Genomic DNA, 44,866 nt, shown 5'->3' with positions numbered 1-44,866 from the left:
CACCGCCCACCGCCCACCGCCAGGCTCCGCTTGGCATTTTGCATCTACACGACGACCAACGGATACCCACCATGCGACTCGTCCAGAACTCATTGCACCAGGAAGTGGCTGCCACCCTGCGTGAGCAGATTTTTGCCGGTACCTACGCCCCTGGCAGCTTTCTCGACGAGCTGGTCCTGTGCGAGCGGCTGCAGATTTCCCGCACGCCGCTGCGCGAGGCGCTCAAGGTATTGACGGCGGAGGGGCTGCTGCGACACGAGCCGCGGCGCGGCTGCTTTATCAGCGAAGTCACCGAGAAGGACCTGGACGATATTTTTCCGGTGATTGCCCTGCTGGAAGGGCGCTGCGCGTATGAAGCTGCGCGCAATGCGAGCGACGCCGACCTGGCGGCGCTGAGCACGCTGCACGAGCGGCTGGCCGGCCACGCCAACGCCGGCCGCATCAATGAGTATTACGACACCAATTTTGCGATCCACGAAGCCATCATCGCGCTGGCCGACAACCGCTGGCTGGCCACGGCGATCGCCGATCTGCGCAAGATCCTCAAGCTGGCGCGTGCGCAGCAACTGCACGCCCCCGGGCGGCTGGCGCAAAGCCTGTCGGAGCACATGGCTGTGTTTGCCGCGCTCATGGCCCGCGACAGCGAGGGCGCCGACGCGGCCATGCGCACCCACCTGACGCGGCAACGCGAGGCCTTGCGCGAACTGGCCCGCCATCAGCGCACGCGGGTGGCCTCATGACCGCCGCCGACTGGCTCAACCGCAGTGTGTCGCGCTTTTCCGGCGATAAAAAGGCAGCCTCAAAATCGGCAGAAACCAGCGTGGCTGCTGCGCCAGATGCTCCTAAAAAAGGAGCGTCCGGCGCTTCCGCGGAGGTGCCGACGCCGGCTCGCTCGACCCGTGAACGCCTGACCGCCACCTTGCGAAAAAAGGAGGAAGCGCTGTCGCCGCGCGTGCTGCGGCGTACGCTGGAGGAGCTCAAGGCCATCGTGGACCCGCAGGTCAGCGAGGTCGAAGGCGGCCGCCGCGCCAAGGGCGTGGCCGGCTGGTATGCCGGCGCCGCACTGAATGAGCGCCGCGACATGTGGCTGTTGATGAGCGAGCAGTTTGTGGCCGATGCGCAGAAGGTCAAGCTGGCGCAAGCGCAGTTTGCCGCCGCGGTGGGCACGCCCGACGAGGCTGTCGCTGAGGTGCGTTACCGCCGTGCCACGGTGTCGCCGCGCAGGCGTTTGTTGCAGCGCTTCAGCGCGTTTCCGGAAGGCATCCGGTTTCTGGTCGATATGCGCGCCGACATGCTGCCTTACCTCAAGGCGGACAGGCGGCTGCAGGCGCTCGATGTCGAGATGGAGTACATGTTCTCGACCTGGTTTGACGTGGGTTTTCTCGACCTGCGCCGCATCAGCTGGGACTCACCGGCATCGCTGATCGAAAAGCTGATCAAGTACGAAGCCGTGCACGACATCAAGAGCTGGGCCGATGTGAAAAACCGGCTCGACAGCGACCGGCGTTGTTATGGCTTTTTCCATCCACGCATGCCCGACGAGCCGCTGATTTTTGTCGAGGTGGCCCTGATGGACGAGATGGCCGCCGGCATCACGCCGCTGCTGGACGAGTCGGCCGCGCCGGCGGATCTGGCCAAGGCCACCACGGCGATTTTCTACTCCATCAGCAACACGCAGGCCGGCCTGCGCGGCGTGAGTTTCGGCGACTCGCTGATCAAGCGTGTGGTGGAAACACTGCATGCCGAATTTCCGCGGCTCAAACACTTTGCGACGCTCTCGCCGATTCCCGGTTTTCGCCAGTGGCTCGGGAAAAATGCCGGCGCGATGCTGGCGCTGCTTGACGACAAGGAACGCAGCGCACTGGGCAGGGCGATCGGGTTTGAACCACCCACCGCGCAGCATTTCCTCACCGCGGCCGACAATGCGCCGGCCCTGGACGACAAGTCACCGGTGCGCCGCATGCTGCTGCGCTGCGCGGCGCAGTACCTGGGGCGCGAGCTCGACGACGGCAAGCCGCTCGATGCGGTGGCGCGTTTTCACCTGGGCAACGGCGCACGCATCGAGCGGCTCAACTGGATGGGTGATCCGTCGGCCAAGGGACTCAAGCAGTCCTGCGGTCTGATGGTCAACTACCTCTATGACCTCAAACGCCTGGACAAGCACCGGGCGCTGCTGTCGCAGGGGAAAATCCCCGTATCCGGTGATATCGAAGATTTGTATATTTCGTAAGCTTGCTAACCAAACCCTATTTCAACAACGACAGGAGACAGACATGACATCGAGCTTTGACCTCAACGCGTCCCGACGCGATGTGCTGCGTGCAGCGGCCGCCGGCGTTGCCGCGTTTTCACTGGGCAGCCATGCGCAATCGGGCTGGCCTGCCAAGCCGGTGACCATGATTGTTCCCTTTCCCGCGGGCGGTGGCACGGACGCCTTTGCGCGTCCCATGTCGGCACAGTTTGCGCGCCTGACCGGCAAGCAGCTGATCATTGACAACCGCGGCGGCGCCGGCGGTACCTTGGGTGCCAGCATTGCCGCCAAGGCCGCGCCGGATGGTTACACGCTGTTCATGGGTGCGGTCCACCACACCATCGCGCCCAGCATGTACCCCAAGCTCGACTATGACATCGAGAAAGACCTGGTGCCGCTGATCCTGGTGGCCAGTGTGCCGCAGGTCGTTGTGGTCAACCCGCAAAAACTTCCGTCGGCCAATTTCAAGGAGTTCCTCGAGTACGCCCGGAAAAATCCGGCCAAACTCAACTACGGTTCGGCCGGCGCCGGCACCTCCCACCACCTGGCCGGCGAGCTGTTCAAGCAGCAGACCAAAACCTTCATCACGCACATTCCCTACCGCGGTGCCGGGCCGGCCCTGCAGGGGCTGATCGCCGGCGACGTCGAAATGATGTTCGACGGCCTGGGTTCATCGGCCAGCCACATTGCCGGCGGCCGCATCAAGGCGCTGATGGTGTCGGGCAACAAACGCAACCCGGCGATACCGGACGTGCCGAGCGCCGCCGAGGTGGGCCTGCCCGACTACAACGTGACGACCTGGTACGGCGTCTGGGGCCCCAAGGGCATGCCGGCCGATGCCCAGGCCCGCGCGATCGAGGAAATCCGCAAGGCCTGCACCACCGACGAAGCCAAGGCCGTCTGGGCACGCCAGGGCGCCGAGTTCACCGGCCTGGCGGGACCGCAGTTCGGCAGCTTCATCAGCGCCGAGGTCAAGAAGTGGGCGCAGGTGGTGAAGGCATCCGGCGCCAAGCTGGACTGAACTTGAGACGTGCATGACAGGACAGGTTCTGCTGGCCACGGACGGCTCCATCGCCACGGTCACCCTGTCCCATCCGGGCAAGCTCAACGCCATGTCGCGGGCCATGTGGCAGCAGCTGCGCGAGGTGTTCACCGGCCTGCAGCAGCGCAGCGATGTGCGCTGCGTGCTGCTGCGCGGGGAGGGTGCCAGTTTCTGCGCGGGCGGCGACATCGCCGAGTATCCGGACTTCCGCTTTGACGAGGCCGCCCTGCGCGGCTTCCACGAAAGCGAGGTCTGGGGCGGCCTGCAGGCCATGCTGGACTGCGACCTGCCCATCCTGGCGCAGATCGAGGGCGCCTGCATGGGCGCGGGCATGGAGATCGCCAGTTGTTGCGACATGCGGCTGGCCGGCATGTCGGCCACCTTCGGCGCACCGATCGGCAAGCTCGGGTTTCCGATGGCGCCGCGTGAGGCCGCGCTCGTGATGCGCGCCGCCGGCGAGCTGACGGCGCGCGAGATGCTGCTGGCAGCGGCGGTGCTTGACGCGGCCACCATGCTGCAGCGCGGCTTTCTGAACCGCGTGCTGCCGGACGGCGAGGTGGGGGCGCAGTCCCTGGCGACGGCCGGCCGCGTGGCCCGGCTGGCACCCGCCGCGGCACGCCTGAATAAACAGACTTTTCGGGCGCTGGCCCAGGACGGGTGGACGCAGTCTGCTACTGAACTGATAGCAAAAGCGTATGCCTATGCTGACTCCGCCGAACACCGCGAAGGTGTGTCGGCCTTTGTTGAAAAACGTCCGCCGCATTTCCCGGCGGGCGGCGACCTCTGACTTTTTCGATTTCCAGGTAACCACGCGATGAAAAACAACAACCTGTTCGCCGCCCTGCGCGCAGCCTTTCCGAAAGACCTTGATGCGGTGGCGGTGGAAACCGACACCGGCCTGAACTACTCCTGGCGCGACCTTGAGCGGTCGACCGCCATGATGGCCAACCTGCTGCAGTCGCTGGACCTGCCGCAAGGCGCACGCGTTGCCGTGCAGGTTGAAAAATCGGTCGAGGCGCTGATGCTCTATCTGGCCACGCTGCGGGCCGGCTACGTGTTCCTGCCGCTCAACACCGCCTACCAGAGCGCCGAGATCGAGTATTTCATCGGCAACGCCGAACCCTCGGTGGTGGTGTGCAGCCGCAAGAACTTCGGCTGGGTCAGCAAGATCGCCTTCAAGGCCGGCACGCAAAACGTCTTCACGCTGGACGACGACCGCACCGGCTCGCTCTTGGACCGCGCCGCCCATTGCAGCGACCGGCACGAGGTGGTGCAGCGCAACGCGGACGACCTGGCGGCCATTCTCTACACCAGCGGTACCACGGGCCGCAGCAAGGGCGCCATGCTCTCGCACGGCAACATGCTGAGCAATGCGCTGGTGCTCAAGGACTACTGGGCCTGGCAACCCGGCGACGTGCTGATCCATGCGCTGCCGATCTTCCACGTGCATGGCCTGTTCGTGGCCATCCACGGCGCGCTGATCAACGGCAGCAAGATGATCTGGCTGGCGAAGTTCGACCCCAAGCTGGTGGTGCAGAAGCTGCCGGAGGCCACGGTGTTCATGGGCGTGCCCACGCTGTATGTGCGCCTGCTGGCCGAGCCGGGGCTCACCCGCGAAGCCTGCCGCAACATGCGCCTGTTTGTGGCAGGGTCCGCACCGCTGTTGATTGAAACCTTCACCGAATGGCAGGAGCGCACCGGCCACACCATCCTCGAGCGTTACGGCATGAGTGAGACCGCCATGCTGACCTCCAACCCCTACGACGGCGAGCGGCGCGGCGGCACCGTCGGTTTTGCCTTGCCCGGCGTCAGCCTGCGTGTGCAGGACGATGCCGGCCAGCCGGTGCCCACGGGCGAGATCGGCAGCATCCAGGTCAAGGGGCCGAACGTCTTCAAGGGCTACTGGCGCATGCCCGAAAAGACGAGGGAAGAATTCACCGCCGACGGCTACTTCAAGACCGGCGATGTCGGCAAGATCGACGAACGCGGCTACATCACCATCGTCGGGCGCAGCAAGGACCTGATCATCAGCGGCGGCTACAACGTCTACCCGGCCGAGATCGAGGGTTACATCAACGACATGCCCGGCGTGGCCGAAAGCGCGGTGGTCGGTGTGCCGCATCCGGACTTCGGCGAGGTCGGCATCGCCGTCGTGATCGCCAAGCCCGGCGCGAAGCTGGACGGCGAGCAGATCATTGCCCGGCTCAAGGCGCAGCTTGCCAACTTCAAGATTCCCAAGCGCTGCTTCATCGTTGGTGAGTTGCCGCGCAACACCATGGGCAAGGTCCAGAAAAACGTGCTGCGCGAGCAGCACAAGGCCCTGTTTGCCTGAAGCCTGACGCTTTTCCGGGCTGCGCTCAGGGGCGCGTTTTCTCCGGCAGCGTGGCCAGTGCCACGCCTGCCAGCGCCAGTGCAAACGCGGCCAGTTGCGCCGCGCCCACGGACTCCCCGAGCACACCCACGCCGACCAGCGCTGCGCTGACCGGCAGCATCACGGTGAAGACACCGGCCTGGCTGGCGGGCACACCTTTGAGGCCCGTCATCCACAGCCACACGGTCCAGACGCTGGCGGCCAGCGCATAAAACAGCAGCAGCAGCCAACTGCCGGGCGCCACGGCGGCAAAGTCAAAACCCCAGGCCGTCCACAGGCCCAGCGGTGTCACCAGCGCAAACCCCCAGAGGTTGATCAGCGCGGTGATGCGTTTGGGGCCGAGCGCACCGGTGAGCTTTTTGCCGATCACCGCATAAGCGGCTTCGCAGAGCACGGCGCCGACCAGCAGCAGGTTGCCCAGCCAGGCGCGGCTGGATGCCAAATCGGCCTCCAGCCCTTTATTTGCATACGCAGGCAGCTCTGTTTTTGATAGCGACACCAGCATGATGCCGAAGACGGCGCAGGCGATGGCCAGCGCGACCCGGGGGCGGATGCGCTCGCCGAGAAAGAGCCGGCTCAGCACCGCCACCGCGGCCGGGATGGCGGCCATGATGACGCCGGCGGCCACCGCGCTGCTCAGGCTCACGCCGAACAGCATGCAGATCGAAAACAGGAAATTCCCGAGAAAGGACTCCAGGAACACCAGTTGCCGGGTCTGCCGCGTCATCGGTGCCTCCCCGACCGGTTTCCTGAGCCAGTGCAGCATGGCCGTCCCGCCTATGCCAAAACGCAGCCAGGCCAGCAGAAAGACCGGGAAAACCGCAACCAGCGGTTTGGACAGTGCGACATAACTGCCGACCAGGGACATGCTGAGCGCCAGGCAGGCGTAGGCCACAATGCGGTTCATTCCAGTGGGTTTTCCATTGAGGGTTGCGTGGCCCCGCGGCGGCCAGCAGCGCTTGTGGCGGCTGTGCGCTGCAGAGACCGGGATGCTTTTTCTTCTTGCCCGAAATCATGCCTTACTTTCATGCCTGAACCGATACCGCCTTCCGCCAGTCGCCACGTCTTTGTCTACGGCACGCTGCGCCGCGGCGATGTGCGTGACATCACGCGGCTGCGTCCCGCGCCGCAGTTTGTCGGCATGGCCAGCGTCGCCGGCGTGCTCTACGACCTGGGCCCTTATCCGGGCGTGGTGCTGGGTGGTCCGGCGCGCGTGACCGGCGAGGTCTACGCCATCAGCGCCGAGCTCGAGCGCCAGCTTGACGTCATCGAGGAGGTCTGGCCGCAGCAGACGGGCGAGTACCGCAAGCAGGTGGTGAGGGTGCGGCTGGGCCAGGCGCCGGCGTCATCGGGTGCGGTGGAGCTGGACTGCCTCGTCTATGAAATCAATCCGGCCCGCACGGCGGGCCGACCGGTGATCGGCGGTGGCGACTGGCTCGAATACCTTCAGCAGCGTTCCTGAGGCAGGGGGGTGACGGGCGAGGGGACGGCGGGAGACGGTGGCTGTCTGCGGGTGGTTCTGCTGGCCCGACCGCGGAGATCTCGCCAGCGCCAGGAAAGGGCTGGAATGCCCGTATCTGTGATTTCATGATCCGGTAAAAGCCTTTCGCATTGCGAAATATGTAAATGCTGCAGCGCAGTAATATTTCTCAATACAAGAAAATACTTTTCTCATTGTGAAAATATATAAGAAGGCCATTGATTTTATTGATCTTAAATTTTATCTTATATAAGACATAAGAGCTTCACAAAGTCTTGTAGAAGACTTAAAGTTGATCCCAGCGCAAACGGCAAGGGCATGGATAGTGCAACGCTGTTTGTCCCCTCATTTTTTCAACCTCTGGAGTGACCTCATGCCACAGACCCTCACCGAACAACTGAGCCGCGAACAACAGATTTCTGCCCTCGAAAAAGACTGGGCCACCAACCCGCGCTGGAAAGGCATCAAACGCGGCTACAGCGCCGCCGACGTCGTGCGCCTGCGCGGCTCCTTCCCGATTGAACACACGCTGGCGCGCCGCGGTGCCGAAAAGCTCTGGGATCTCCTGCACAACGAGCCTTACGTCAATTGCCTGGGCGCGCTCACAGGCGGCCAGGCCATGCAGCAGGTCAAGGCTGGCGTCAAAGCCATTTACCTGTCCGGCTGGCAGGTTGCTGCCGACAACAACAGCTACTCGGCCATGTACCCTGACCAGTCGCTGTACCCGGTGGACTCGGTGCCCAAGGTGGTCGAGACCATCAACAATACCTTCCGCCGTGCCGACGAGATCCAGCATTCCAAGGGCATTGATGCCGGCGACAAGGCGTACATCGATTACTTCGCGCCCATCGTGGCCGATGCCGAAGCCGGTTTCGGTGGCGTGCTCAATGCCTTCGAGCTGATGAAGGCGATGATCAAGTCGGGCGCGGGTGGCGTGCACTGGGAAGACCAGCTGGCTTCCGTCAAGAAATGCGGCCACATGGGCGGCAAGGTGCTGCTGCCAACCCGCGAGTCCTGCCAGAAGCTGATTGCGGCCCGCATGGCGGCCGACGTCTGCGGCGTGCCGACCCTGGTGATCGCCCGCACCGATGCGGAAGCCGCCGACTTGCTGACCTCCGACTACGATGAGATCGACAAGCCTTTCCTGACCGGCGAGCGCACGGCCGAAGGTTTCTACAAGACCCGCAAGGGGCTGGACCAGGCCGTTGCCCGTGCCAACGCGTACGCCCACTATGCCGACCTGGTGTGGTGCGAAACCGGCACGCCCGACCTCGACTTCGCCAAGAAGTTTGCCGACGCCGTGCACAAGGTTCACCCCGGCAAGATGCTGGCTTACAACTGCTCGCCATCGTTCAACTGGAAGAAAAACCTGGACGATGCCACCATCGCCAAGTTCCAGCGCGAACTGGGCGCCATGGGTTACAAGTACCAGTTCATCACGCTCGCCGGTATCCACTCCATGTGGTACAACATGTACGACCTGTCGCAGGACTATGTGAAGCGCGGCATGACGGCGTACATCGAGAAAGTGCAGGAGCCCGAATTCGCAGCGCGCGACCGCGGCTACACCTTTGTGTCGCACCAGCAGGAAGTGGGCACCGGCTACTTCGACGAAGTCACCACCGCCATCCAGGGCGGCAAGTCCAGCGTGACCGCGCTGACCGGCTCCACCGAAGAAGAGCAGTTCCACTGAGCTGACGCACCCTGACCGCTGCCTGCGGGCAGCGGCGGCCCGGCCCGCGCTTTATGCGCCGGCCGGGCTTTTTTTCGGGTTCGCGGTGGTCGACATGTGGCATGCGGATGATTCAGGAAGGGGATCTGCGTGAAAACGTCATGTCTGGTGACTCTGGAGTCGGCAGGCCAAAGCTGCCGTAAAATAACGCCATGCAATCAATCAAACTGGAAACAGGAAGGATCGCGCGGGTTATGACACCGCGAACGACGACCACGCCTCCAGTTTGGAGACACTCCGGGCGCTAGCCGCATCCCTGTGTGATTTGTAGCTACTGAATTAATAGCACCTCCAACCCAACCCAGTCAAAGCGCGGCCGTTACCGCGCTTTTTTTATTTTCAGGGCCTACCCATCATGATCAAGATTACGCTGCCAGACGCCTCGATCCGCGAATTTTCCGAACCCGTGACGGTGGCCCAGGTCGCCGCTTCCATTGGCGCCGGCCTGGCCAAGGCCGCGCTGGGCGGCAAGGTGAATGGCAAGGTGGTGGACACGAGCTACCTGATTTCGGCCGACAGCCCGCTGGCCATCATCACCGCCAAGGACCCGGAAGGCCTGGAGGTGATCCGGCATTCGACCGCCCACCTGCTGGCCTACGCGGTCAAGGAACTGTTCCCGGATGCCCAGGTCACCATCGGGCCGGTCATTGAGAATGGGTTTTTCTACGACTTTTCCTACAAGCGCCCCTTCACGCCGGAAGACCTGACGGCCATCGAAAAGAAGATGACCGAGCTGGCGGCCAGGGACGAGCCGGTGACCCGCCGCGTCTTGCCGCGCGACGAAGCCGTGGCTTATTTCAAGGAGCAGGGCGAGCACTACAAGGCCGAGATCATTGCGAGCATCCCGGCCAACGAAGATGTGTCGCTCTACCGCGAAGGCAAGTTCGAGGACCTGTGCCGCGGCCCGCACGTGCCGAGCACCGGCAAGCTCAAGTTCTTCAAGCTCATGAAGCTGGCCGGCGCCTACTGGCGTGGCGACCACCACAACGAGATGCTGCAGCGCATCTACGGCACGGCCTGGGCAACCAAGGACGAGCTGCAGCAGCACCTGCTGATGCTGGAGGAAGCGGAAAAACGCGACCACCGCAAGCTGGGCCGCGAGCTCGACCTGTTCCACATCGATGACCATGCGCCCGGCCTGGTGTTCTGGCACCCCAAGGGTTGGACGGTGTGGCAGGGTGTCGAGCAGTACATGCGCAAGGTCTACCAGGACAACGGCTACCAGGAGGTCAAGGGCCCGCAGGTCATCGACAAGACGTTGTGGGAAAAAACTGGCCACTGGGACAAGTACCGCGACAACATGTTCACGACGGAGAGCGAAAAGCGCGAGTACGCACTCAAGCCGATGAACTGTCCCGGCCACATCCTGATCTTCAAGCAGGGCATCAAAAGCTACCGCGACCTGCCGCTGCGTTACGGCGAGTTTGGCCAGTGCCACCGCAACGAGCCCTCGGGCGGCCTGCACGGCATCATGCGCGTGCGCGGCTTCACGCAGGACGACGGCCACATTTTCTGTACCGAAGAGCAGATCCTCAAGGAATGTGTCGACTACACGACGCTGCTGCAGAAGGTCTACACCGACTTCGGTTTCAAGAACATCATCTACAAGGTGGCCACCCGGCCCGAAGCACGTATTGGCTCCGACGAAAGCTGGGACAAGGCCGAGCAGGCGCTGATGGAAAGCCTGCGCGCCTCCGGTTGCGAGTTCGAAATCGCGCCCGGCGACGGGGCGTTTTACGGCCCCAAGATCGAATACACGCTGAAGGACGCGATTGGCCGGCAGTGGCAGTGCGGCACCATGCAGGTCGATTTCTCGATGCCGGAGCGCCTCGATGCCGAATATGTGGGCGAAGACGGCGCCCGCCATCGCCCCGTGATGCTGCACCGGGCCATCGTCGGCAGCCTGGAGCGATTCATCGGGATTTTGCTCGAGGAGCATGCCGGTGCGCTGCCCACCTGGCTGGCGCCGGTGCAGGTTTCAGTGCTCAATATTACCGACGCCCAGGCCGATTACTGTCGTGAAATAGCTAAAACGCTTCAGAATCAAGGGCTTAGGGTCAATCTTGACCTGCGCAACGAGAAAATTACGTATAAAATACGGGAGCATTCAATGCAAAAGCTGCCTTACATCCTTGTCGTAGGTGACAAGGAGAAGGAAGCTGGCGCAGTTGCCGTGCGCGCCCGGGGCAACAAAGACCTTGGCGTCATGTCACTCGAAGCCTTTGCCCAAACAATTGCTTCTGACATTACCCAAAAAGCCTGATTTCTGACACATTTGTGAATGATTTTTGGCTGTCGCCCTTGCTGGGTGGGCGCAAGCAGCTATAGCTTTTATAGCAAACGTTAAAGGATTAGAACCATCGCTACTGAATTTCGTGACCGCCGCCACCGCGAAGAACGCAAGCATCGCTTGAACCGTGAAATCATGGCCCCCGAAGTACGTCTGACCGGGCCAGACAATGAACCTCTGGGTGTTGTCAACATCACGGAAGCCTTGCGCCTCGCCGGTGAATATGACGTGGATCTGGTTGAGATCTCTCCCACGGCGGTACCGCCGGTGTGCAGATTGATGGACTACGGCAAATTCAAGTACGCCGAGCAGAAAAAGGCCGCGGACGCGAAATCCAAGCAGAAGGTGATCGAGGTCAAGGAAATCAAGTTCCGGCCTGGTACCGACGATGGGGACTACAACATCAAACTGCGCAATATCAAGCGCTTTTTGGAAGAGGGCGACAAGTGCAAGATCACCCTGCGCTTTCGCGGTCGCGAAATCACGCACCAGGAACTGGGCCTGGCCCTGCTGGCGCGTATCCGTGACGAGTTGGCTGATTTGATTCTGGTGGAGCAGTTCCCCAAGCTCGAAGGCCGGCAGATGGTCATGATGATCGCGCCGGGCAAGAAGAAGGTGGCTGCCAAGCCCGCAGCGGCGCCCGCAGAAGCGGCGCCGGCTGCACCGACAGGCGCCTGAGGGCGGCTTGGCGGCGACAAGGAGTTCAACCTGCGGGTGTTTTCACCGGCAGGTTTTTCGGGGATGCGAAAGCATGTCCGGTGAAGGTAGGGGAAATCCTGCCTTTGCAAAGGTGGCAGGTGTCAAAGCCCGCCACCGACAAGTGGCGAATTAAACACTCGCCATTACAAGTGGCTCGGGGCCATCAAGTCTGCGTCAGGTTCGCAGCGCCTCACGAGCACAAATGAAAAGGAGCATTCACATGCCCAAAATGAAGACCAAGAGCAGCGCGAAGAAACGTTTTCGCGTTCGTCCAGGTGGTACCGTCAAGCGCGGCCAAGCCTTCAAACGTCACATCCTGACCAAGAAGACCACCAAGAACAAACGCCACCTGCGTGGTGCAGTTGCTGTCCATGAGACCAATATGGGTCACATGGCACAGATGCTGCCCGGCATGGGCATTTAATTAACGACGAACAAGGAGTACTCACATGCCTCGCGTCAAACGTGGTGTAACGGCTCGCGCCCGCCACAAAAAAGTTCTCGCCCTTGCAAAAGGTTTCCGCGGCCGCCGCGGCAATGTCTATCGCATCGCCAAAGAAGCGGTGATGAAGGCCGGGCAATATGCCTACCGTGACCGCCGCAACAAAAAGCGTGTGTTCCGCCAGTTGTGGATTGCGCGTATCAACGCTGCCAGCCGCTCATTCGGCATGACCTACAGCCAGTTCGCCAACGGCCTGAAAAAAGCCGGCATCGAGATCGACCGCAAGGTCCTGTCCGACATGGCGATTCACGACAGCGCTGCTTTTGGCGCCATCGTGGAGCAGGTCAAGGCCAAGCTTGCTGCTTGATTTTTGAGGGGCACTCAGCTATTGAATTGATAGCTGAATGCGCACAAAAGACGGGGGCTAGAGCTTGAAAAGGCTCTGGCCCTTTTTCTTTGTCCGGGCGGCAGGCGAAGGCGGCCTCCGGACTGGTTTGTTAATGACAAGAAATATATGAACGAACTCGATGTTCTGGTGGATTCGGCCAAAACCAGCTTTGCGCAGGCCCTCACGCCTGCCGACCTGGAAAATGCCAAGGCGCAGTTCCTCGGCAAGTCCGGCCGCGTCACGGAGCTGATGAAGGGCCTGGCCGCGCTGCCCGTGGAAGAGAAAAAATCCCGCGGCGCCGCCATCAACCTGGCCAAACAAGCAATCGAAGCCGCGCTGACCGCGCGCCGCCAGGCGCTGGCGGACGCCGAACTGCAGGTGCAGCTCAAGGCCGAGGCGCTGGACGTCTCACTGCCGGGCCGCCAGCGGCCGGCCGGCGGCCTGCATCCGGTGTCGCTCACGCTGGAACGCATCGAGGCCATTTTCGGCTCCATGGGTTTCGATGTGGCCGAGGGCCCCGAGATTGAAACCGACTGGTTCAACTTCACCGCGCTGAACACGCCCGAAGACCATCCGGCGCGCTCCATGCACGACACGTTTTATGTGGAAGGCGGCACCGAAGCCGCACCCAACCTGCTGCGCACACACACCAGCCCGATGCAGATCCGTTATGCGGTACAGCATGTCAAGAAACACCGCGCGCTCATCGACGCCGGCGGCGTCATGCCCGAGATCCGCGTGATTGCGCCGGGCCGCACTTACCGGGTAGACAGTGACGCCACGCACTCGCCGATGTTTCACCAGTGCGAAGGCCTGTGGATAGGCCAGAACGTCAGCTTCAAGGATTTGAAAGTTGTTTTCACCGACTTCTGTCGGACCTTCTTTGAGTCCAACGACCTGGTACTGCGCTTTCGCCCCAGCTTTTTCCCTTTCACCGAGCCGAGCGCCGAAATCGACATCCAGTTCCAGACCGGTCCGCTGGCGGGCCGCTGGCTGGAAGTGGCCGGTTCCGGCCAGGTGCATCCGAACGTGGTGCGCAACATGGGGCTGGACCCCGAGCACTACATCGGTTTTGCTTTCGGCATGGGCCCGGACCGGCTGACCATGCTGCGTTACGGCGTCAACGACTTGCGGCTGTTCTTCGACGGTGACCTGCGCTTTCTGTCGCAATTCCAGTAACCCATCAGGTTTTATAAAAATGCAATTTCCCGAATCCTGGTTGCGCGAATTCTGCAATCCGCCCCTGAGCACCGAACAGCTGGCCGAGACCCTGACCATGGCCGGCCTGGAAGTGGAAGACCTCAAGCCGGTCGCGCCGCCTTTCAGCAAGATCGTCGTCGGCGAAATCAGGGAAGCGGTGCAGCATCCCGACGCCGACCGCCTGCGTGTCTGCCAGGTCGATGTGGGGCAGGGCGCCCTGCTCAACATCGTTTGCGGCGCGCCCAATGCCCGTATCGGTATCAAGGTGCCGTGTGCGCTGGTCGGTGCCGAACTGCCGCCCGGGGACGACGGGAAACCGTTTTTGATCAAGGTCGGCAAGCTGCGCGGCGTGGAGAGCCAGGGCATGTTGTGCTCGGCCCGCGAACTCAAGCTGTCCGACGACCATGGCGGGCTGCTCGAGCTGGCGCCAGACGCGCCCGTGGGCCAGGACATCCGTGAGCACCTGAAGCTCGACGACACCCTGTTCACCCTCAAGCTCACGCCCAATCTCGCGCATTGCCTGAGCGTGTACGGCATTGCCCGTGAAGTGGCCGCGCTGACCGGTGCGCCCCTGGTGACCCCGTCCTTTCCAGCGGTGGCTGTGGCCAGCGCGGACAAGCTGCCGGTCCGGATCAGTGCTCCCGACCTGTGCGGCCGCTTTTCCGGCCGCATCGTGCGCAACGTCAACACCAAGGCAGCTACCCCGCCCTGGATGGTGGACCGGCTTGCGCGCTGCGGCCAGCGCAGCGTGACGGCGCTGGTGGATATTTCGAACTATGTGATGTTCGAGCTGGGCCGGCCTTCGCATATTTTCGACCTGGACAAGATCCATGGCGGACTCGATGTGCGCTGGGGCCAAGCCGGCGAGACGCTCAAGCTGCTCAATGGCAGCACGGTGACGGTGGACGACAAAGTCGGCGTGATTGCCGACGACAACCAGGTGGAGTCGCTGGCCGGCATCATGGGGGGCGATGCCACCGCCGTGTCCGACGAGACAAAACATGTTTATGTCGAGGCGGCCTTCTGGTGGCCCAAGGCAATTGCCGGGCGTTCGCGCCGCTACAACTTTTCAACCGATGCCGGCCACCGTTTTGAGCGTGGCGTGGACCCCGGCCAGACGGTGGAGCACATCGAACGCATCACGCAGCTGATCCTGGACATCTGCGGTACACCGGACACGGCATGCGGACCGGTGGACGACATTCAGGCCCAGTTGCCGGTTGCCACGCCGGTGACGCTGCGTGTGGCGCGGGCCGCCAAGGTCATCGGCATGCCTTTGACGCAGGTGCAATGCGCCGACGCGCTCAGGCGCCTGGGCTTGCCCGTGGTGGAAGGCGAGGGCACGCTGACGGTGACACCGCCCAGCTATCGCTTTGACCTGCAGATCGAGGAAGACCTGATCGAGGAGGTGGTGCGCATGGTGGGTTACCAGCAGCTGCCGGTCACGCCACCGCTGGCACCGATCACCGCGCGTATCCGACCGGAGGCGCGGCGCAGTGTTTTTGCCGTGCGCCGCGCGCTGGCGGCCCTGGGCTACCAGGAAACCATCAACTTCAGCTTTGTCGAAGAGCGCTGGGAGCATGAACTCGCCGGCAACCCCAACCCCATCAAGCTGCTGAACCCGATTGCCAGCCAGATGAGCGTGATGCGCTCGTCGCTGATCGGTTCCCTGTTGCAGGTGCTCAAGTTCAATCTTGACCGGAAGGCCGCTCGCGTCAACGTGTTTGAACTCGGACGGGTCTTCCTGCGCGACGCGCGCAGCCAGAATACCGACACCACCGTCGCCGGCTTTGACCAGCCCATGCGGGTGGCCGGGCTGGCCTACGGGCCGCGCGAGACCCTGCAATGGAGCGCGTCTGACAAGGGCGTGGATTTTTTCGACGTCAAGGGAGACGTGCAGGCCCTGCTGGCGCCGTTGCAGGCGGTGTTTGCACCCGCGGTTCACCCGGCCATGCACCCAGGCCGTTGCGCCAGCGTCGTCATCGACGGTGTGGCGGTCGGCTTTGTCGGCGAGCTGCATCCGCAGTGGCGTCAGGGCTACGAACTGGCGCAGGCGCCGATAGTTTTCGAACTGGCGCTCGATGCCGTGCTGCAGCGTCCCGTGCCCGGTTTCCAGCCGGTGAGCAAGCGCCAGCCGGTCGAGCGTGACGTCGCGGTGATTGTTGCCGAAGCGGTGACCCATTCGGCGCTGATGGCGGCCATCCACGGCGCGGACACACGCGGCCTGCTCAAGTCGGCGACGCTGTTCGACATCTACCGGCCGCAACAGGCCAATGCCGCGATGCAGCTCGGCGAAAAAAGCCTGGCCGTGCGCTTGGTGCTTGGCAGCGACGACGCTACACTGACCGACGAGCAGATTGAGGCAGCCATCAAGGCCGTGCTCGACAATCTCGGCACCAGCCTGCAGGCGCGTTTGCGTGCCTAGGCCCGGGAACACAATAACAATGAACAGCGAGGAGCGCGTCGTGGAATTTTCCGTTGAAAGTCTTGAGAGCCCGGCGCTGACCAAAGCCCATCTCGCGGAGTTGCTGTTTGAGCAGATTGGCCTGAACAAGCGCGAATCCAAGGACATGATTGACGCGTTTTTCGACCTGGTGTCCGACAGCCTGGTCGATGGCAACGATGTGAAAATTTCCGGCTTCGGCAATTTCCAGATCCGCACCAAGGCGCCTCGCCCGGGGCGCAATCCGCGTACCGGCGAATCCATCCCCATCCAGGCACGCCGGGTGGTGACTTTTCACGCCAGCCACAAACTCAAAGAGCAGATCCAGGGCCAGACCGGACCCGGTTGAAGGGCGGCAGCGCCGCCAGCTCAGACGCCAGCCCACCCCCGGTCAGGCTGTTCGCCCGGGTTTCCGGCAAGGGACGCCTCGCTGTGCCTGGAGTTCCAGGGGGCTGATTTTCCCGATCTGGCTGATGCGCAAACGTGTCCTCTGCACGCTTGACCCCGCCATTTTTCCGGCTGGAATCTTTGCATTACCGCTTGTTGCTTAAAAAACACAACGGATTTTGTTGTTTGTAACTATTTGCACTAAGTTTCCTGTTAGAGTAGATTTGTAGCTTCATCTCATAGCGTATTGATTTAATTGGAGAAACCGCTCCCCCCCATTCCCGCCAAACGTTACTTCACGATCGGTGAAGTCAGCGATTTATGCGGCGTCAAACCTCATGTGCTCCGTTATTGGGAGCAAGAGTTCACTCAGTTGCGTCCGATGAAAAGGCGCGGCAACCGCCGTTACTACCAACACCACGAAGTGCTGATGATCCGGCGCATACGTGATCTGCTGTACGACCAGGGTTTCACCATCAGCGGCGCGCGCAACAAGCTGCAGGAGATTGTGCAGACCGAACGCGACAAGCGCCGCAATGGCGAAGTCATGCTCGAAGGCGTGGATGTGGTGGAAGCCGGCGACTCGATTCTTGATGACTTTGGCGACTCGATGGACTTTGAAGACAGTGCGTCTGAAATGGCGCCATTGCCTGATGGCAGCGTTGCGCAGCAAAGGCTGCAGCTGCTACGCCGCGAATTGTTCGAAATTCGCGATCTGCTCAGTGCCACTTACTGAAACAGCCTGGACAAGCACGCTATAATTTAAAGCTTGACGGTGTGTGGCGCAGCCTGGTAGCGCACTTGCATGGGGTGCAAGGGGTCGAAGGTTCGAATCCTTTCACACCGACCATTGGTTCTGATGAAGGCCTCCAAGTAGCGATATTTGGAGGCCTTTTTCATGGGCAAATCCATCGCTTGCGCTGCTTAGTCGCTCACCGTCTGGCCGCGGCAGTCAGCCCGGGCCCGGAAATCGGAACAAGGTTCTTTAAAACGTCGGACGTTGGCACTTCAGGCGCTAAACTGATTGAAAGCGCCGATCGAAAGCGTTGCGTTGAACCTGCGTGCCCGAACGTACCGGGACGGTGTCCGGCTTGCATCGAGATGCTCTTCGCAAGCAGAAGGTGACCCATGAAAGAGCTGGCTTATGAAGGTGATCCATCAGAGAATTTCACAGGCTGAATCCGGAGCGATCATGGTTGATGGCCCGGGCAGGCCAGTCACCGCGGACCTTCAGCGGGCGATAGCCCGGATGAGGTTCAGCGCGTGAGCGAAACACAATTTCGTCTGTTGACGGACGCAATGTCCCAGATCGTCTGGGTGATGCGGGCGGATGGCACCTACACCTGGTTCAATCAACGCTGGCTGGACTACACCGGCTTGTCCATGGCGGAGAGCCTCAGCCATGGCCTGACCGGTTTGGTGCATCCCGATGACGAGCTGCGCGGCTCCCGGCTTCTGGAGCAGGCGCTTGCCAGCGGCGACCCCTGCGAGATCGAATACAGGTTGCGCCGGGCCGACGGTGTGTACCGCTGGATGTTGTGCCGCGCACTCCCGCAGCGTGATGCTACGGGCCAGACGGCCCAATGGCTGGGCACCCTGACCGACATCGACGAGCTGAAACAGGCGGCGGAACTGCTGGAGAAGGATATCTTCATGACCCGCATCGCCGGCCGGGTCGCGCGCCTGGGCGGGTGGACGATCGACCTGCCGGAGCGCGTGCTGACCTGGTCGGTGGAAAACTGCCTGATCCACGACGTGCCACCGGGTTACACGCCGACGCTGGAAGAGGGGATTGGCTACTTTCTTCCGGAGCACCGACCCATCGTCATCCAGCATGTGGAGGCTTGCGTGCAGCACGGCACGCCTTATGAATTTGTGCTTCCCAAGATGACCGCCAAGGGCAGGCGCATCTGGGTACGTTCGCTCGGTGAGGCGGTGCGGGATGCTTCCGGAAAAATTGTCCGCATTCAGGGGGCGTTCCAGGACATCTCGGAGCAGAAGTCCGCGGAAGCCCATACACGTGCGCTGGAGACACAGCTCGCCACCACGCTGGAGAGCATCACCGACGGTTTTTGTCTGATCGACAAGGACTGGAAGTTCACCTTCCTCAATGGACAGGCGGAACGCATGCTCCAGCGCCGCCGGGCCGATCTCCTGGGCAAACTCCTCTGGCAGGAGTTCCCCGAGACCATGGCGGGCGCGATAGAGCGTGAATCCCGCCAGGCCGTTGAACTGCAGCGCACGACCCGCTTTGAAACTTTTTACCAGCCGCTGGAAACCTGGTTCGATATCCACGTCTATCCCACGGACGCGGGCATCGCTGTCTACTTTCAGGACATCACGCAAAGACGCCAGGAGCATGCGCAATTGCGGCTGCTTGAAACGGCGGTGTCCCGCCTGAACGACATGGTGGTCATCACGGAGGCGGAGTCCTTCAACGAGGGGGGGCCACGCATTGTGTTCGTCAACGACGCCTTTGAGCGCCATACCGGTTACAGCCGGCATGAAGTGATCGGCAATACCTCCCAGCTTTTATGGGGACCCAAGACCCAGCATGCCGAGCTGGACCGGATTCGCGCTGCCATGGAAAACTGGGAGCACGTACGTTCCGAGGTGGTTGTCTACACCAAGGCCGGCAGGGAGCTCTGGCTGGAAATCGATCTTACGCCCATCACCGACGAGACAGGAAGGCACACCCATTGGGTGGCCGTGGAGCGCGACGTCACCGAGCGCAGGCAGCAACAGCAGGAAATTCTCAGTCTCAACAGCGACCTCGAGGACCGCGTGCTGCTGCGCACAGCCCAGCTCGCAACAGCGAACAAGGAACTGGAGTCCTTTGCCTATTCCGTTTCCCATGACCTGCGCTCGCCCCTCAATACCATCCACGGGTTCAGCCAGTTGCTGGCGAAAATAGACGCAGAACACATCAGCGACAAGGGCAAACACTACCTGAACCGGATCGGCGTCGGGGTCATGCAGATGGGCGAGTTGATCGAGGGCCTGCTGACCCTCGCCCACCTGTCGCGCGAGCAGCTGAAGCTGGAAGGGGTCGACCTGTCGGCCCTCGCGCGGCAGATCGAAAACGAGTGCCGCGAGCGGGAGCCCGGGCGCCAGGTCCAGGTGACTGTTCAGGACGGTTTGATCGCGCAGGGAGATCCCCGCCTGCTGTCAGCCGTGCTGCAAAACCTGCTGGCCAACGCCTGGAAATTCAGCGCCAAGCAGCCGCAGGCGCGCATCGAGGTGGGCAGCGAGCAGGGCGCCCAGGATGACACCATCTTTTTTGTGCGGGACAACGGTGCGGGATTTGACATGGCGTTCACCCACAAGCTTTTCGGCACCTTCGAACGCCTTCATTCGCCCGGGGACTTTCCCGGCACCGGCATCGGGCTGGCCACGGTGAAGCGGGTCATTGAGCGGCATGGCGGCCGTGTCTGGGCCGAAGGCAAACCGAACGCCGGCGCCACCTTCTTTTTCACGCTGGGCCGACCGAACTGATTCCCGCCCGTCGCAGGGTCCGAGGCGGGCGTGGGCTGGCCCATCCCGGCGGGAATCTTCAGGCGATGGCGGGATCGGGCGCCGGTTGTGCGGCCTGCGCGGCGCCCGGTGGGGCGGCGGCCGCATCGTGATCCAGCTCACCGCCCAGCGCTTCCAGCAGGTCGGGAATCAGGGCTGACAGCTCACCCGTCACGATGGCAGCATCGGCATCGAACCCATCGTCGTCCTTGCCCTTGTCCTGCATGCCCTCCAGCACCACGTCGAGCAGCTTGAGTTTTCTGATCTGGGCCATGTCGGTGAGCACGAAGGACACGCGGTCGTTCCAGGTCATGGCCAGCTGTGTTGGCACCTTGCCCGCGGCGATGTGTTCGGCGACTTCATCGATTTCCAGCGTGTGGCGCGAATAGCGGACGGTTGATTTCTGGTCGTCGGGCATCTTGAGTTCGCAGTCCCGGTCGATGGTGAAGCCGACGGGAGCCTCCCGGCTGGCAAGCCAATGCGCCATGGCGATCGCGGCCGCCATCGTGGTCTGCACCGGCCTTGCCATCAGGCCTGCGCCGGACCCCGGTATGCCGCTGAGCGCCTCCAGCAGCTGGCTCACCACCTTGTCAGCGCCGGTGAGGCTGCCGGAGTCCACCACCAGGAATTTGTTGACCGGGTCCACCCACAGGGTGGTGGACGAACGTTTGGTGAACGCGCGTGGCAGCAGGTCAAGAATGGCTTCTTCCTTGAACTCTTTCTTGATCCTGGCGCCGACGCGCTCATGACCGGTTTCCTGCTTGTATTTTTCAATGCGCTGCTCGACGGCGTCCTTGACGGCCGAGGCGGGCAGCGGCCGGCGCTCGGTGCACAGGCGCAGGATGAGCTGTGGACCGACGCTTTCGGCCAGCACCGTGCTCTTGTTGCCGCGCGGGGGCACCCAACCGCTGGACTCGGCCTGGGTGGCGCCGCAGGGCATGAACCGGGCCGCCTGAAGCGCTTCTTCCAGCGCCTCAAGAGGGGGCAGGGCGAAGTCGTCGGCAATGCGAAAAAAAGAAGCGGCTTTGAACATGAAATTCCGGAGGTGGGGTGTCAGGGGAGGGCGGCCAGCGAGCCGGTCAAGAAGTGCTGCGGTGAAAGCGCCAGGCTGCGGAAATTCTAAGTCACACCCAGACCGAATGAGGCACTTGCTTACCTTGAGGGCGGGAACCGGATGATCGCGGACGGCAACTCATGTGATATCGATCACGTGGATGCCGTAGACGCCCTTGCGCCGGTCCGCAAAATAGCAGGCCAGCGTTTCTTTCACGGTTTTGAAGGCCAGTTCGTCCCACGGAATTTCCGCTTCTGTGAACAGCCTGGCTTCAATCGTTTCGTGTCCGGGATGGAACTGCTCGCTGAGCAGCCGCGCGCGGTAGTAGAGATGGACCTGGCCAACACGTTCCACGTTCATCACGCTGAAAAGGTCTTCCATTTCAAACTGTGCGCCGGCTTCCTCGTCGGTTTCGCGTGCCGCCCCCTGCGACGTGGTTTCGTTGAGTTCCATGAAGCCCGCAGGCAGTGTCCATTTGCCCCAGCGCGGTTCGATGTTGCGTTTGCACAGCAGCACCCTGTCGCCCCAGTGCGGCACGGTGCCGACCACATTGAGCGGATTTTCGTAGTGGATGGTGCCGCAGGCCGGGCAGACGGCCCGCTCCCGGGTGTCCCCGTCATCCGGTACGCGGTAAGTCACCGCGGCGCCGCAGTTTCTGCAATGTTTGATGGGGCTGCGGTACATGCCGGCCAGTTTAGTTTGAAATCAAAAAGGGCTCCCGCGGGAGCCCTTTGTTCCAGCTGCCTGAGCTCAGGCTTTGGTGGTTTTGGTGTGCTTCTCGATCAGGCTGCGGGCCGTGTCCAGCAATTTCTTGCCGTCGAAGCCGCGCTTGTTCATGTCCTCGACCCACTCGACTTCCACGGTGCGTGACTTGCGGCGGAATTCCTGGGCTTCCGCCGGGCTGACGGTGTAGATCGTGTTGCCGCGGTCGCTGGCGGTCTTGCGGCCCGGGACGTCGTTGCCCTGCTGGACCTTGCCCAGCCAGGCGGAGGTGGCCATGCCGGAGTTGTTGTCGATGACTTTTTTCAGGTCAGGGGCCAGCGAGTTGTACTTGGCCTTGTTCATGGCCATCACGAAGGTGGTGGTGTACAGGCTGCCTCCGGCCGGATCGAACTCGGCATGGAATTTGGTGAGTTCGTTGACCTTGACCGAGGGCACGACTTCCCACGGAATCACGCAGCCATTGATGGTGCCTTTGCTCAGCGCATCGGTGATGGCTGGCAGGGGCATGCCGACCGGGATGGCACCCAGCATGCCGAGCAGCTTGGTGACCTGGCGCGTCGGCGCGCGCATTTTGAGGCCGCGCATGTCGGCGATGGACCGGACGGGTTTGTCCACGGTGTGAATGACCCCGGGGCCGTGCACATGCAGGGCCAGGACCTGGGTGTCCTTGAATTCGTCCGCGGCCATGGTCTGCACGTATTCCCAATAGGCCTTGGACGTGGCTTCGGCATTGGACATCATGAAGGGCAGCTCAAAGGCTTCGATGCGGGGAAAGCGGCCGGCGGTGTTGCCTGGCAGGGTCCACACCACGTCCACGACACCGTCCTTGGCCTGGTCGTAAAGCTGCACCGGCGTGCCGCCCAGCTGCATGGCGGGGTAGGCCTCGAACTTGATGCGGCCACCCGATTCCTTCTCGACTTTTGCCATCCAGGGCTTGTGCATGCCCAGCCAGACATTGGAGGCGGGCGACATGAAGGTGTGAAACTTCAGGGTGACCGCCTGCTGGGCCAGGCCCGACAGGGCGGGTGCGCCCAGCGCAGCTGCTGCGCCGGTTTTGAGAAGAGTACGTCGCTGAATCATGTGTTTGTCTCCGGTAAGGGTGGTTGTAAATTAATGCAGGAAGAACCGTTTGTGAACCCGTGATTGCCCTGATGGAGAAGGCTAGCTGATGTACTTTACAAGCCACAGCGAGATGCCGGGGAAGAACAGCAGCAGCGCGGTGCGCAAGGCATCACTGATCAGGAAGGGCACGACGCCGCGATAACTCTCGCTGATGGGCACGTCCTTGGCCATGCTGTTGACGACGTAGACGTTCAGGCCCACCGGCGGCGCCAGCAGCCCAAAACCCACGGTCATCAGCACCATGATGCCGAACCAGATGGCAACGGATTCCTTGGGCATGCCGAAATCGAGTGCCATGACCATCGGAAAGAAGATCGGAATGGTCAGCAGCAGCATGGACAGCTCGTCCATGACAGCGCCCAGCACCACGTAAAACAGCAGGATCGCCGTGACCACCATCAGCGGCTGCAGGCCCCAGCTGCCGACCACTTGCGCCAGCTGGTTGGGCACCTGGGTCAGCGCCAGCGCCGAGTTCATGAGGTCGGCGCCGATGAAAATCAGGAAAATCATGGCCGAACTTTCCGCGGTGGCATAAAAGCAGCGGAGGAATTTGGACCAGGTCAGTTCCCGCTTGAACAATGCTGCGATGAAGGTGGCCGCCGCGCCGACCGCGGCACCCTCGGTCGGTGTGAAGTAGCCGCCATAAATGCCGCCGAACACCAGCAGGAAAATGATGATGATGGGCAGCACGGCAAATGCAGCGCGCAGCGTGACCCCATCGCTGTTGGTATCCACCTCCGGCGCCTGGCCCGGGACCAGGCGCACATAGATGGCGATGGCAGTGATGTAGCCCAGCATGGCGATCAGGCCCGGCACCATGGCCGCGGCGAACAGCTTGGCAATGTTCTGCTCCGTCAAAATGGCGTAAATCACCAGCGGAACCGAGGGGGGGATCAGGATGCCCAGCGTCCCGCCGGCGGCCAGCGTGGCCGTGGACAGGCGCCCGGAGTAGCCGTGGCGTTTCATCTCAGGGAGAGCTACGCTGGTGATGGTGGCCGCGGTGGCCACCGAGGAGCCGCAGATCGCGCCAAAGGCCGCGCTCGCCAGCACCGCGGCCATGGCCAGCCCGCCCTTGAAGTGACGCATGAGGCTGGCGGCAAACTGGAACAGCGCCTTGCTGATGCCGCCCTGGGTCGCAAAATGCCCCATCAGGATGAACAGCGGAATCACCGACAGGTCGTAACTGGCAAAGCGGGCAAAGGCCTGGGTGTTGAGAAAGCTGGAGAAGGGGGCCCAGCCGGTCTGCATCACGTAGCCGATGCCTCCTGCAGCAAACATGGCGATCGAAATCGGCACCCGCAACGCCATCAGGCCCAGCATGATGCCAAAGATGAGCAGGGTCAGCGTGATGGCGTTCATGCGTGCGCTCCCACATCACCACCGAGGCCGAAGAGGCTCTGGTAGAGCCCGATCACCGACGTCAGGACAAAAGCCGGCACCATGGCCCCATAAACGGTCCACTCGGGAAATCCCAGGATCTGCGTCTCCGAATGGGTCTGGTATGAGTTCAGGCCACCGAGTGTGGTGCGCCAGGCCAGCAACGCGAACACCAGGGCCAGCAACAAGGCGCCCAGGCGGTCCAGCCTGGCGTTGGTCTCGTGGCTGAGCCGGGTGGTGAAGAAGTCCACGATGATGTTGCCGCGCTGGATCTGGCAATACGGCATGAACAGGGCAATGGCGGCTCCGGTGGCGACGCCGGTCAGCTCGAAATCGCCGACCAGCGTGGCACCGGTGGTGTTGCGGCCGATCAGGCTGATGCAGGTCATCAGCGTGATGCCGGTCAGCAGCAGGCCCGCCAGAATGGCGCAAAGCTTTGCAAGGTTCTGCAGGATTTTCAAAACAGGGATCTCCAGGGGGTCGGGCTGGTGGGGGCGGAAAGGTGCACCGGAAGGCCCGGCGCCGCAATGGTGGAGATTATTGCGGGGCCCGGTCCGACGGGTCAGGCGGGATACCCGCAGGGCGTCGGGTATTTGCGCGATGATCGGAGCGCTTGCGCGAAAAGCGCGCAAGCGCTCGGGACGGGATCAGACCACCTTGATGGTCAATGTGCCCAGTCCCTTGACTTCGCCGACCATGGTGTCGCCCGACACCACGGCCGCCACGCCCTCGGGCGTTCCCGTGTAGATCAGGTCACCGGGCTGCAGCTCCCAGGCGGCGGACAGGTGTTCAATCGTCTCGGCAATGTTCCAGATGAGCTTGGACACATTGCTGCGCTGGCGGTCCTTGCCGCCCACCTGCAGGTACAGCTCGGCATGGGCAACGTCACCGGCCTGGGCGACCGGCGTGATCGGGCCGATCGGTGCGGAATGGTCGTAGGCCTTGCCGATGCACCAGGGGCGCCCCTGCTTTTTCATGTCACCCTGCAGGTCGCGGCGTGTCATGTCCAGGCCCACGGCATAGCCGAAGATGTGCTTGTGCGCATCGGCGGCCTTGATGTTTTTGCCGCCCGTGCCGATGGCCACCACGAGTTCGATTTCATGGTGCAGGTTGTGGGTCAGGCTGGGGTAGGGGATGGTGCCGGTCTGGCCGGCCTCCACCACCACCGCCGCGTCGGCCGGCTTCAGGAAGAAAAACGGTGGCTCGCGGCCGGTGAACCCCATCTCCTTGGCATGCTCTTCGTAATTGCGGCCCACGCAATAGATGCGGTGCACGGGAAAGCGCTCGGTGGTGCCGACGACCGGGACGGACACCACTGGCGGCGGGGTAAAAACAAAGCTCATGACAACCTCTCTTCTCTGTGTATGCCCAGTGCCTGATGCACCGGGCGGTCTGAAAAACTGAACAACACACAGCCCTGCGCCGAGCGCAGCCGGGCGGTGTGCCACGACGGGATCACAAAATGGTCGCGCGGACCGAACTCAAAGGCCTGCTCCTGGCCGGCCGGGCCCATCAGCACCGAGCCGTGGCCTTCGACCACGCTGAACACCGCGCCGTCGGTTTGCCGCCAGGGCAGCCCTGAAAAACCAGCCGGCAGACGCTGCATGAAGGTGCCCATGGTTGGCATCGGCGAGCCGCCGGTTGCGGGGTTCACGTAGCGCAGCTTCACGCCGTCCCAGGCGTCGACCGGTGCCTGCTGTTCCAGCGTGTGCAGGGCCTCGCGCGTCCGCTCATAAGGATAGCTGAAGATCGGCGAGGTCTGGCCGAACGGGGCGTCGTAACGCACCGGCAGCATGTTGGCGCCGTAACGCTGGTAGCTGGTGCCTTCGGCCCGGGTGACCGTCTGCACGCGCTCGGTGTGGTTCTCGGCAAAGCCGGCGTCGAAAAAACGCAGCATGGGAATGTCCAGGCCGTCGAGCCAGACCACCGGCTCGCCGCCTTCCAGCGCGCCCTGGTTGCCGTGGTCATGCCAGGTCCAACTGGGCGTGATGATGAAGTCGCCAGGCGCCATGGTGGTGCGTTCGCCGTCTACCGCGGTGTAGGCGCCGCGCCCTTCGACAACAAAACGCAGCGCACTCTGGGTATGGCGGTGGCTGGGCGCGATTTCGCCGGGCAGGATCAGTTGCAGGCCGGCATAGAGCGACTGCGTGATGCAGGACTGGCCCGGCAGCGCGGGGTTTTCCAGGATCAGCACGCGGCGCACGGCTTCTTCGGCGGTGATCAGTTCGCCGGACTGCATCAGGTAGGGGCGGACCTGGTCCCAGGCCCAGAAGGCCGGCACGCAGGGCGTGGCCGGCTGCTGGGGCACCAGCGCATGCAGCACCTCCCACAGGGGCGTCATGTTCTGTGCGCGTATCGCTTCATAAAAAGTCTGGCGTGCATTGCCGGCGGGGGGCGTCATGTCCATGGTCGGGTTCCGTTTCGCGGTTTCAGCGGTCAAAATACACACCGTCGTCCAGCAGCACCTGCTGCAGGCGGGCGACATCGGTGGCGGCAAAGGCCGCCCCCTCTTCGAGCCGAGCGGCGGCGGTGCCGGCCGCCTGGCCCATCACAAAACAGCCACCGCTGGCGCGCGCTGCCGACTGGCCTTCGTGGGCCATGGAGGCACAGCGGCCGGCGACCAGCAGGTTGTCCACCTCACGCGTGACCAGCATGCGCCAGGGCAGGTCGTTGTAGGCCCGGTTTTCATCGCGCGGAAAGCCCCAGCTGATGGCGCCGTCCACATGCATTTCCATGGGCCAGGCGTTGATGCCGATCACGTCGGCAAAACGCGCCGAGGACAGGATGTCCTCGCCGGTGAGCATGTAAGCCCCGCAGATGCGGCGCGTCTCGCGGATGCCGACCTGGGGCGCGATGTCGATGATGGCCGAGTCTGCAAACCCGGGCACCTCGTTTTTGAGAAAGCGGAAATATTCGGTGATCTGCCGCCGTCCCTCGAGTTCGCCCTCGCTGAGCTGGCGCGCATCGGTGGCGTCCATCGCGGTGCCGGCCGCGTTGCGGATCTGCGTGACATTGGCGCGCCACTCGGCGGGATTTTTCTGCGGGCGCAGGATCGCCCCCTTGCGCGGAAACTGGTAGCGCCCCGGCTGGCGGGCTTCGCTTTGCGCCATCAAGTCGTTGATGGCTTTGAACTCACCGACGGCCGCCAGCGCCGGTCCGGCATCGACATGGCCGACCCGAAACATGGTGGACGGAAACAGGGCGCTGCCATGGCCGTCGCCGAGCTCGAAAGGCACGCCGGCAAAATGCGCCACGTCGGCGTCGCCGGAGCAGTCGATGAAGCGGCGTGCCCGGATCGCCTGGCGGCCGGATTTGGTTTCGACCACCAGGGCCGTGATGGCCTGGCCGTCCATCAGGACGGCGGCCGCCCAAGCGTGAAACAGGAGTTGCACACCGCTGGCCACCAGCATCTGGTCGGCCGCGCACTTGTAGGCCGAGACATCGTAGGAGCGCACGCGGATGCGGCCGGCCATGCCGTCCTGCGGCTGGTTCAGGCCGCCCAGCGCGTCCAGCCGCGCCAGCAGGTCGTCCACCACGCCGTGCACGACCTGCCGCATCTCGCCGTTTTTGCGGCCATACAGGCCCGCGAAATTGGTGACACCGCCGGCCGTGCCCATGCCGCCGAGAAAGCCGTAACGCTCGACCAGCAGGGTGCGCGCGCCATGGCTCGCGGCACTGACGCTGGCCGCCAGGCCGGCCGGTCCGCCGCCGATCACGACCACATCGAACTCGCCATACACCGGCAAGGTGCGGGCCGGCTCGGTCACAAAGGAGGGGGAGGGCATGGCCGCGTTATCCAGCGCCGACGCCGGCCGTGCCGCCGGGGCGGCCGCAGGATTGAAGATGTTTTTTGGCTGTGGTCGGCATGGATAATGCGGTGTCAGCTATCAAAAAAAGAGCAATTTCAAGGGCCTTCACAGGTTCACGCAGGGTCGGACAAGGGCTATTGGAACAGTTTTGACGGCTCGATGCCGTCGTACATCCACTTCAGTCCAGCAAATCCCGCGCTTTCCTGGCCGCCCTGGAACAGCTGGTTGCGCAGTTCGCGCTGCACGCCGGCGGCGTGGTAGATGTCGCCATAAAAACGCGCGGTCAACTGCACCCTGCCGGTGCGCAGGTAGCGGGCCTGCTGGTACTTCTGGAAAGCCAGCGGCACATCGTTGCGTGCAAAACGCAGGGCTTCGCGCAACACCACGGCGTCTTCGATCGCCTGTCCCGCGCCTTGGGCCAGGTACTGCAGCATGGGGTGGGCCGCATCGCCGAGCAGCGTCACGCGCCGGTCGGTCCAGTTCTTGACCGGCTCGCGGTCGCACAGCACCCACATTTTCCAGGTCTCGATCTTGCCGAGCAACTCCCGGACCTGCGGACAGGCGTCGCGGAAACGTTCTGTGAGCTCCGCCGGGTCGCCGAAGGTGTTCCAGCCCTCGTCGTACTTGCTGCTGTGGAACACCGCGACCAGGTTGAACAGCTCGCCGCGGCGCAGCGGGTAGTGCACCAGATGGGTTTTTTCGCCGCCCCAGAGCAACACGTCGTCGCTCCACAGGTGGGTGGGGACGTCCTCGCGCTTGAGCACCGCGCGGTAGGCAATGTGGCCGGAGACACGGGGCTTGCCGTCGCCGACCACCGCTTCGCGCACCTTGCTCCACAGACCGTCAGCCCCGATCAGCGCCACGCCCGGCAGGGTTTCGCCGCCGACGAGCCGGACACGCACGCTGTCCGCGGTCTGCTCGAAGGACTCGAGCTTCGCCTGGGTGCGCAGCGTGATGTTGGGCAGCTCCCGGCAGGCGTCGAGAAACACCTGGTGCAGGTCGGCGCGGTAGATCACGCCATAGGGAAAACCGTAGATGGCGCGGGACACGTCGCCCAGCGGCACACGCACCACTTTCTCTCCGGTGCGCACATCGTTCATGCCCAGGCCGGGCGGAAAAAATGAGACCTTGCTGACCACATCGGTCAGGCCGAGCCAGGCAAACATCTTGAAAATATTCGGACCGAGCTGGATGCCGGCACCGATCTCGCCAAAGCTGGTGGCCTGTTCCAGAACCGTCACGGCGTGGCCGTCGCGCGCCAGGACCAGGGCCGTCGCCAAGCCGCCTATGCCGCCGCCGGCGATGATGATGGGGTGGGGAGATGTCACGGTGAATCCGGTGTCGGTAGGGAAGGATTGGGTAGATGATAAGTATACTTATCATTAATCCATACAGTGATTACCCTGAGCGTTTAAACTCGCGCCATGTCAAAAAGCTATAACTTCGGCGAAGCCCCGGGGCACCAGATCCGCCGTGCCCACCAGTTGTCGATCGCCCTGTTCATGGACGAAACGGCCGGCTTTGACGTGACGCCGGTGCAGTTCGCGATTCTCAATGCCCTGATGGACGACCCCGGCGAAGACCAGGTCACGCTGGCGGGGCGGGTGGCTTTTGATGCCGCCACCTCGGGTTCGGTGATAGGCCGGCTCGAGGCCAAGGGCTGGGTGCGGCGCGAGGCGGATCCGGCGGACAAGCGGCGCAAGCTGCTCTGGGTCACGCCGGAAGGCGAAAAAGTCGCGCTGCAGATGAAACGGGCCGTCAGCCGGGTTCAGTCGCGCCTGCTGGGTCCCCTGAGCGTGGCCGAGCGCAAGCAGTTCGGCGCGCTGCTCGGCAAGCTGATTGCCGGCCACGAGGACATGGCCTGAGCCTGGCCTGTCCCGGATCCCGGGCCTTCAGTCCGATTTGGCCAGCAAGGTGAAGTGCTCAACCACCGGCGGGCCGGCAAAAAACGGTCCGACGATGGCACGCCACTCGGCGAAAGCCGGGGATTCGCGGAAACCCACGGTATGGTCTTCCAGCGTGTCCCAGAAAATCTGCAACACGTAACGCTCGGGGCTTTCAATGCCTTTGTTGACCTTGAAGCCCTGGAACCCTTTGGCGCCGGCAATCACGGTGGTCAGGCCGCGCTGGATGGCTTCGTCAAAAGCGGCTTGCTGGCCGGGCTGGATGCGGATGTCGGCGAGTTCGAGAATCATGGCGTGTCCTATGTATGGATCAGTATTGGCTGGCCGGTAACTCTACCGTCAAACCGTCGAGTGCGGGGCTCAGGCGGATCTGGCAACTGAGCCGGCTGGCGGGCGTGGCCGGTACCGCCGTGAAAGCCAGCATGGCGCGCTCCTCGGCGTCGGCCGGCGGCAACTGGCTGGCAAACGGTTCGCGCACCAGCACATGGCAGGTCGCGCAGGTCAGGGTGCCGCCGCAGTCGGCCGCGATGCCGGTGATGCCGCCGGCCACGGCTGCTTCCATCAGGCTTTGGCCGATTTTGGCCCGGACCGTTGTGGATCGTGCGTCAGCAGCTATGAAATTAATAGTAATCATGGGTGATTTGAACATCAGATGCGGCTGAAGTATTCGCGCCGCTGCCAGTCGTCCTTGTCCTCGGCCTGGTCATGGCGCGCGATTTCCGACTGCTTGATGCGCGTGAAATAGTGGATGAAACTCTCGCCAAAGGCTTGCACCATCAGCGGGTCGGCCTGCAGCGCGTCCAGCGCTTCGCCCAGGCTGGTTGGGATGCGGGTGCCGGCGTCGCCATAGGGTGCGTTGGTGGCCACCGGCGCCCTGAGCCCGCGGCGGATGCCGTCCAGCCCGGCGTGAATCTGCGAGGCGAGGTACAGATACGGGTTGGCAGCCGGCTCGCCGATGCGGTTTTCGATGCGTGTGGCCTTGTCCTGACATTGGCCCACCACACGCAGCATGGCGCCGCGGTTGTCGCGGCCCCACAGCACCGACTGCGGTGCCAGTGCGTTGGGCCTGAAGCGGCCAAAACCGTTGATGGTCGGCGTGCAGAACACCGTCATGCCGCGTGCATGCGCCAGCAGGCCGGCCAGGTAGTGCTCCCCGAGCTGGGACAGCGTGTACTGCGCGTCGGTCGGCTGGGTGCCTGCTGCGGGGGCCTCGCGCTGGAACAGGTTGGCACCGGTCTGCAGGTCCACCAGCGACTGGTGCAAATGCCAGCCGCTGGACATGATGTTCGGAAACGGCGGGCGGCACATGAAGGTGGCGTGGTAACCGGCGCGGCGCAGCGCCTGTTTCACCGCGCTGCGAAACAGCACCATGTTGTCGGCGGCGGTCAAGGCGTCGGTGGCCTCGAACACCGCTTCGACTTGGCTGGGGCCCAGCTCGATTTCCAGCGAATGCAGGGGCAGGCCCAGCGCCTGCGCCGTGTGCTGCACGATGCGCAGCGGCTCGTCGGCCATGTCAACGCAGTTCTCGGCCAGCAGGTTGTAGCCAGGGTGGATCATCGCGACCCGGGGCGGCAGGCCGGGCCAGGCGGCTTGCTCGGGGTCCAGCTGGTCCTCGGCCCCGTCGTCTGTGATGCGGTAGACGTGAAACTCGATTTCCAGCCCGCATTTCATGCCGTAACCGGCCTCGGCCAGCTGCGCCAGGGCGCGCTGCAAAATGCGCCGCGTGTCCAGTTCGACGGCAGTGCCGTCCTGCATCCAGGGCTGAGCCTGGACCCAGCCGGTGGCCGGTGCCCAGGGCAGTTGCCGAAAGCTCGCGGGATCGGCCAGCAGCAGCAGGTTGCTGGCGAACTCGAAGCCCGGCAACCCGGCTGTGCCGCCGGCCTCGAAGACCTTGAATGCGGTGCGATCCGACGTGTCCTTGAGCAGCAGGGTGCTGACCATGCCTACGCCGTCCTGCATGGCCCCTGCGGCGGCTCCGGCTACCAGGGTCTTGCCGCGCAGCATGCCGTGTATGTCGCACCAGGCAACACGCACCAGCTCGACACCGCTGGCGTCCATCAGCTGCGCGGTGTGGGCCAGCGCGCGTTGCCGCGCGGCATCGTGGACGCCGCATTGTTCGGCAAAGCTGCTCATTGGGCGGCTTCGACAGGCTCAGCCCGAACGGAAGAGGTCCAGGGTGCATTGGCCTGCTTGGCCCGGGCCTGTTCCTGCCACCAGGCCGGCCATTCACCGGCCGGCGCAATGCCGTCCACCGTGTCCGGCCCGCGCATCTGCGCGGCCTGCGCGGCGTCGGCGATGCCCGGTGCCACGCCGCCTTCCTGCACGGTGGCAATCGCCTTGAGCAGCGCGCGGCGGTTCGCCATGATCACCTTGTCCGAAGTGCCCAGGTGCTCGCGCGTGCGGTCCTGGATGGCACCCATGCTTTCCACCGCCCACTGGTCGTGCACATTGATGTCTTCCTCGCCCATGCCCAGGTAGGTCTGGGTGCGCTGTTCCTCGGCATTGAAGCCCCAGTTGTTGTGCCGCCCCGCGTTCGGGATGTAGTCGGGCAGCGAGATGAACTGCTGGCGCTGCGCACGCATGCTCTCCTTGTCCAGCGGGCCGGCAAAACTCGTGAAGAAGGAGTACCAGTAGGTGTGGGTGTCATCCACCGGCACATGCATCTGCGTGATGGTCATGGTTTCCGACAGCGGAATCACGAAGGTGGCGGGAAAAATAGCGTGGGTCACGCGCACATGCGTGAGCTTGTCGTTCATGGGCCGCAGGGCTGTCAGTTGCATGCCCCAGGGCTTGGTCTCCACACTGATCTCGGGCTGCGCAAACTCGCGCATGATGCGCGTCATCGGCCATTGCTCGCCGTCGATGGCGCCGGCGCTGGCGCTGCGGAACTGCTTGCCCGCCGCGTTGTTGCCGATGTCCTCCAGCGCCTCGTCCTGCAGGAAGCGGTGCAGAAAGGACGGGTGCGCCGGGTCGATGCCGACCTCAAAAGCCTGCAGCCAGTTGGCGTTCCACAGGCCCTTGAAGGCAAAGCTGTGCGTGGCGGGTGCGCTGAAGCAGTCAAAGGCCGGCAGCGGCGGCGGGGTCGACCCCTCCGGGCCCAGCCAGGCAAAAAGCACGCCGCTTTGTTCGCGCACCGGGTAGCTGCGCTGCTTCACGCGCTCACACAGCTTGCTGCCGGTGGGTTCGGCCGGGGTCTCCAGGCACTGGCCCTTCACGTCGAACTTCCAGCCGTGGAAGGGGCAGCGCAGGCCATCGCCTTCGGCGCGACCGAACGACAGGTCGGCACCGCGGTGCGGACAGTCGCGGTCCAGCAGGCCATAGTGGCCCTGGTCGTCGCGGAACAGCACCAAGTCCTGGCCCATCAGGCGCACGGCCTTGACCGGGCGTTTTTCCATGCGCGGGTCCAGCGCCGGGTTGAATTCATCGACCAGTGCCGCCGGCTGCCAGTAGCTGCGCAGCAGGGCGCCGCAAGGCGTGCCGGGGCCGACGCGGGTGATCAAATCGTTCTGTTCTGCGTTCATGGAGGGCCTTTGCCTGAAACGGTATACCGAAATTTGATTTCAGTGTACATTCCGGTTCATGAACTTGCAAGAGACGGTGTTGATCCAGTTGCGCGACCTGATCCTGCGCGGCGAATTCGAACCCGGCCAGCGCCTGGCCGAGCAGCAGCTCGCCGAGCGCCTGGGCGCCTCGCGCACGCCCGTGCGCGCCGCGCTGGTGACGCTGGAGCAGGAGGGGCTGGTCGAAGCCAACGAGACCGGCAAGTTCCTGGTGCGCCAGTTCACGCCGCGCGAGGTGGCCGACGCCATTGCCGTGCGCGGGCACCTCGAAGGCATGGCGGCCCGCCTGGTGGCGGAACACGGCGTGTCGCGCCAACTGCAGCTGGACCTGCAGGCCTGCCTGGATGACGGGGACAACGCGCTGGCGGCCAATCCGCTGACTTACGAGAGTTATGCCGACTACGCGGCCATGAACGACCGCTTCCATGCTCTGATTCTGGAGGCCTGCGGCAACCGGGCGCTGCAACGTGCGGTGGCACTCAACAACAAGCTGCCGTTTGCGCCGGCCTCGGCCATGCTGCCGATGCAGGGCACAGTCACGCTGGACCGCGACTGGATGCTGTATGCACATCGCCAGCATCACATGTTGTTCGCCGCACTCAAGGCGGGCGAGGGCGCACGGGCGCAGGCGCTGGCGGTCGAACACACGGAAGTGGCGCAGATGAATTTGCGCATGGCGCTGGAGCGCCGGGCCGAGACCGAGCAGGTGCTGCCGGCCATCCGCCTGGTGGTGGGGCGTTGACGGCGCCAGCGGCTCCGGTCAGTTTCACCGCGGCCGGTGTGCGACGCGGCTTTCTCGCCGCCCAGGTGCTGGCGCCCGGCGTGACGCTGTACGCCATGGTTTTTGGTGTGCTGGCCAGCGAACGCGGCATGTCCTGGCTGCAGGCCCTGCTGATGAGCGCCGCCGTTTATTCAGGCAGCGCGCAGCTGGCGGCGCTGCAGGGCTGGACGGCGACGGCCGCGGTCACGCCGGTCATCGTCACCATCCTGGTCATGAATGCGCGTTATGTGCTCTACGGTGCGGCCATCCAGCCGTGGCTGGTTGGCCTGCCGCGCCACCAGAGCTGGGGCTCGCTGTTTTTCCTTGGCGACGGCAGCTGGGCCATGGCTATGCGCGAGTACGAAACCGGCTACCGCGACGCGGGTTATGTGTTCGGCTCCGGCGTGGCGATGTTTGTGCCCTGGCTGGGTGGCACGCTGGTCGGCCATCTGCTGGCCGGCAATGTGCCCAACCCGGCGGCCTTCGGGCTGGACTTCATGCTGGTGGCTTTTGCCGCGGCCATCGGCATGGTGCTGTGGCGTGGCAGGTCCGACCTGTGGCCGGCCGCTGCGGCAGGGCTGGTGGCGCTGCTGCTGCATCGCTTGCTGCCCGGCGCCTGGTACATCGTTGGCGCGGGCATCGCGGGCGGGGTGATGGGAGCGTGGCGCCATGGCCGTTGAACCGGCCTTCCTGCTGGCGCTGGTGGGCATGGCGCTGGCGTCTTTCGCCTGCCGCATCAGCGGCTTCCTGCTCATGGGTTATGTGCGCATCACGCCGCGGGTGGAGGCCGCGCTCAAGGCGATTCCGCTGTCGGTGATGGTCGGCATCGTGACGCCGGCCGCCACTTCGGGCAAGCTGCCTGAACTGCTGGCCCTGCTGGCGGTGGGGCTGGTGATGAAGCTGGTGCGCAACGATCTGGCCGCCGCCGTGGCCGGCGCGGCGACGGTGGCTGTCGCGCGCTGGGTCATGGGTTGAAGCGGATTATTCCTTCGCGACCTGCAGCACCAGCTTGCCGAAGTTCTCGCCGTTGAAGAGCTTGAGCAGGGTTTCGGGGAAGTTCTCCAGCCCGTCCACCACGTCTTCCTTGCTCTTCATCTTGCCTTCTTTCAGGTAGCCGGCCATCTCGGCGATCGCCAGCGGATAGCAGTCGGCGTAGTCGAAGACCACAATGCCTTCCATGCGTGCGCGGTTGACCAGCAACGACAGGTAGTTGGCCGGGCCCTTGACCGGCGTGGTGTTGTTGTACTGGCTGATGGCGCCGCAGATGATGATGCGGGCGCCGCGCGTGATGCGCGTCAGCACCGCGTCCAGAATGTCGCCGCCGACATTGTCGAAATAGATGTCCACGCCTTTCGGGCAATGTTCCTTCAGCCCGGCCTTGACGTCGCCGGCCTTGTAGTCGATGCAGGCGTCAAACCCCAATTCCTTGACGACCCAGTCGCACTTGGCCTTGCCGCCGGCAATGCCGACCACGCGGCAGCCCTTGAGCTTGGCGATCTGGCCGACGGTCTGGCCGACGGCGCCCGCCGCACCCGACACCACCACGGTGTCGCCGGGCTTGGGCTGGCCCACATCCATCAGACCGAAGTAGCCGGTCATGCCGGGCATGCCCAGCACATTGAGCCAGGAGGTCAGGCCCATGCGCGGGTCGATCTTGAACATGCCGCTGCGCTTGATCTGGGCTTCCGGAATCAGGCAGTACTCCTGCACGTCCAGCCCGGCGTTGACATAGTCGCCCACGGCAAAGGCCGGGTTGTTCGAGGCGATCACCTTGCCGACGCCACCGGCACGCATGACCGCACCGATTTCCACCGGCGGGATGTAGCTTTTGCCCTCGTTCATCCAGCCGCGCATGGCCGGGTCCAGGGAAAGGTAAAGGGTTTTCACCAGCACGCCGCCGGGGCCGGGTTCGGCCACCGGCTCGGTGGTGAAGCTCCAGTTGTCGCGGGTCGGCAGGCCGACCGGGCGGCTGGCCAGGCGGACCTGGTGGTTGGTCAGTGTGGTGAGGGTGCTCATGGGTGTCTCCGGGGAAGTGGCTGGCAGGCAAAAGGCAATGGTAGTGGCGGCCTGCCCGCGCGTCAGTCGCGCAGGCGATTCGGTCGTGGGCCATGCGGCGTTGGCTCTGCTCCGTTCCCTTTCTGGGGTTATGCTTTCAGCCATGAAACTCCACAACTACTTCCGCTCTTCCGCGTCCTTTCGCGTGCGTATTGCGCTTGAACTCAAGGATTTGCGCTACGAGTACATTCCTGTCCACATCGCCAGGGGCGACCACAAAAAAGAGGCTTACGCCGCGCTGTCGGCCGACACCCTGGTGCCGCTGCTCGAAGTGGATGGCGAAAAACTCTCGCAGTCCATGGCCATCATTGAATACCTCGATGAAAAACACCCGACGCCCGCACTGCTGCCGGCCGATGCGCTGGGCCGCGCCAGGGTGCGCGCGCTCGCGCAGTCGATTGCCTGCGAGATCCACCCGCTCAACAACCTGCGTGTGCTCAAGTATCTGGTGCGTGAGCTCAAGGTCGATGAAGAGGCCAAGAACGCCTGGTACCGCCACTGGTGCCGCGAAGGGCTGGAAGCCTTCGAACGCCAGCTGTCCCAGTTGCCGCCGTCCACCTACTGTTATGGCGAGACGCCCACCCTGGCCGACTGCTGCCTGGTGCCGCAGATCTTCAACGCGAAACGCTTCAACGTGAACCTGGAGGGCCTGGGCCGCACGATGGCCGCATTTGACGCCTGCATGGCGCTGCCGGCCTTCCAGAAGGCCCAGCCGTCGGCCTGTCCGGACAACGAGCCCTGAACGCAGCCTGAGGAAGACCTTGCATCCCGACTGGCTGATCCCTGACTGGCCCGCCCCGCCCGGTGTGCATGCGGTTTTCACCACCCGGCAGGGAGGTGTGTCCGTCGCGCCCTGGGACAGCATGAACCTCGGCGACCACGTTGGCGATGACCCCGAGCGGGTGGCCGCCAACCGGGCACGACTCGGCGAGGCCATGGCGGCCAGGCCGGTATTCCTGCAGCAGGTGCACGGCACCGGCGTGCTGACCCTCGATGCCGGCACGGCGCAGGGCCAGCCGGCCGACGCCGCCGTCACCACGCAGCCCGGCGTGGCATGCACCATCATGGTGGCCGACTGCCTGCCGGTGTTGCTGAGCACGCGGGACGGGACGGTGGTGGCCGCCGCCCACGCCGGCTGGCGCGGGCTGGCGGGCACGCAGGGGCGCGGTATCCTGGAGTCGGTTTACGAGTCTTTTAGTGCCCTGGCCCTTATGGATCCAGCGCAGGTCGCTATAAATACGATAGCGTGGCTAGGCCCCTGCATTGGCCCGACCGCGTTCGAGGTGGGTGCGGAGGTGAGGGCGGCGTTTGTCGAAGGTGATCCGCTGGCCGCCGCTTGCTTCACGGCACTGGCATCCGGCAAGTACCTCGCCGATCTGGCCGGTCTGGCCCGCCTGCGGCTGCAGGCCCTGGGCGTCACGCAGGTTGACGGCAATGACGGCACCCCCCCCTGGTGCACGGTGGGCAACAGCTCAAGGTTCTTTTCGCACCGGCGCGATGCCGGCCCCGGCGGCAACGGGTTTCACACCACCGGACGCATGGCTGCCTGCATCTGGCGTGACTGAGTCCGTTGCGGACGAGTCGGGTGCCATCGCACCGGCTTCTGCCGCTTCGCGCGCCTTGATGGCCTTGCGCCTGGCCGGTGCTCGCATCAGGTAAACCACCAATGCCACTGGCCCCACACCGTAGAGTACAAAGGTGACGAGGGCGCCCAGCAGCGTGCCGGTGGAATGGGTGGCTTCGGCGACGCTCATCATGAGCACCACGTAGATCCAGGCGATGACGATTAAATACATAAAACTTTGTGGCGCGTGATGAGCAGGGAAAGGTTTTCCACGATACTAGAGACGACCCGCTGTGGGCCCAACAGCTCGGTAAAGAGCGCACAACAAGAGCCGGTCGGCAGATCGGTGAGACAAGCATGAATTCTGACGCAAACCTCGCGCAAGCAGCCCGGCAGATGCAAGAAACCTTTGCCCAGGGACTGCAGCAGGTCATGGGCGCCATGGCCGGCGCCGGCTTGGGGACTGCGCCCGGCTTTGTTCCCCTGGGCCTGACGGACATGCCGGCGCCGCCGCCCTTGCAGCTCGATCCGGCCAAATTGCAGGAACTGCAGCAGACCTACCTCAACGAGATCAGCGCCCTGTGGAACAGCGGCCTGCAATCGGGCACCGATGCCGGCACGCTGGCCGACCGGCGCTTCGCTGCTGAAGCCTGGCGCAGCAACCCCGTGGCCCGGTTTTCTGCGTCCGCCTACCTGCTCAACGCCCGCACCCTGATGGGGCTGGCCGACGCGGTGGAGGGCGACGAAAAAACCAGGGCCCGTGTGCGTTTTGCGGTCGAGCAGGCGATGGCGGCATCGGCCCCCAGCAACTTTCTGGCACTCAATGCCGATGCGCAGAAAAAGGCCATCGACACCCAGGGCGCCAGCATCGCCCAGGGACTGCAGAACCTGCTCAGCGACATGCAGCAGGGCCATGTGTCCATGACCGACGAGCGTGTGTTCGAGGTCGGCAAAAACGTCGCCACCACCGAGGGTGCGGTGGTGTTCGAGAACGAATTTTTCCAGCTGCTCGAGTACAAGCCGCTGACCGCCACGGTGCACGAGCGGCCCTTCCTGCTGGTGCCGCCCTGCATCAACAAGTTCTACATCCTGGACCTGCAGCCCGAGAACTCGCTGATCCGTTATGCCGTGGCCCAGGGCCACCGGACCTTTGTTGTCAGCTGGCGCAACCCCGACGAGTCCATGGCCGACAAAACCTGGGACGACTACATCGAGAACGCGGCCATCCAGGCGATCGAGGTGGTGCAGGACATCACCGGCGCCAAAACCATCAATGCGCTGGGTTTTTGTGTCGGCGGCACGATCCTGGGCACGGCGCTGGCGGTGCTCGCTGCGCGTGGCGAAAAGCCGGTGGCCAGCGCCACCTTGCTGACCTCGCTGCTGGACTTCAGCGACACCGGCATCCTCGACATCTTCATCGACGAGCAGTCGGTCAAGTACCGCGAGATGCAGATGGGCAAGGGCGGGCTGCTCAAGGGCCAGGACCTGGCCTCGACCTTCAGCTTCCTGCGCCCGAATGACCTGGTGTGGAACTACGTGGTCGGCAACTACCTCAAGGGCGAAACGCCGCCGCCGTTTGACCTGCTCTACTGGAACAGCGACTCGACCAACCTGCCGGGCCCGTTTTACGCCTGGTATTTGCGCAATACCTACTTCGAGAACAACCTGGCCAAACCAGGCAAGCTCACCGTCTGTGGCCAGAAGGTTGACCTCAGCAAGCTGGACATGCCGGTCTACATCTACGGCTCGCGCGAAGACCACATCGTGCCCATCGGCGGGGCCTATGCCTCGACGCAGGTGCTGCCGGGCAAGAAACGTTTTGTCATGGGGGCCTCGGGCCACATCGCCGGCGTGATCAACCCGCCCGCCAAGAAGAAACGCAGCTACTGGACCAACGACAAGCTGCCGCAAGGCAAATTTCCGGTCCGCCAGGCCGACTGGCTCCAGGGTGCGACGGAACACCCCGGCAGCTGGTGGACCGACTGGTCGGACTGGCTCAAGGGCCACGCCGGCAAGCAGATCGCCGCACCCCAAACTTATGGCAGCCGCAAGTACAAGGCCATCGAACCGGCGCCGGGCCGTTATGTCAAGGTCAAGGCCTGACGCGCCACACGTGTTGAACCCATTCACTGGAGAAAGTACATCATGGAAGACATCGTCATCGTTTCAGCGGCCCGCACCGCCGTCGGCAAGTTCGGCGGCAGCCTGGCCAAAATCCCCGCGACCGAACTCGGTGCGGCCGTCATCAAGGCAGTGGCCGAGCGCGCCGGCCTGTCGGCGGACCTCATCGGTGAAGTCATCCTGGGCCAGGTGCTGGCGGCCGGCGTGGGCCAGAACCCGGCGCGCCAGAGCGTGGTGAAAGCGGGTTTTCCGCACGCCATCCCCGGCCTGACCATCAACGCGGTCTGCGGCTCCGGCCTGAAGGCCGTGATGCTGGCCGCGCAGGCGGTCGCGACCGGCGACAGCGAGATCGTGATTGCCGGCGGCCAGGAGAACATGAGCGCCGCACCGCACGTGCTCAACGGCTCGCGCGAAGGCCAGCGCATGGGCGACTGGAAAATGATCGACTCGATGATTGTTGATGGCCTGTGGGACGTCTACAACCAGTACCACATGGGCATCACCGCCGAGAACGTTGCCAAGAAATACAGCATCAGCCGCGAGATGCAGGACGAACTCGCCCTGGCCAGCCAGACCAAGGCCATGGCGGCGCAGGACGCCGGCAAGTTCAAGGACGAAATCGTGCCGTTTTCCATCCCGCAGAAAAAGGGCGACGCCGTCGTGTTTGCGGCCGACGAGTTCATCAACCGCAAGAGCAGCGCCGATGGCCTGGCTGGCTTGCGCCCCGCCTTCGACAAGGCCGGCGGCGTGACGGCAGGCAATGCCTCGGGCATCAACGACGGCGCGGCCGCTGTCATGGTGATGACGGCCAAAAAGGCGGCGGCGCTGGGCCTCAAGCCCCTGGCCCGCATCGCCAGCTACGCGACCAGCGGGCTCGACCCGGCTTTCATGGGCATGGGCCCGGTGCCGGCCTCCACCAAGGCGCTGGCCCGCGCCGGCTGGAAAGCGCAGGACCTGGACCTGCTGGAGATCAACGAAGCCTTCGCGGCGCAGGCCTGCGCCGTCAACAAGGAAATGGGCTGGGACACCAGCAAGGTCAATGTCAACGGCGGTGCCATCGCCATCGGTCACCCGATTGGTGCATCCGGTTGCCGCATTCTGGTCACGCTGATCCACGAAATGGTCAGGCGTGATGCCAAAAAAGGCATTGCCAGCCTGTGTATCGGTGGCGGCATGGGGGTTGCCCTCACACTGGAACGCTAAATATGGGTTAAAACAGGTCGTGGCCCTTGCCGCTTGTGCGCTGCCAGCTATTTATTTGATAGCAATGCAGAGCCGGCGCCCCAGCCGTCAGGTTTTTCCCACGACGTTGGAAATTGATAATTAAAGGAGCAAGACATGGCAAAACGAATTGCATACGTGACCGGCGGCATGGGGGGCATCGGAACCGCCATCTGCCAGCGCCTGCACAAGGACGGCTTCACCGTGGTGGCCGGTTGTGGCCCGACGCGTGACTTCACCAAATGGATAGACGAGCAGAAAGCGCTCGGCTACACCTTCCACACCTCGGTCGGCAATGTCGGCGACTGGGACTCCACCGTTGCGGCCTTCGACAAGGTCAAGGCCGAGCACGGCGCGGTCAGCGTGTTGGTCAACAACGCCGGCATCACGCGCGACGGCCAATTCCGCAAGATGAGCAAGGCCGACTGGGACGCGGTGATCTCCACCAACCTCGACAGCATGTTCAATGTCACCAAGCAGGTGATCGAAGGCATGATCGAGGCTGGCTTTGGCCGCGTCATCAACATCTCGTCGGTCAACGGGCAGAAGGGCCAGTTCGGCCAGGTCAACTACTCGACCGCCAAGGCCGGCCTGCACGGCTTCACCATGGCGCTGGCGCAAGAGGTGGCCGCCAAGGGCGTGACGGTCAACACCGTGAGCCCGGGCTACATCGGCACCGACATGGTCAAGGCCATCCGCCCCGACGTGCTGGAGAAAATTGTCGCCGGCGTGCCCGCCAAACGCCTGGGCACCCCGGAAGAAATCGCCTCCATCATTTCGTGGATTGCCTCGGACGAAGGCGGCTATGCGACGGGGGCCGACTTCTCGCTTAACGGTGGTTTGCACATGGGCTGAGGCTTCCAGCCTGTCAGTATCCAGAAGAAACCCGCTTCGGCGGGTTTTTTGTTTTCTGTTTTTATAATGAAATGAGGCTGGAAAGCCTTCACCCCCAATTCGTTCTGCGGCAGGCGCCTGTTTTTGGCAAGTGCTCACGCAGGGTCCCTCCACCGCCCTGTCTGAAGGAACCCCTTTCGCATGCCGCACAGCGTCTCTCTCATCAGCACCATTGCCGCCGGTCTGGGTCTCGCCCTGATCTTCGGTTTTATCGCCGCGCGCATGAAGCTGCCCTCGCTGGTAGGCTACCTGCTGGCCGGGGTGCTGATCGGCCCCTTCACGCCCGGCTTTGTGGCCGATGCCGCGATTGCGAGCCAACTCGCCGAGATCGGCGTGATGCTGCTGATGTTCGGCGTGGGCCTGCACTTCTCGCTCGACGACCTGCTGGCCGTGCGCAAGATCGCCGTGCCTGGCGCGGTGGTGCAGATGACGGTCGCCACGGCACTGGGCATGGGCCTGGCGCACTGGTGGGGCTGGAACCTGGGCGGCGCGCTGGTGTTCGGCCTGTCGCTGTCGGTGGCCAGCACCGTCGTGCTGTTGCGCGCGCTGGAAGCGCGCGGCGTGCTGGATTCGGCCAACGGCCGCATTGCCGTGGGCTGGCTGGTGGTCGAGGATCTGGCCATGGTGCTGGTGCTGGTGTTGCTGCCGCCGCTGGGCGGCTGGCTGTCGGGCCGGGGCGAAGCCGATGTCGATTCGCTGTGGAAGACGCTGGGCCTCACGCTGCTGCAGGTCGGCGGCTTTGTCGCGCTGATGCTGGTGGTCGGGCGCCGTTTTTTCCCCTGGGTGCTGTGGCAGGTGCAGCGCACCGGCTCGCGCGAACTGTTCACCCTGTGTGTGGTGTCGGCAGCCGTCGGCATTGCCTTTGGCGCAACGGTCCTGTTTGGTGTGTCGTTTGCACTTGGTGCTTTTTTCGCCGGTATGGTGATGCGCGAGTCGGAGTTCAGCCACCGCGCGGCTGAAGAGTCATTGCCGCTGCGCGATGCGTTTGCCGTGCTGTTTTTTGTCTCGGTCGGCATGTTGTTCGACCCCTGGGTCATCGTCGAGCGACCGCTGCAGGTGCTGGCGGTCGTCGCCATCATCGTGGTCGGCAAGTCTCTGGCCGCAGCGGCGCTGGTGCTGGGCTTTCGCTACCCGCTGAACACGGCGCTCACGGTGTCGGCCAGTCTGGCGCAGATCGGCGAGTTTTCCTTCATTCTTGTGGCCATGGGGGCGTCGCTGGGCCTGTTGCCCCCCGAGGGCCAGAGCCTGGTGCTGGCCGGCGCATTGATCTCGATTGCACTGAACCAGTTGGTGTTCCGGGCGGTGGAACCGCTGCAGCAATGGATTCTGGCCCGATCGCCGATTGCCCGGAAACTCGAGGCGCGCGATGATCCAACGGCCGAACTGCCCGCCAGCACCGAAGAAAAATACCTGTCGCGCCAGGTGGTGCTGGTCGGTTACGGTCGGGTGGGGCGGCGTATTGCGCAGGCCCTGACGGCCAACCAGCTTCCCTATGTGGTGGTGGAACAGAACCGCGAGGTGGTCGAAAGACTGCGATCAGAAGGCCTGATGGCCGTGTCGGGCGATGCGGCGGAACCTGTGGTGCTGGTCCAGGCTCACATCGCCAATGCCCGCATGCTGGTGATCGCCACACCTGACACTTTGAACGTGCGGCAGATGGTCAACACCGCGCGCACGCTCAACCCCGAGATCGAAATCGTGGTGCGCACGCACAGCGAGGCCGAGGCGAAATTGCTGGAGAGCGAACACGCCGGCAAGATTTTCCTGGGCGAGGAAGAACTGGCCCAGTCGATGATGCGGTATGTGCTGGAGCGGTCGGCTCTCGCGCAACGTCACACGTGATCCCGCCCTGGATCATTTACTGTGACGGTAGCGCGGTGCCCAACCCCGGCCGCATGGGCCTGGGCGCGGTGCTGGTGGCGCCTGACGGCACGCGGCACGCGCTCTCGATGGCGACGGATGCGCGGGGCTGCAACAACGAGGCGGAGGCGAGGGCGCTGATGGCGGCGCTGCGCGACGCCCAGGCGCGCGGGGCGACGGCGCTGCAGATTTACAGCGACAGCAGTCTGCTGGTGGCGCAACTGGGCGTCGTGGACGTGCCGCCTGTGCTGCGGCTGGCCGCGTTGTATGACGAGGCGGGTGCCTTGCTGGCGACCTTCACCCACACCTCGCTGCACTGGATACCGCGTCACCGCAATGGTGAGGCGGATACGCTGGCCCGCGCTGCCCTGGGCCTCCTGCCAAAGACGCTGGCGAAGCTAAAAAAGAAGGGGCGGCGATAGGTCCGGGCACCCAGACCGGGCGCCCCCATGCGCTGGTGTCAGAGCACCTCGCTGGCGAAATCGGCCAGGCGTGAGCGTTCGCCGCGCGCCAGCGTGATGTGCCCGCCGTGCGGCCAGCCCTTGAAGCGATCCACGGCATAGGTCATGCCCGACGAACCCTCGGTCAGGTAAGGCGTGTCGAT

At 63.7% G+C, this 44,866-nt stretch carries 44 protein-coding genes and 1 tRNA gene (1 of these 45 cut by a window edge); 28 read left to right on the top strand and 17 right to left on the bottom strand.

Features of this window, described 5'->3' with window-relative positions; genetic code table 11:
- Positions 1 to 71 precede the first annotated feature (71 nt).
- The 5 genes from B7G53_RS13285 to B7G53_RS13265 are packed head-to-tail and all read left to right on the top strand — an operon-like array spanning position 72 to position 5,625.
- Positions 72 to 740 carry a GntR family transcriptional regulator gene (locus B7G53_RS13285; protein WP_096668404.1) on the top strand — a complete coding sequence of 223 codons (669 nt, stop codon included), beginning with the start codon at positions 72 to 74 and terminating at the stop codon, positions 738 to 740.
- Positions 737 to 2,230, top strand: a complete 1,494-nt coding sequence (locus tag B7G53_RS13280) for a malonyl-CoA decarboxylase (RefSeq protein WP_096668402.1) — start codon at positions 737 to 739, stop codon at positions 2,228 to 2,230. Before B7G53_RS13285 ends, B7G53_RS13280 begins: the two co-directional genes overlap by 4 nt.
- A gap of 43 nt (positions 2,231 to 2,273) precedes the next feature.
- Positions 2,274 to 3,272 carry a Bug family tripartite tricarboxylate transporter substrate binding protein gene (locus B7G53_RS13275; protein WP_096668400.1) on the top strand — a complete coding sequence of 333 codons (999 nt, stop codon included), beginning with the start codon at positions 2,274 to 2,276 and terminating at the stop codon, positions 3,270 to 3,272.
- Positions 3,273 to 3,285: 13 nt separating this feature from the next.
- Complete coding sequence (locus tag B7G53_RS13270; RefSeq protein ID WP_096668398.1) at positions 3,286 to 4,080, top strand: enoyl-CoA hydratase/isomerase family protein; 795 nt, start codon at positions 3,286 to 3,288, stop codon at positions 4,078 to 4,080.
- A 27-nt stretch (positions 4,081 to 4,107) separates the two neighbouring features.
- Positions 4,108 to 5,625 carry a malonate--CoA ligase gene (locus B7G53_RS13265; protein WP_096668396.1) on the top strand — a complete coding sequence of 506 codons (1,518 nt, stop codon included), beginning with the start codon at positions 4,108 to 4,110 and terminating at the stop codon, positions 5,623 to 5,625.
- 25 nt (positions 5,626 to 5,650) lie between these two features.
- On the opposite strand, the gene B7G53_RS13260 is transcribed toward B7G53_RS13265, so the two are convergent.
- Positions 5,651 to 6,571: a DMT family transporter gene (locus tag B7G53_RS13260; protein ID WP_096668394.1), complete on the bottom strand. Its 921-nt coding sequence runs from the start codon at positions 6,569 to 6,571 to the stop codon at positions 5,651 to 5,653.
- 120 nt (positions 6,572 to 6,691) lie between these two features.
- On the opposite strand from B7G53_RS13260, the gene B7G53_RS13255 reads away from it, so the two are divergent.
- From B7G53_RS13255 to B7G53_RS13200, 12 genes are all read left to right on the top strand, one after another.
- Positions 6,692 to 7,126, top strand: coding sequence for a gamma-glutamylcyclotransferase family protein (locus B7G53_RS13255; protein ID WP_096668392.1), 435 nt, complete (start codon positions 6,692 to 6,694; stop codon positions 7,124 to 7,126).
- Between the two features lie 391 nt (positions 7,127 to 7,517).
- Positions 7,518 to 8,837, top strand: coding sequence for an isocitrate lyase (gene aceA, locus B7G53_RS13250; RefSeq protein WP_096668390.1), 1,320 nt, complete (start codon positions 7,518 to 7,520; stop codon positions 8,835 to 8,837).
- 394 nt (positions 8,838 to 9,231) lie between these two features.
- Positions 9,232 to 11,139: a threonine--tRNA ligase gene (gene thrS / locus B7G53_RS13245; protein ID WP_096668387.1), complete on the top strand. Its 1,908-nt coding sequence runs from the start codon at positions 9,232 to 9,234 to the stop codon at positions 11,137 to 11,139.
- Positions 11,140 to 11,226: 87 nt separating this feature from the next.
- Entirely contained in the window at positions 11,227 to 11,844 is a 618-nt protein-coding gene (infC, locus tag B7G53_RS13240) for a translation initiation factor IF-3 (protein WP_096668385.1), read from the top strand.
- 241 nt (positions 11,845 to 12,085) lie between these two features.
- Entirely contained in the window at positions 12,086 to 12,289 is a 204-nt protein-coding gene (rpmI, locus tag B7G53_RS13235; protein ID WP_077595745.1) for a 50S ribosomal protein L35, read from the top strand.
- Between the two features lie 25 nt (positions 12,290 to 12,314).
- On the top strand, positions 12,315 to 12,674 hold the full coding sequence (gene rplT / locus B7G53_RS13230) for a 50S ribosomal protein L20 (protein ID WP_096668383.1): 360 nt from the start codon (positions 12,315 to 12,317) through the stop codon (positions 12,672 to 12,674).
- Positions 12,675 to 12,821: 147 nt separating this feature from the next.
- The gene (gene pheS, locus B7G53_RS13225) at positions 12,822 to 13,874 is read left to right on the top strand and encodes a phenylalanine--tRNA ligase subunit alpha (RefSeq protein ID WP_096668381.1); all 1,053 of its coding nucleotides are present in this window, start codon (positions 12,822 to 12,824) and stop codon (positions 13,872 to 13,874) included.
- A 19-nt stretch (positions 13,875 to 13,893) separates the two neighbouring features.
- Positions 13,894 to 16,320: a phenylalanine--tRNA ligase subunit beta gene (gene pheT / locus B7G53_RS13220; RefSeq protein WP_096668379.1), complete on the top strand. Its 2,427-nt coding sequence runs from the start codon at positions 13,894 to 13,896 to the stop codon at positions 16,318 to 16,320.
- Positions 16,321 to 16,339: 19 nt separating this feature from the next.
- A complete protein-coding gene (locus B7G53_RS13215; RefSeq protein ID WP_096668377.1) occupies positions 16,340 to 16,687 on the top strand; it encodes an integration host factor subunit alpha in 348 nt (115 codons plus the stop codon).
- A 294-nt stretch (positions 16,688 to 16,981) separates the two neighbouring features.
- Complete coding sequence (locus tag B7G53_RS13210) at positions 16,982 to 17,461, top strand: MerR family transcriptional regulator (RefSeq protein WP_096668375.1); 480 nt, start codon at positions 16,982 to 16,984, stop codon at positions 17,459 to 17,461.
- 37 nt (positions 17,462 to 17,498) lie between these two features.
- Positions 17,499 to 17,575, top strand: a tRNA-Pro gene (locus tag B7G53_RS13205).
- A gap of 413 nt (positions 17,576 to 17,988) precedes the next feature.
- Complete coding sequence (locus B7G53_RS13200; RefSeq protein ID WP_255250008.1) at positions 17,989 to 20,220, top strand: PAS domain-containing sensor histidine kinase; 2,232 nt, start codon at positions 17,989 to 17,991, stop codon at positions 20,218 to 20,220.
- A 58-nt stretch (positions 20,221 to 20,278) separates the two neighbouring features.
- On the opposite strand, the gene B7G53_RS13195 is transcribed toward B7G53_RS13200, so the two are convergent.
- The 9 genes from B7G53_RS13195 to B7G53_RS13155 all read right to left on the bottom strand — a co-directional run bounded on the left by B7G53_RS13195 (position 20,279) and on the right by B7G53_RS13155 (position 29,651).
- Entirely contained in the window at positions 20,279 to 21,271 is a 993-nt protein-coding gene (locus B7G53_RS13195; RefSeq protein WP_096668371.1) for a recombination-associated protein RdgC, read from the bottom strand.
- 159 nt (positions 21,272 to 21,430) lie between these two features.
- Positions 21,431 to 21,976: an NUDIX hydrolase gene (locus B7G53_RS13190; RefSeq protein ID WP_096668369.1), complete on the bottom strand. Its 546-nt coding sequence runs from the start codon at positions 21,974 to 21,976 to the stop codon at positions 21,431 to 21,433.
- A gap of 66 nt (positions 21,977 to 22,042) precedes the next feature.
- Positions 22,043 to 23,095 carry a TRAP transporter substrate-binding protein gene (locus B7G53_RS13185; protein ID WP_096668367.1) on the bottom strand — a complete coding sequence of 351 codons (1,053 nt, stop codon included), beginning with the start codon at positions 23,093 to 23,095 and terminating at the stop codon, positions 22,043 to 22,045.
- A gap of 81 nt (positions 23,096 to 23,176) precedes the next feature.
- A complete protein-coding gene (locus B7G53_RS13180; RefSeq protein ID WP_096668365.1) occupies positions 23,177 to 24,496 on the bottom strand; it encodes a TRAP transporter large permease in 1,320 nt (439 codons plus the stop codon).
- Positions 24,493 to 24,975: a TRAP transporter small permease gene (locus B7G53_RS13175; protein ID WP_096668364.1), complete on the bottom strand. Its 483-nt coding sequence runs from the start codon at positions 24,973 to 24,975 to the stop codon at positions 24,493 to 24,495. Before B7G53_RS13175 ends, B7G53_RS13180 begins: the two co-directional genes overlap by 4 nt.
- Before the next feature lie 186 nt (positions 24,976 to 25,161).
- Positions 25,162 to 25,857: a fumarylacetoacetate hydrolase family protein gene (locus tag B7G53_RS13170; RefSeq protein ID WP_096668362.1), complete on the bottom strand. Its 696-nt coding sequence runs from the start codon at positions 25,855 to 25,857 to the stop codon at positions 25,162 to 25,164.
- Positions 25,854 to 26,921: a gentisate 1,2-dioxygenase gene (gene gtdA, locus B7G53_RS13165; RefSeq protein ID WP_096668360.1), complete on the bottom strand. Its 1,068-nt coding sequence runs from the start codon at positions 26,919 to 26,921 to the stop codon at positions 25,854 to 25,856. The genes B7G53_RS13170 and gtdA overlap by 4 nt, the downstream gene beginning before the upstream one ends.
- Positions 26,922 to 26,943: 22 nt before the next feature.
- Positions 26,944 to 28,299, bottom strand: coding sequence for an FAD-dependent oxidoreductase (locus tag B7G53_RS13160; RefSeq protein ID WP_096668358.1), 1,356 nt, complete (start codon positions 28,297 to 28,299; stop codon positions 26,944 to 26,946).
- A gap of 158 nt (positions 28,300 to 28,457) precedes the next feature.
- The gene (locus B7G53_RS13155; protein WP_096668356.1) at positions 28,458 to 29,651 is read right to left on the bottom strand and encodes a 3-hydroxybenzoate 6-monooxygenase; all 1,194 of its coding nucleotides are present in this window, start codon (positions 29,649 to 29,651) and stop codon (positions 28,458 to 28,460) included.
- Positions 29,652 to 29,747: 96 nt separating this feature from the next.
- Here B7G53_RS13155 and B7G53_RS13150 point away from each other — a divergent pair, with 96 nt between their 5' ends.
- Positions 29,748 to 30,188, top strand: coding sequence for a MarR family winged helix-turn-helix transcriptional regulator (locus B7G53_RS13150; RefSeq protein WP_096668354.1), 441 nt, complete (start codon positions 29,748 to 29,750; stop codon positions 30,186 to 30,188).
- A gap of 27 nt (positions 30,189 to 30,215) precedes the next feature.
- On the opposite strand, the gene B7G53_RS13145 is transcribed toward B7G53_RS13150, so the two are convergent.
- From B7G53_RS13145 to B7G53_RS13130, 4 genes are read right to left on the bottom strand one after another with little or no spacing between them, the layout of a single operon-like run.
- Entirely contained in the window at positions 30,216 to 30,518 is a 303-nt protein-coding gene (locus tag B7G53_RS13145; protein WP_096668352.1) for an antibiotic biosynthesis monooxygenase family protein, read from the bottom strand.
- Between the two features lie 19 nt (positions 30,519 to 30,537).
- The gene (locus B7G53_RS13140) at positions 30,538 to 30,876 is read right to left on the bottom strand and encodes a 2Fe-2S iron-sulfur cluster-binding protein (protein WP_255250007.1); all 339 of its coding nucleotides are present in this window, start codon (positions 30,874 to 30,876) and stop codon (positions 30,538 to 30,540) included.
- On the bottom strand, positions 30,876 to 32,360 hold the full coding sequence (locus tag B7G53_RS13135) for a glutamine synthetase family protein (protein ID WP_096668348.1): 1,485 nt from the start codon (positions 32,358 to 32,360) through the stop codon (positions 30,876 to 30,878). Before B7G53_RS13135 ends, B7G53_RS13140 begins: the two co-directional genes overlap by 1 nt.
- Positions 32,357 to 33,748: a Rieske 2Fe-2S domain-containing protein gene (locus B7G53_RS13130; RefSeq protein WP_096668346.1), complete on the bottom strand. Its 1,392-nt coding sequence runs from the start codon at positions 33,746 to 33,748 to the stop codon at positions 32,357 to 32,359. Before B7G53_RS13130 ends, B7G53_RS13135 begins: the two co-directional genes overlap by 4 nt.
- A 58-nt stretch (positions 33,749 to 33,806) precedes the next feature.
- On the opposite strand from B7G53_RS13130, the gene B7G53_RS13125 reads away from it, so the two are divergent.
- From B7G53_RS13125 to B7G53_RS13115, 3 genes are read left to right on the top strand one after another with little or no spacing between them, the layout of a single operon-like run.
- Entirely contained in the window at positions 33,807 to 34,529 is a 723-nt protein-coding gene (locus B7G53_RS13125) for a GntR family transcriptional regulator (RefSeq protein WP_096668344.1), read from the top strand.
- The gene (locus B7G53_RS13120) at positions 34,526 to 35,227 is read left to right on the top strand and encodes an AzlC family ABC transporter permease (protein WP_255250006.1); all 702 of its coding nucleotides are present in this window, start codon (positions 34,526 to 34,528) and stop codon (positions 35,225 to 35,227) included. Before B7G53_RS13125 ends, B7G53_RS13120 begins: the two co-directional genes overlap by 4 nt.
- Positions 35,217 to 35,522, top strand: coding sequence for an AzlD family protein (locus B7G53_RS13115; RefSeq protein ID WP_096668342.1), 306 nt, complete (start codon positions 35,217 to 35,219; stop codon positions 35,520 to 35,522). The genes B7G53_RS13120 and B7G53_RS13115 overlap by 11 nt, the downstream gene beginning before the upstream one ends.
- 6 nt (positions 35,523 to 35,528) lie before the next feature.
- Here B7G53_RS13115 and B7G53_RS13110 read toward each other — a convergent pair whose 3' ends face one another.
- Entirely contained in the window at positions 35,529 to 36,563 is a 1,035-nt protein-coding gene (locus B7G53_RS13110; RefSeq protein WP_096668340.1) for an NADP-dependent oxidoreductase, read from the bottom strand.
- A 142-nt stretch (positions 36,564 to 36,705) separates the two neighbouring features.
- Between B7G53_RS13110 and maiA the strand changes: the two genes are divergently transcribed.
- On the top strand, positions 36,706 to 37,344 hold the full coding sequence (gene maiA, locus B7G53_RS13105) for a maleylacetoacetate isomerase (RefSeq protein WP_096668338.1): 639 nt from the start codon (positions 36,706 to 36,708) through the stop codon (positions 37,342 to 37,344).
- Between the two features lie 19 nt (positions 37,345 to 37,363).
- The gene (gene pgeF / locus B7G53_RS13100; protein WP_096668336.1) at positions 37,364 to 38,167 is read left to right on the top strand and encodes a peptidoglycan editing factor PgeF; all 804 of its coding nucleotides are present in this window, start codon (positions 37,364 to 37,366) and stop codon (positions 38,165 to 38,167) included.
- Here the strand turns inward: pgeF and B7G53_RS13095 are convergent.
- Positions 38,075 to 38,398, bottom strand: a complete 324-nt coding sequence (locus B7G53_RS13095) for a hypothetical protein (RefSeq protein ID WP_096668334.1) — start codon at positions 38,396 to 38,398, stop codon at positions 38,075 to 38,077. The two genes, pgeF and B7G53_RS13095, sit on opposite strands and share 93 nt — an antisense overlap.
- Positions 38,399 to 38,523: 125 nt before the next feature.
- Here B7G53_RS13095 and B7G53_RS13090 point away from each other — a divergent pair, with 125 nt between their 5' ends.
- The 5 genes from B7G53_RS13090 (at position 38,524) to B7G53_RS13070 (ending at position 44,684) form a co-directional block, all read left to right on the top strand.
- Complete coding sequence (locus B7G53_RS13090) at positions 38,524 to 40,269, top strand: PHA/PHB synthase family protein (RefSeq protein ID WP_096668332.1); 1,746 nt, start codon at positions 38,524 to 38,526, stop codon at positions 40,267 to 40,269.
- Between the two features lie 42 nt (positions 40,270 to 40,311).
- Entirely contained in the window at positions 40,312 to 41,490 is a 1,179-nt protein-coding gene (locus B7G53_RS13085) for an acetyl-CoA C-acetyltransferase (RefSeq protein WP_096668330.1), read from the top strand.
- Between the two features lie 135 nt (positions 41,491 to 41,625).
- Entirely contained in the window at positions 41,626 to 42,363 is a 738-nt protein-coding gene (gene phbB / locus B7G53_RS13080) for an acetoacetyl-CoA reductase (RefSeq protein WP_096668328.1), read from the top strand.
- Positions 42,364 to 42,543: 180 nt separating this feature from the next.
- Positions 42,544 to 44,244, top strand: coding sequence for a YbaL family putative K(+) efflux transporter (gene ybaL / locus B7G53_RS13075; protein ID WP_096668326.1), 1,701 nt, complete (start codon positions 42,544 to 42,546; stop codon positions 44,242 to 44,244).
- Positions 44,244 to 44,684, top strand: coding sequence for a ribonuclease HI family protein (locus tag B7G53_RS13070; protein WP_096668416.1), 441 nt, complete (start codon positions 44,244 to 44,246; stop codon positions 44,682 to 44,684). The genes ybaL and B7G53_RS13070 overlap by 1 nt, the downstream gene beginning before the upstream one ends.
- Positions 44,685 to 44,722: 38 nt before the next feature.
- On the opposite strand, the gene B7G53_RS13065 is transcribed toward B7G53_RS13070, so the two are convergent.
- On the bottom strand, positions 44,723 to 44,866 hold the end of the coding sequence (locus B7G53_RS13065) for a PhoH family protein (protein ID WP_096668324.1). It continues 1,542 nt past the right edge of the window; 144 of the gene's 1,686 nt are visible here — the last part of the coding sequence; the start codon falls outside the window, past its right edge; the stop codon is at positions 44,723 to 44,725.

This window comes from Polaromonas sp. AET17H-212, assembly GCF_002379085.1.
In the GTDB taxonomy this organism is placed as follows: domain Bacteria; phylum Pseudomonadota; class Gammaproteobacteria; order Burkholderiales; family Burkholderiaceae_C; genus Polaromonas.
The sequence above is the reverse complement of the archived record's forward strand: the minus strand, read 5'-3'. Positions and strand labels throughout refer to the sequence as shown.

What these genes read in the sequence shown, in the direction of transcription:
- B7G53_RS13135 (WP_096668348.1), bottom strand. Translation starts at nt 32,360, where the DNA reads ATGAGCAGCTTTGCCGAACAATGCGGCGTCCACGATGCCGCGCGGCAA.
- B7G53_RS13265 (WP_096668396.1), top strand. Translation starts at nt 4,108, where the DNA reads ATGAAAAACAACAACCTGTTCGCCGCCCTGCGCGCAGCCTTTCCGAAA.
- maiA (WP_096668338.1), top strand. Translation starts at nt 36,706, where the DNA reads ATGAAACTCCACAACTACTTCCGCTCTTCCGCGTCCTTTCGCGTGCGT.
- gtdA (WP_096668360.1), bottom strand. Translation starts at nt 26,921, where the DNA reads ATGGACATGACGCCCCCCGCCGGCAATGCACGCCAGACTTTTTATGAA.
- B7G53_RS13090 (WP_096668332.1), top strand. Translation starts at nt 38,524, where the DNA reads ATGAATTCTGACGCAAACCTCGCGCAAGCAGCCCGGCAGATGCAAGAA.
- B7G53_RS13260 (WP_096668394.1), bottom strand. Translation starts at nt 6,571, where the DNA reads ATGAACCGCATTGTGGCCTACGCCTGCCTGGCGCTCAGCATGTCCCTG.
- B7G53_RS13145 (WP_096668352.1), bottom strand. Translation starts at nt 30,518, where the DNA reads ATGATTCTCGAACTCGCCGACATCCGCATCCAGCCCGGCCAGCAAGCC.
- B7G53_RS13160 (WP_096668358.1), bottom strand. Translation starts at nt 28,299, where the DNA reads ATGCCCTCCCCCTCCTTTGTGACCGAGCCGGCCCGCACCTTGCCGGTG.
- pheS (WP_096668381.1), top strand. Translation starts at nt 12,822, where the DNA reads ATGAACGAACTCGATGTTCTGGTGGATTCGGCCAAAACCAGCTTTGCG.
- B7G53_RS13280 (WP_096668402.1), top strand. Translation starts at nt 737, where the DNA reads ATGACCGCCGCCGACTGGCTCAACCGCAGTGTGTCGCGCTTTTCCGGC.
- rplT (WP_096668383.1), top strand. Translation starts at nt 12,315, where the DNA reads ATGCCTCGCGTCAAACGTGGTGTAACGGCTCGCGCCCGCCACAAAAAA.
- B7G53_RS13140 (WP_255250007.1), bottom strand. Translation starts at nt 30,876, where the DNA reads ATGTTCAAATCACCCATGATTACTATTAATTTCATAGCTGCTGACGCA.
- B7G53_RS13185 (WP_096668367.1), bottom strand. Translation starts at nt 23,095, where the DNA reads ATGATTCAGCGACGTACTCTTCTCAAAACCGGCGCAGCAGCTGCGCTG.
- B7G53_RS13115 (WP_096668342.1), top strand. Translation starts at nt 35,217, where the DNA reads ATGGCCGTTGAACCGGCCTTCCTGCTGGCGCTGGTGGGCATGGCGCTG.
- B7G53_RS13285 (WP_096668404.1), top strand. Translation starts at nt 72, where the DNA reads ATGCGACTCGTCCAGAACTCATTGCACCAGGAAGTGGCTGCCACCCTG.
- ybaL (WP_096668326.1), top strand. Translation starts at nt 42,544, where the DNA reads ATGCCGCACAGCGTCTCTCTCATCAGCACCATTGCCGCCGGTCTGGGT.
- B7G53_RS13150 (WP_096668354.1), top strand. Translation starts at nt 29,748, where the DNA reads ATGTCAAAAAGCTATAACTTCGGCGAAGCCCCGGGGCACCAGATCCGC.
- B7G53_RS13085 (WP_096668330.1), top strand. Translation starts at nt 40,312, where the DNA reads ATGGAAGACATCGTCATCGTTTCAGCGGCCCGCACCGCCGTCGGCAAG.
- B7G53_RS13195 (WP_096668371.1), bottom strand. Translation starts at nt 21,271, where the DNA reads ATGTTCAAAGCCGCTTCTTTTTTTCGCATTGCCGACGACTTCGCCCTG.
- B7G53_RS13190 (WP_096668369.1), bottom strand. Translation starts at nt 21,976, where the DNA reads ATGTACCGCAGCCCCATCAAACATTGCAGAAACTGCGGCGCCGCGGTG.
- B7G53_RS13130 (WP_096668346.1), bottom strand. Translation starts at nt 33,748, where the DNA reads ATGAACGCAGAACAGAACGATTTGATCACCCGCGTCGGCCCCGGCACG.
- thrS (WP_096668387.1), top strand. Translation starts at nt 9,232, where the DNA reads ATGATCAAGATTACGCTGCCAGACGCCTCGATCCGCGAATTTTCCGAA.
- B7G53_RS13180 (WP_096668365.1), bottom strand. Translation starts at nt 24,496, where the DNA reads ATGAACGCCATCACGCTGACCCTGCTCATCTTTGGCATCATGCTGGGC.
- B7G53_RS13215 (WP_096668377.1), top strand. Translation starts at nt 16,340, where the DNA reads ATGAACAGCGAGGAGCGCGTCGTGGAATTTTCCGTTGAAAGTCTTGAG.
- B7G53_RS13110 (WP_096668340.1), bottom strand. Translation starts at nt 36,563, where the DNA reads ATGAGCACCCTCACCACACTGACCAACCACCAGGTCCGCCTGGCCAGC.
- B7G53_RS13170 (WP_096668362.1), bottom strand. Translation starts at nt 25,857, where the DNA reads ATGAGCTTTGTTTTTACCCCGCCGCCAGTGGTGTCCGTCCCGGTCGTC.
- B7G53_RS13270 (WP_096668398.1), top strand. Translation starts at nt 3,286, where the DNA reads ATGACAGGACAGGTTCTGCTGGCCACGGACGGCTCCATCGCCACGGTC.
- rpmI (WP_077595745.1), top strand. Translation starts at nt 12,086, where the DNA reads ATGCCCAAAATGAAGACCAAGAGCAGCGCGAAGAAACGTTTTCGCGTT.
- aceA (WP_096668390.1), top strand. Translation starts at nt 7,518, where the DNA reads ATGCCACAGACCCTCACCGAACAACTGAGCCGCGAACAACAGATTTCT.
- B7G53_RS13125 (WP_096668344.1), top strand. Translation starts at nt 33,807, where the DNA reads ATGAACTTGCAAGAGACGGTGTTGATCCAGTTGCGCGACCTGATCCTG.
- B7G53_RS13095 (WP_096668334.1), bottom strand. Translation starts at nt 38,398, where the DNA reads ATGTATTTAATCGTCATCGCCTGGATCTACGTGGTGCTCATGATGAGC.
- B7G53_RS13255 (WP_096668392.1), top strand. Translation starts at nt 6,692, where the DNA reads ATGCCTGAACCGATACCGCCTTCCGCCAGTCGCCACGTCTTTGTCTAC.
- phbB (WP_096668328.1), top strand. Translation starts at nt 41,626, where the DNA reads ATGGCAAAACGAATTGCATACGTGACCGGCGGCATGGGGGGCATCGGA.
- B7G53_RS13275 (WP_096668400.1), top strand. Translation starts at nt 2,274, where the DNA reads ATGACATCGAGCTTTGACCTCAACGCGTCCCGACGCGATGTGCTGCGT.
- pheT (WP_096668379.1), top strand. Translation starts at nt 13,894, where the DNA reads ATGCAATTTCCCGAATCCTGGTTGCGCGAATTCTGCAATCCGCCCCTG.